The 57,671-nt window shown below is 38.2% G+C and carries 48 protein-coding genes, 1 rRNA gene and 3 pseudogenes (1 of these 52 running past the window's edge); 15 read left to right on the top strand and 37 right to left on the bottom strand.

Annotated features, from left to right (window positions below):
• The 12 genes and pseudogenes from wzyE to BMX01_RS07870 all read right to left on the bottom strand — a co-directional run.
• Positions 1-351: the start of an ECA oligosaccharide polymerase gene (gene wzyE / locus BMX01_RS06990; RefSeq protein ID WP_064083386.1), read on the bottom strand. The gene continues 954 nt to the left of window position 1, outside the view; only the first 351 of its 1,305 coding nucleotides appear in the window; the start codon lies at positions 349-351; its stop codon lies beyond the left edge, outside the window.
• Entirely contained in the window at positions 348-1,433 is a 1,086-nt protein-coding gene (locus BMX01_RS06985; protein WP_064082388.1) for a TDP-N-acetylfucosamine:lipid II N-acetylfucosaminyltransferase, read from the bottom strand. Before BMX01_RS06985 ends, wzyE begins: the two co-directional genes overlap by 4 nt.
• A 31-nt stretch (positions 1,434-1,464) precedes the next feature.
• On the bottom strand, positions 1,465-2,730 hold the full coding sequence (wzxE, locus tag BMX01_RS06980) for a lipid III flippase WzxE (protein ID WP_064082389.1): 1,266 nt from the start codon (positions 2,728-2,730) through the stop codon (positions 1,465-1,467).
• The gene (rffA, locus tag BMX01_RS06975; protein ID WP_064082390.1) at positions 2,730-3,860 is read right to left on the bottom strand and encodes a dTDP-4-amino-4,6-dideoxygalactose transaminase; all 1,131 of its coding nucleotides are present in this window, start codon (positions 3,858-3,860) and stop codon (positions 2,730-2,732) included. Before rffA ends, wzxE begins: the two co-directional genes overlap by 1 nt.
• On the bottom strand, positions 3,847-4,521 hold the full coding sequence (rffC, locus tag BMX01_RS06970) for a dTDP-4-amino-4,6-dideoxy-D-galactose acyltransferase (protein ID WP_064082391.1): 675 nt from the start codon (positions 4,519-4,521) through the stop codon (positions 3,847-3,849). The genes rffA and rffC overlap by 14 nt, the downstream gene beginning before the upstream one ends.
• Positions 4,522-4,523: 2 nt before the next feature.
• The gene (gene wecC / locus BMX01_RS06965) at positions 4,524-5,801 is read right to left on the bottom strand and encodes a UDP-N-acetyl-D-mannosamine dehydrogenase (RefSeq protein WP_064082392.1); all 1,278 of its coding nucleotides are present in this window, start codon (positions 5,799-5,801) and stop codon (positions 4,524-4,526) included.
• A gap of 62 nt (positions 5,802-5,863) precedes the next feature.
• Complete coding sequence (gene wecB / locus BMX01_RS06960) at positions 5,864-6,997, bottom strand: non-hydrolyzing UDP-N-acetylglucosamine 2-epimerase (protein ID WP_078179331.1); 1,134 nt, start codon at positions 6,995-6,997, stop codon at positions 5,864-5,866.
• A gap of 26 nt (positions 6,998-7,023) precedes the next feature.
• Positions 7,024-8,088, bottom strand: coding sequence for a UDP-N-acetylglucosamine--undecaprenyl-phosphate N-acetylglucosaminephosphotransferase (gene wecA / locus BMX01_RS06955; protein WP_064082393.1), 1,065 nt, complete (start codon positions 8,086-8,088; stop codon positions 7,024-7,026).
• A 193-nt stretch (positions 8,089-8,281) separates the two neighbouring features.
• Positions 8,282-9,427: an N-acetylglucosamine-6-phosphate deacetylase gene (gene nagA, locus BMX01_RS06950; protein ID WP_064082394.1), complete on the bottom strand. Its 1,146-nt coding sequence runs from the start codon at positions 9,425-9,427 to the stop codon at positions 8,282-8,284.
• 49 nt (positions 9,428-9,476) lie between these two features.
• On the bottom strand, positions 9,477-10,280 hold the full coding sequence (gene nagB, locus BMX01_RS06945) for a glucosamine-6-phosphate deaminase (protein WP_064082395.1): 804 nt from the start codon (positions 10,278-10,280) through the stop codon (positions 9,477-9,479).
• A gap of 92 nt (positions 10,281-10,372) precedes the next feature.
• Positions 10,373-11,251: an N-acetylneuraminate lyase gene (nanA, locus tag BMX01_RS07875; protein ID WP_064083027.1), complete on the bottom strand. Its 879-nt coding sequence runs from the start codon at positions 11,249-11,251 to the stop codon at positions 10,373-10,375.
• 9 nt (positions 11,252-11,260) lie between these two features.
• Positions 11,261-11,749, bottom strand: a pseudogene (locus tag BMX01_RS07870) (putative N-acetylmannosamine-6-phosphate 2-epimerase); the annotation flags it as partial.
• 333 nt (positions 11,750-12,082) lie between these two features.
• Here BMX01_RS07870 and menD point away from each other — a divergent pair.
• Together menD and menH are read left to right on the top strand one after the other, a co-directional pair.
• Positions 12,083-13,792: a 2-succinyl-5-enolpyruvyl-6-hydroxy-3-cyclohexene-1-carboxylic-acid synthase gene (menD, locus tag BMX01_RS06935; RefSeq protein ID WP_064083383.1), complete on the top strand. Its 1,710-nt coding sequence runs from the start codon at positions 12,083-12,085 to the stop codon at positions 13,790-13,792.
• Entirely contained in the window at positions 13,792-14,577 is a 786-nt protein-coding gene (gene menH / locus BMX01_RS06930; RefSeq protein WP_074648000.1) for a 2-succinyl-6-hydroxy-2,4-cyclohexadiene-1-carboxylate synthase, read from the top strand. The genes menD and menH overlap by 1 nt, the downstream gene beginning before the upstream one ends.
• A 63-nt stretch (positions 14,578-14,640) precedes the next feature.
• On the opposite strand, the gene BMX01_RS06925 is transcribed toward menH, so the two are convergent.
• From BMX01_RS06925 to BMX01_RS06910, 4 genes are all read right to left on the bottom strand, one after another.
• On the bottom strand, positions 14,641-15,606 hold the full coding sequence (locus BMX01_RS06925) for a hypothetical protein (protein ID WP_064083382.1): 966 nt from the start codon (positions 15,604-15,606) through the stop codon (positions 14,641-14,643).
• A 210-nt stretch (positions 15,607-15,816) separates the two neighbouring features.
• Positions 15,817-16,497: a 3-keto-L-gulonate-6-phosphate decarboxylase UlaD gene (locus tag BMX01_RS06920; RefSeq protein WP_064082399.1), complete on the bottom strand. Its 681-nt coding sequence runs from the start codon at positions 16,495-16,497 to the stop codon at positions 15,817-15,819.
• A gap of 140 nt (positions 16,498-16,637) precedes the next feature.
• Entirely contained in the window at positions 16,638-17,105 is a 468-nt protein-coding gene (locus tag BMX01_RS06915) for a PTS sugar transporter subunit IIA (protein WP_064082400.1), read from the bottom strand.
• Between the two features lie 68 nt (positions 17,106-17,173).
• The gene (locus BMX01_RS06910) at positions 17,174-18,991 is read right to left on the bottom strand and encodes a PTS ascorbate-specific subunit IIBC (protein ID WP_064082401.1); all 1,818 of its coding nucleotides are present in this window, start codon (positions 18,989-18,991) and stop codon (positions 17,174-17,176) included.
• Between the two features lie 459 nt (positions 18,992-19,450).
• Between BMX01_RS06910 and ulaG the strand changes: the two genes are divergently transcribed.
• From ulaG to araD, 4 genes are all read left to right on the top strand, one after another.
• Positions 19,451-20,542, top strand: a complete 1,092-nt coding sequence (ulaG, locus tag BMX01_RS06905; protein ID WP_064082402.1) for an L-ascorbate 6-phosphate lactonase — start codon at positions 19,451-19,453, stop codon at positions 20,540-20,542.
• Positions 20,543-20,640: 98 nt separating this feature from the next.
• Positions 20,641-21,390 carry an HTH-type transcriptional regulator UlaR gene (gene ulaR, locus BMX01_RS06900; protein ID WP_064082403.1) on the top strand — a complete coding sequence of 250 codons (750 nt, stop codon included), beginning with the start codon at positions 20,641-20,643 and terminating at the stop codon, positions 21,388-21,390.
• Between the two features lie 92 nt (positions 21,391-21,482).
• Positions 21,483-22,343, top strand: coding sequence for an L-ribulose-5-phosphate 3-epimerase (locus BMX01_RS06895; protein ID WP_064082404.1), 861 nt, complete (start codon positions 21,483-21,485; stop codon positions 22,341-22,343).
• Complete coding sequence (araD, locus tag BMX01_RS06890) at positions 22,337-23,050, top strand: L-ribulose-5-phosphate 4-epimerase (protein WP_064082405.1); 714 nt, start codon at positions 22,337-22,339, stop codon at positions 23,048-23,050. The genes BMX01_RS06895 and araD overlap by 7 nt, the downstream gene beginning before the upstream one ends.
• A gap of 69 nt (positions 23,051-23,119) precedes the next feature.
• Here the strand turns inward: araD and BMX01_RS06885 are convergent, their stop codons facing one another.
• Both BMX01_RS06885 and BMX01_RS06880 read right to left on the bottom strand, forming a co-directional pair.
• Complete coding sequence (locus BMX01_RS06885) at positions 23,120-23,749, bottom strand: BamJ family beta-barrel-assembly machinery protein (RefSeq protein ID WP_064083381.1); 630 nt, start codon at positions 23,747-23,749, stop codon at positions 23,120-23,122.
• A 158-nt stretch (positions 23,750-23,907) separates the two neighbouring features.
• A pseudogene (locus BMX01_RS06880) lies at positions 23,908-25,437 on the bottom strand (YifB family Mg chelatase-like AAA ATPase).
• 152 nt (positions 25,438-25,589) lie between these two features.
• On the opposite strand from BMX01_RS06880, the gene BMX01_RS06875 reads away from it, so the two are divergent.
• A complete protein-coding gene (locus BMX01_RS06875; protein ID WP_064082407.1) occupies positions 25,590-26,756 on the top strand; it encodes an FAD-dependent oxidoreductase in 1,167 nt (388 codons plus the stop codon).
• 85 nt (positions 26,757-26,841) lie between these two features.
• Here BMX01_RS06875 and BMX01_RS06870 read toward each other — a convergent pair whose 3' ends face one another.
• From BMX01_RS06870 to secE, 9 genes are all read right to left on the bottom strand, one after another.
• A complete protein-coding gene (locus BMX01_RS06870; protein ID WP_064082408.1) occupies positions 26,842-28,056 on the bottom strand; it encodes an aromatic amino acid transport family protein in 1,215 nt (404 codons plus the stop codon).
• A gap of 248 nt (positions 28,057-28,304) precedes the next feature.
• Positions 28,305-32,567: a DNA-directed RNA polymerase subunit beta' gene (gene rpoC / locus BMX01_RS06865; protein WP_064082409.1), complete on the bottom strand. Its 4,263-nt coding sequence runs from the start codon at positions 32,565-32,567 to the stop codon at positions 28,305-28,307.
• Positions 32,568-32,732: 165 nt separating this feature from the next.
• Positions 32,733-36,761 carry a DNA-directed RNA polymerase subunit beta gene (gene rpoB, locus BMX01_RS06860; RefSeq protein WP_064082410.1) on the bottom strand — a complete coding sequence of 1,343 codons (4,029 nt, stop codon included), beginning with the start codon at positions 36,759-36,761 and terminating at the stop codon, positions 32,733-32,735.
• A 454-nt stretch (positions 36,762-37,215) separates the two neighbouring features.
• Complete coding sequence (rplL, locus tag BMX01_RS06855; protein WP_064082411.1) at positions 37,216-37,581, bottom strand: 50S ribosomal protein L7/L12; 366 nt, start codon at positions 37,579-37,581, stop codon at positions 37,216-37,218.
• Between the two features lie 60 nt (positions 37,582-37,641).
• Entirely contained in the window at positions 37,642-38,133 is a 492-nt protein-coding gene (rplJ, locus tag BMX01_RS06850; RefSeq protein WP_010945640.1) for a 50S ribosomal protein L10, read from the bottom strand.
• A gap of 274 nt (positions 38,134-38,407) precedes the next feature.
• Positions 38,408-39,097, bottom strand: a complete 690-nt coding sequence (rplA, locus tag BMX01_RS06845; protein ID WP_010945641.1) for a 50S ribosomal protein L1 — start codon at positions 39,095-39,097, stop codon at positions 38,408-38,410.
• Positions 39,098-39,101: 4 nt separating this feature from the next.
• Positions 39,102-39,530, bottom strand: coding sequence for a 50S ribosomal protein L11 (gene rplK / locus BMX01_RS06840; RefSeq protein ID WP_005599211.1), 429 nt, complete (start codon positions 39,528-39,530; stop codon positions 39,102-39,104).
• Between the two features lie 187 nt (positions 39,531-39,717).
• On the bottom strand, positions 39,718-40,281 hold the full coding sequence (gene nusG, locus BMX01_RS06835) for a transcription termination/antitermination protein NusG (RefSeq protein WP_064082412.1): 564 nt from the start codon (positions 40,279-40,281) through the stop codon (positions 39,718-39,720).
• 1 nt (position 40,282) lies between these two features.
• Entirely contained in the window at positions 40,283-40,699 is a 417-nt protein-coding gene (gene secE / locus BMX01_RS06830; RefSeq protein WP_064082413.1) for a preprotein translocase subunit SecE, read from the bottom strand.
• Between the two features lie 293 nt (positions 40,700-40,992).
• On the opposite strand from secE, the pseudogene BMX01_RS06825 reads away from it, so the two are divergent.
• Positions 40,993-43,003 (top strand): annotated as a pseudogene (locus BMX01_RS06825) (OPT family oligopeptide transporter).
• 109 nt (positions 43,004-43,112) lie between these two features.
• Here BMX01_RS06825 and dprA read toward each other — a convergent pair.
• Entirely contained in the window at positions 43,113-44,255 is a 1,143-nt protein-coding gene (gene dprA, locus BMX01_RS06820; RefSeq protein ID WP_064082414.1) for a DNA-processing protein DprA, read from the bottom strand.
• Between the two features lie 188 nt (positions 44,256-44,443).
• Between dprA and def the strand changes: the two genes are divergently transcribed.
• Positions 44,444-44,959 carry a peptide deformylase gene (gene def / locus BMX01_RS06815; protein WP_064082415.1) on the top strand — a complete coding sequence of 172 codons (516 nt, stop codon included), beginning with the start codon at positions 44,444-44,446 and terminating at the stop codon, positions 44,957-44,959.
• Positions 44,960-45,088: 129 nt separating this feature from the next.
• Positions 45,089-46,030, top strand: a complete 942-nt coding sequence (rfaD, locus tag BMX01_RS06810) for an ADP-glyceromanno-heptose 6-epimerase (protein WP_064082416.1) — start codon at positions 45,089-45,091, stop codon at positions 46,028-46,030.
• A gap of 96 nt (positions 46,031-46,126) precedes the next feature.
• Here rfaD and BMX01_RS06805 read toward each other — a convergent pair whose 3' ends face one another.
• The 8 genes from BMX01_RS06805 to BMX01_RS06770 all read right to left on the bottom strand — a co-directional run bounded on the left by BMX01_RS06805 (position 46,127) and on the right by BMX01_RS06770 (position 54,639).
• Entirely contained in the window at positions 46,127-46,459 is a 333-nt protein-coding gene (locus tag BMX01_RS06805) for a DMT family transporter (protein ID WP_064082417.1), read from the bottom strand.
• Between the two features lie 455 nt (positions 46,460-46,914).
• The gene (locus BMX01_RS06800) at positions 46,915-47,205 is read right to left on the bottom strand and encodes a YfcZ/YiiS family protein (RefSeq protein WP_064082418.1); all 291 of its coding nucleotides are present in this window, start codon (positions 47,203-47,205) and stop codon (positions 46,915-46,917) included.
• 131 nt (positions 47,206-47,336) lie between these two features.
• Entirely contained in the window at positions 47,337-47,822 is a 486-nt protein-coding gene (locus tag BMX01_RS06795; protein ID WP_074647999.1) for a hypothetical protein, read from the bottom strand.
• Positions 47,823-48,110: 288 nt separating this feature from the next.
• Positions 48,111-49,943, bottom strand: a complete 1,833-nt coding sequence (glmS, locus tag BMX01_RS06790; protein ID WP_064082420.1) for a glutamine--fructose-6-phosphate transaminase (isomerizing) — start codon at positions 49,941-49,943, stop codon at positions 48,111-48,113.
• A gap of 108 nt (positions 49,944-50,051) precedes the next feature.
• Entirely contained in the window at positions 50,052-52,070 is a 2,019-nt protein-coding gene (locus BMX01_RS06785) for a UDP-glucose:protein N-beta-glucosyltransferase (protein WP_064082421.1), read from the bottom strand.
• A 27-nt stretch (positions 52,071-52,097) separates the two neighbouring features.
• Positions 52,098-53,429 (bottom strand): 30S ribosomal protein S12 methylthiotransferase RimO, encoded by a 1,332-nt coding sequence (rimO, locus tag BMX01_RS06780; RefSeq protein ID WP_064082422.1) that lies wholly within the window; start codon positions 53,427-53,429, stop codon positions 52,098-52,100.
• 170 nt (positions 53,430-53,599) lie between these two features.
• Complete coding sequence (mtnN, locus tag BMX01_RS06775) at positions 53,600-54,298, bottom strand: 5'-methylthioadenosine/S-adenosylhomocysteine nucleosidase (protein WP_064082423.1); 699 nt, start codon at positions 54,296-54,298, stop codon at positions 53,600-53,602.
• Between the two features lie 119 nt (positions 54,299-54,417).
• The gene (locus tag BMX01_RS06770) at positions 54,418-54,639 is read right to left on the bottom strand and encodes a SlyX family protein (RefSeq protein WP_010945656.1); all 222 of its coding nucleotides are present in this window, start codon (positions 54,637-54,639) and stop codon (positions 54,418-54,420) included.
• Between the two features lie 88 nt (positions 54,640-54,727).
• Between BMX01_RS06770 and BMX01_RS06765 the strand changes: the two genes are divergently transcribed.
• The 5 genes from BMX01_RS06765 to BMX01_RS06745 all read left to right on the top strand — a co-directional run bounded on the left by BMX01_RS06765 (position 54,728) and on the right by BMX01_RS06745 (position 57,262).
• Entirely contained in the window at positions 54,728-55,462 is a 735-nt protein-coding gene (locus BMX01_RS06765) for an FKBP-type peptidyl-prolyl cis-trans isomerase (RefSeq protein WP_064082424.1), read from the top strand.
• A 111-nt stretch (positions 55,463-55,573) separates the two neighbouring features.
• Positions 55,574-56,224, top strand: a complete 651-nt coding sequence (locus tag BMX01_RS06760) for a helix-turn-helix transcriptional regulator (protein ID WP_074647996.1) — start codon at positions 55,574-55,576, stop codon at positions 56,222-56,224.
• A complete protein-coding gene (tusD, locus tag BMX01_RS06755; RefSeq protein ID WP_064082426.1) occupies positions 56,224-56,601 on the top strand; it encodes a sulfurtransferase complex subunit TusD in 378 nt (125 codons plus the stop codon). The genes BMX01_RS06760 and tusD overlap by 1 nt, the downstream gene beginning before the upstream one ends.
• A 2-nt stretch (positions 56,602-56,603) precedes the next feature.
• Complete coding sequence (tusC, locus tag BMX01_RS06750; RefSeq protein WP_064082427.1) at positions 56,604-56,975, top strand: sulfurtransferase complex subunit TusC; 372 nt, start codon at positions 56,604-56,606, stop codon at positions 56,973-56,975.
• A gap of 20 nt (positions 56,976-56,995) precedes the next feature.
• On the top strand, positions 56,996-57,262 hold the full coding sequence (locus BMX01_RS06745) for a DsrH/TusB family sulfur relay protein (RefSeq protein ID WP_064082428.1): 267 nt from the start codon (positions 56,996-56,998) through the stop codon (positions 57,260-57,262).
• A gap of 100 nt (positions 57,263-57,362) precedes the next feature.
• Here the strand turns inward: BMX01_RS06745 and rrf are convergent.
• A 5S ribosomal RNA gene (gene rrf / locus BMX01_RS06740) occupies positions 57,363-57,478 on the bottom strand.
• Positions 57,479-57,671: the final 193 nt, after the last annotated feature.

Genomic DNA, 57,671 nt, shown 5'->3' with positions numbered 1-57,671 from the left:
CAATAGTGAAGCGGTCAAAATAGCTTCTGATTTGGCAAAATCTTGTCTTTTCTGTACCGCTTGTCGAATCAAATTTACTCGTTTATAAACGAAGTAATACAGTAAGTAGCTCACTAACGCGGTCAATAAGGTGAGTAATAACATTTCATAGTTAGGTATCGTTACATCAAACAGCAATGCCAATAACATTGAGCACGGGAAACCTAGATAAAAGGTACTGAAATAAATAATACTGAATAACCAATGAAATGAAAATTGTTGATGCTGATAGGCTTTATAAATGAAAGATAACATCAAGCAAGCAGAGCATATATAACAGCTACTAAGTAAGAGATATTCGACTAACATCATTGTTTCTGACTGACCTCGGTTAATAATGATATCCACTGTTTAGCATAATTGGGGGCAAAAAAGGCAATTTGCTGTTTGTCTACCTTAGCAAGTTGGCGTTGCGTTTGGCGAATAGCGGTAACATTTAATTGATCATGATACAAAAAAGGAATCTGTTCGTAATCCATATCTAAGGTGAACGGATTTTGGCGGTGTAACACACAAGGAATACCCAATTGTATTAGTAAACAAAGGGTGCCGATCCCTTGTTGACGGGTAAAGTTAAAATAGCCGAGATCACATTGTTGCAACAATGCTAAATAATCGATAAATGATAATTTTTCGATCAAAATTTGCACTGTATTTACGGGGAATAAACGTTCAGCTTGTTGTTTTACCTGTTGAATATAACGTTGATTATGTGCTGGATAGCCCATAGGAATGATAATCTTCACTGATTGTGCTGCTAAACTCTGTTTAATGTGCGTTAATGCTGTCAGATGTTGATTAGCAGGATCACCTGAATTTCCTAACAAGATCGTGATCTTTGTTTCAGAATTATGCTCTTTTGGATGAGCCAACCACCTAGCTGATCTCATTTTTGTCGGAAAATACACCAGCCGATCATCTCTCTTTTGCCGAGCTAAGTGTTGTGCTACATAAGCTAAATCACCACGGGTTGCCCAAATATGCGTGAGTTTTTGTTGGGCTAAACGGCGAAGAGGATAAAATAATTTAAACCGCCAATCTGTTGATACTTGATATAAATCTGCGCCCCAAATATGCCAATAGCAACGATAAGCGGGTAATTTTCCAACTAAAATTGCACACCATAGCCATACGTTATATTGACCATGCAAGATAAATTGTGCGTTCGGCTCTTTTTTTGCAACCTGTAGCACCGCTTTGGCAATCGCGCCTTTGCTATTAAAACAATGGAGTTTTAATGCGGGATATTGTTCTTGCAAACGGGTTTGATTAACTACATAAAAAATATGTTGTTGGTCCGCTAATACTGGTAATAACTGTGATTGAAAAAAATCCAATACACTCTGGTTATGCTGTGGGATATCTGAACTAAGCAGATGATAAATGGGGTTCATAGCCAATCTCAAAAATGTAAGCGTTATTATCTCAGTGCTGTTTAAGCGAAGATCGTTTCAAGTAGAGCATAAATACTGCAATACAGACGATCAAATAGCATAAATACGTCAAACAATATGTTTGCACTGCGCCAACCGCGCCATATTGAGGGATCAGTAAATAGCCAATGCCGACTAATAAACCAAGCTGTATTAACTCTGCCAATAAATATAATGTTAAACGCGCTTTCGCAATCACCAAATAACCAAAAACATAGGCAAGCACTTTAAAAATATCACCCAACAATTGCCAACCAAACAGCACTTTCATTGATAAAAAAGCGGGCGAATAAAGTAGCATAATTAACCATTCACGGCTAATAAATATCAACAAGGCGATGAATGATAATACCATTGCGACCCATTTAATCACGCGCTGTAATTCTGTTTTAATCGCTTCAGCAGAGTGTAATTTAGCCAAACTAGGTAATAAATAAACCGAAAAAACAACCGTGATTAATTGTATATAAGCATCTGATATTTTGCTAACGGCTTGCCATAAACCGACATCCGTGAATGAGTGTGATTCAACGATTAACTGTCGCATTAAAATATGTGCTACAGGTAAAGTTACTGCCGTGATCAATACCATCAAACTAAATTTGAATAAGTTACTAGCCTGTTGTGGCACAAAGGCAAAACAACATAACTTGATCATTGACAACTGTTTATGCAGAAAATAGCTAGCCGGTAAAAAAGTAAACGCCGGAATGGCAACTAGCCCAATTAAGATGCCTTGATAGCCCGCGATATAGAATGCAATTAAGCAAACCACCAAGCCGATTAAGGTTCCCAATATCAGGCTAATTGCTACCGCTTTAACCGCACGATATCCTTTTAAAATCGCCAACGCATAATGACTACAGGCAATACCAAATTGCATTATGCCTGTGGCAATGATGACGCCACTATATGTCGAGGTATAAAACAACCATTCACTGATTTTGTGAGAAAAACTAATAAAACAGACCGCTAATAGGCAAGAAAAGAATACCGTAATCAAATTAACCGTTGCGAGCAAAGCCTGCTGTTTTGGTAAATGATGTTCAAACTCTGCTACATATTTAGTTACACCATTCGCGATACCTCCACCAGCAAAGACCGTCAAGACTGTGATCAACGTCATAAAATTGGCTGCTTGTCCTAAGCCTACTGTACCAAACTGCCAAGCTAAAAGTTTCAGCACGAGCAAGCCAACCACTAATTTGAATAAGGTCGCGAATGTTGTCCAAATCGCTATTTTACTTAACAACTGCATTACTGAAAATAATCCGCCACAACTTCAATCACACGTTGTTGCTCTGTTAGATGCAAATTATAAAACAAGGGTAACCTTAGCAAGCGCTCACTTTCTTGTGTTGTAAATTGATCCTCACCGACAAAGCGCCCAAATTGTTTACCCGCTGGACTGGAATGCAATGGAATATAATGAAACACCGCTAAAATATCGTGTTGTTTAAGCCAAGTTAATAACGCGTTCCGATCGGCCAAATCTGTTAATTTTAAATAAAATAAATGCGCATTATGTTGGCATTCTGGCGGTAATTTGGCTAATGTTATCCGCCCGCTATTAGCAAAAGGCAATAACGCTTGATAATAACGTTGCCACATTGCTAAACGTGTTTGATTAATCTGTTCTGCCACCGTAAATTGTGCATATAAATAAGCCGCTTGTAACTCCGACATGAGATAACTTGATCCAATATCTCGCCACGTATATTTATCAACTTGTCCTCGAAAAAACTGACTTCGATCAGTGCCTTTCTCGCGAATAATTTCTGCGCGACTGACTAATGTCGCATCATTAATTAACAGCGCTCCACCTTCACCTGCCGAACTATAATTTTTAGTTTCGTGAAAACTATAACACCCCAAATGTCCAATCGTGCCTAATGGGCGATTTTTATAGCTTGCTATCATTGCCTGTGCAGCATCTTCAACCACATATAGCTGATATTTAGCCGCTAATGCCATAATTGTATCCATCTCACAAGCTACGCCCGCGTAATGCACTGGAACAATCACTTTAGTTCTATCCGTAATTGTCGCTTCAATTTTCTGTTCATCAATATTCATGGTATCCGGACGAATATCAACAAACACAATTTTAGCGCCACGCAACACAAATGCATTTGCAGTCGACACAAAAGTATAGCTAGGCATAATCACTTCATCGCCAGCTTGGATATCTAACAGAATCGCCGCCATTTCTAATGCGGCAGTACAAGATGGCGTTAATAACGCTTTTACTGTCGAAAATTGCTTTTCTAACCATTGTTCCGCTTGCTGGTTATAATAACCATCACCTGATAATTTGTCTTGCTGTAACGCCTGTTGAATATAGGCTAATTCATTGCCCACCAATGGTGGTTTATTAAAAGGAATCATTGTGTAACCGTGGGTAAAACCAATAATGAGTGCTTACGACTCGAGCATTGAAAGTTAAATAACAATTTATTGCATTTAAATTGCTCAATTGTGTACTAATCACTAAATGTTCAAGCTGTTGTGTTAATGCCCAATTTATAGCCGCTTGTAATAATGTTCGCCCAACCCCTTGGCGTTGAAAAAGCGGATCAACTGCCAATAACCCTACTTGGGCATAAGGCGGTTGTCCCTCTTGTTGTTGCCTTCTGAGGCTAATCCCGCCTTGTAACTGCCCATCTTCTGATCGTTGAATTAAGCAAAGATCATCAAATTCACCTTGTACCGCTCGCCGAATCCACGTTTGATAGAAGCGGCAATTTTCAGAGGCTGAAAACCAAGGCGGACCAAAACGGCTATGTGGAAATGCTTGACCAAATAACAATGTTAATTCATTAAGATCGCAAGTTGTTGCTTGCTGACAAGTGGTTGGTTTGCACACGTTATTTGCTAATGGCAATGCAAAAACGATCTCACTGCTGGCTAATTGCAACCCTTGTTGCGCTAGCTTTTGTATTTGTTGATGATCGGTAGTAGCCACTTTTACTTGCACAATAGGACGACCAAAAAAATCTGATAGCCATTGATCTGGCGAAATAATGGTTGATGATGTTGAATTCAGCATTTTTATGTTCTCGTTACTGCCTGCAAACCGCAAATATCTAACCGCCATTTAGCTGACAACAGCTGTGAAGCAACCGCTTTAAATGGTGTATGTGCCACTAACAAGACTAAAATATCCGTTTGTGTCATTGCATATTCTAAGCTCACTAGCTGTGCTTTCCCTACTAACGATGTCGGTAAATCAGTGATATTCGGCTCAACCACCATAAGTTCAGCTAATTGCCATTCAGTTAAGTGTTGCGTAATTTCAAGGGCGGGACTAGCACGTAAATCATCGATATCTGGCTTAAATGCTAGCCCTAAGCAAGCTATTTTGATATCACTTGGGCGACAATTATTAGCCATTACACAATCTGCCCACATCTGTTTAATCTGCTTAATTACCCAATGCGGTTTAGCATCATTAACCTGCCGAGCGGTCTGAATTAAACGTGCTTGCTGAGGAGCTTGAGCAACAATAAACCAAGGGTCGACTGCGATACAATGGCCACCGACACCCGCACTGGGTTGTAAAATATTAACGCGTGGGTGACAGTTGGCTAATGCAATTAATTGCCAAACATTAATGTTAAGCTGATCGCAAACCATAGATAATTCATTGGCAAATGCAATATTCACGTCCCGAAAACTATTTTCGGTTAATTTACACATTTCTGCAGTACGTGCATTAGTTGGAATACAGCGCCCTTTAACAAAAATTTTGTATAAATCTACCGCTTGTTGCGTAGCTTCTGCGGTTATTCCACCAATCACACGATCATTAGTCAATAATTCTGTCATGACTTTACCGGGCAGTACCCGTTCAGGACAATAAGCCAATTGAATATTAGGCTTGGCTGTTGTTGAAGTCGGTAAAAGCAGATCGGGACGCGCTTGTTGTAACCATTCTGCTAATTGTTCGGTAGTCCCAACTGGCGAAGTGGATTCTAATACAACTAAATTACCCGCTTGTAAGTGAGGTGCGATCATTTCCGCCGCGGCTTTAATGTAGCTCAAATCTGGCTGATGATCCTGATCCAACGGCGTGGGTACTGCAATTATAAATACATCAGCAGGTTGTACTGCTGTACTCGCCGACAACCCCCCTTTTTCAACCGCTTGTTGCACAACTTCCGCTAATGCCGGCTCAACAATATGAATATTACCTTGATTAATCGTTGCCACTGTTTGCGGATTAATATCCACACCTAAAACTCGTTTGCCCGCTTGTGCAAAAACCGCTGCTGTAGGTAACCCGATATACCCTAACCCCACCACCGAAATGGTTTGAAAACTATTCATACGTGTTCTCACTGTTTGCTACTAGAGTAGAGAAAAGGCTTTACTTGGTTGCGTAAAGCCTTTTAGATTAAATGTTGTTTCAGGATCGCAATAATCTGCTGACAAGCGTCCCCCTGCCCATAAGGATTACCGGCTTGAGCCATCTGTTGATAAGCCAACTTATCTGTTAATAACTGATGCACCTCAGCCACAATATTGTCGCTATCGGTTCCCACTATCCGCACGGCACCTACCGCAATCGCCTCGTTACGCTCTGAAATATCTCTCATTACCAACACTGGCTTAGCTAAGGCAGGAGCCTCTTCTTGAATACCACCAGAGTCTGTCAAAATCAAATAAGAACGATCCATTAAATAAACAAATGGCAGATAATCTTGAGGTTCAATTAAAAAAATATTATCAATATTTGCCAACAAATCTTGCACGGGTTGGCGAACATTGGGATTTAAGTGAAGCGGGTAAACAATTTGAATATCTGGATAACGATTCGCTAATTCAAGTAATGCAACACAAATATTCTGAATCCCTTTTCCAAAGCTTTCTCGCCGATGACAAGTGACTAAAATCAATGGTTTATTGGGATCTAAAAAAGCATATTGCTCAGCTAACTGATGCTGTAAATGCTGATTCGCTTCAATTTTTGCCAACGCTAACCTCAGTGCATCAATAACAGTGTTACCCGTTACCCAAATCTGCTGCGCGGGTTTATTTTCACGTAATAAATTTTGTTTGGCTGTCTCAGTCGGCGCAAAATGATAGTCCGCTAAGCTGCTGATTAACTGGCGATTTATTTCTTCAGGAAAAGGCGAAAAACGGTTGCCTGTCCGTAATCCTGCTTCAATATGTGCCAATGGAATTTGATGATAATAACAGGCTAAGCTACTGGCTAAAGCAGTAGTCGTATCGCCGTGTACTAAAACAATATCTGGCCGATACTCTGCAAAGAGTATTTTTAATTGTTGCAAAATACGCACACTAATATCCGTTAAATCTTGCCCCGCCTGCATAATAGCCAAATCAAAATCAGGCTTTAAATCAAATAAGGTTAACACCTGATCCAACATTTCACGATGTTGACCGGTGACACACAATTTAGCCTCAAACGCCTCTTCTGTAACCAATTTGGTTATTAAAGGTGCCATTTTAATCGCTTCTGGGCGTGTACCTAAAATAGTAAGAACCTTCACGTTGTTCATTATACGAGCCTGATTAATAGATTTGATTAAGCGTGCTGTTTTCTTTTTTCTCTACGTTTCATACGACGAACAAAACGCGTCATACGCCACGCGTGCGTAATAGAATAAGCATAAATAAAAAATAAGGCGATAAAACCCGCCGTCATGGCCCATTGATTCCAATAATAATATTCACCCAAAACCCCAATCATTGAGCAAATGGTCGCACCTAACGTAATCACTGCCAATGCTTGTCGTGAGGTTAACCCTGCCCGCATCATTAAATGATGTAAATGCAAGCAGTCTGGTCTAAATGGACTTTTGCCTTTTTTTAAACGGCGAAGAACCACTGCTACCATATCAATCAATGGCACGGCTATTAGCCATAAACCGGTGATCGGGCTAATCGCATGACCCTGTCCTTGTGTACTGAGCAATAAAATCCAAATAATCGTAAAACCAATTAAGGTACTGCCGGAATCACCCATAAACACTTTCCATTTAGGACCTAATAAACTGAGATTAAACATGGCATAAGGAATTAATACGACAATTAGTGCGAAGCACCAATAAGCTAAGCTATATTGCTCATCTAACCACATCAACACGCCAATACCGGCAAAACTAGCGCTAGATAATCCGGCTAATAAACCATCAATACCATCAACCATATTAAATGCATTAATCACGCCAATTGTAATCAAAATCGTAAATACTGTGCCTAAAATGCCTAATTTAATACTAAATGGAGCAATCACCTGCCCTAAACTTTCTAAGGATAGTCCGTGGTAAATCATTAATCCTGCTAGCCCTGCTTGTAAGCCTATCCGTAAAAATGGGCTGACATCAAAGCGATCATCTAATAAGCCGATCACTAACAATACCGTAACCGCTGTTAGGTATAACCAAGGCAAACGCATATCTTGCCATTCAATAAAATAGAACGTTAAATTACCTAAAAAAAGCGCAATCCCACCGATAAGAGGAATTAAACCTTGATGACGTTTACGATAGTTTGATTTATCTATTAAGCCTATTTTCTCTGCCACTGGGCGCATCAAAATTAAGCTAGCAAATGAAACAATAAAAACTGCGATAAAAGTAAGCCACATAAGGAAATTATTCCTAAACGATAAGATGATATAACAGATGTGCAGAATAGCATAAAGGTAACGGCTCTCAAATTTTTTTAATAATCTCCTCATGTAGCACTCAAGTTATGCTAACTTTTTTTCACACAACACGCGGGCTATTTTCAATAAAAAAGCCCTAACTGAATGTTAGGGCATCAAACAATATATCGGGTTAATTAAAAGCATACCATTCACCATTTACGCTACTAGCCACCACTTCAAAACGGTGATTAAAAGCGGTTAAATTAGCAATTTTACCTACCTCAATGGAACCTAATTTATCCGCAACACCTATTGCTTGTGCTGGATAATAATTACACATACGCAAACTCTCTGCTAATGAAATGCCCACTTGTTCTACCGCATTCTTAATTGATTCAATCATCGTAATTGAAGCCCCTCCCAAAGTACCATTCGCATCTACACATTTGCCATCACGAACATAGACCGTTTTACCCACAAAGGTGAATTGTTCAATCTGGGCCCCAGCCGCTGCGGTTGAATCAGTCACAATACATAACTTATTACCCTTGGCGCGTTTAGCAATTTTGATATTGCCAAACTCCACGTGTAATCCATCCACAATAATACCCGCATAAACATCATCACTGTCCAACACAGCACCTACGACACCCATCGCTCGGCCACTGCTAATTGGCGACATAGCATTATGTAAATGCGTAGCAAAACTTGCGCCCTTTGCAAAAGCTTGTTTCGCCACCGGATAAGTTGCATTTGAATGGCCTATTGACACAACAATGCCTTTTTGGACAAACTCGGGAATTGCTTCAACGGCAGGATTTTCAGCCGCTAAGGTAATTTTGCTAATAACATCGGCATTATCCAATAAGAATTGTTTCATCGCTGGCGAAAGTGTTCGTACATATTCCGCACGATGCACGCCTTTTTTCTCTAGGCTGAGATATGGCCCTTCTAAATGCAACCCTAACGCCTGATTTTGGTGTGTCGCTAAATAAGCGCGCATAGTCTGTACCGCGTGTTTCATATCCTCATCTGGCGCTGTAATAAAGGTTGGTAAAAAACTCGTTGTACCCGAACGCAAATTGGTTTGTTGCATAATCTCTAAGGTGCGAACTGTCGGTTCTTCATTAAACATAACGCCACCACAACCATTTAATTGCAGATCAATAAAACCAGCGGTCAAATTATTTCCTTGTAAATCAATCTTGGCTAGCCCACTCGCCAATTCAGTTTGGCGCACGACCGCTTGAATGATGCCATTTTCAACAACGACCGCATAACCATACAATACGTCTTTAGCCGTATAAATAACGCCATTCGTTAACGCATATTTCATTCTTCTCTCTCCCAATCTAATTGACGTTTTGGCTAACTGATTGATGACACTAGCATACACTTGCAATTTCTTGTGCTTCTAACTGCGTAAAATATTTCACCGTTTTTACTTTTAATTCTTGTGTGGCGGGTTCATCACAAACAATAATACTGCGTTCATGTAATTGTAAAGCACTGACTGTCCATAAATGATTAACGGAACCTTCTACGCCAGCCTGTAATGCCAACGCTTTGTTATAACCGGTGATCAATAACATTATTTCTTCTGCATCCAATAACGTTGCAACCCCAATTGTTAACGCATATTTAGGCACTTGGCTGATATCGTTATTAAAGAAACGAGAGTTGGCAATTAAGGTATCTTCTGTCAACGTTTTAATCCGCGTCCGAGAACCCAATGAGGAAGCCGGTTCATTAAAGGCAATATGCCCATCAATCCCAACACCGCCCATAAATAAATGAATTTTGCCGTAAGATTTAATTTTTTCTTCATAACGATGACATTCTTGCTGATGATCATCCGTATTGCCGTCTAGAATATTAATATTCTGCGCTTGAATATCGATATGCTTGAAAAAATTATTGTGCATAAATGAATGATAACTTTCAGGATGATCTTGAGCTAAGCCAACATATTCATCCATATTAAAGGTCACAACATATTTAAAACTTACTTCACCCGCTTGATATAGCTTAATCAACTCTTGATAAGTTTGTAAGGGTGTTCCCCCCGTTGGTAAGCCTAATACAAAAGGACGCTCTGCACTCGGCTTAAATTGATTAATTCGTTGAGCAATATAACGCGCTGCCCACTTTGCAACTTGCTGATCATTTTTTAAGGGAATAAGACGCATAATTTTTCCTTTGGTTATCTTATGTATTGATCAAAAAAGGCGAGAAAACACCCGCCTTGCAAAAACCATCGACAAGCGGGTTTTTTAGCCATTTACAAAAATGTTGCTTTCAATGCTTTTGCGACTGCTAATTGCTGTTCAGTCGCTTTCGCCGTCATTGGTTCACGGCAATAACCCGCCTCAACGCCCTCAAGTTTGAGTAATTCTTTAATAGTGAGGTATAAACCATTTGCTAAAATACCCTCAATTAAATCATTGGTCACGTGTTGAATTTGTAGCGCCTGCGCTAATTTACCTGATTTAACGGCGTCAAAGATCTGACGCGCACGAAGCCCATTCACATTAAATGTTGAACCAATTGCAACATCTACCCCTAAAGCAACCGCAGGCACCATCATTTCATCAAAACCTGCCCAAATTAAATGATTTGGATAAGCTTTTTTAATCCGCTCAAGTAAATAAAAATCACCGGCTGTAAATTTGACGCCGATAATATTAGGATTTTGATAAAGCTCACCAAATTGCTCCACCCCAATATTTACTCCGGTTAAAAAGGGAATGGAATAAACAATCATTTTATTACCGGTTTCAGCAATAATGGTATCATAGTAATGTTTAATCTCAGGGAAACTAAATTTATAGTAAAACGGTGTGACGGCAGAAAGGCAATCATAACCCAATTCAGTCGCATATTTACCTAATTCAACCGCTTCTTGTACATTCACGCTTCCCACTTGAGCAATTAACGCAATTTGATCTTTAGCCTCATCTTTAACAATACGGAAAATTTCTTTTTTCTCCGAAGTTGAAAGCATAAAATTTTCACCCGTTGAACCGCCAACATATAAACCATATACTTTCATTTTATCAATATTATAACGTACGATTTGGCGTAATCCGCGTTCATTAATCGAACCATCTTCATTAAAAGCAACCAATAACGCACTGAAAATACCGGTTAAATTTTTCATTATATCCACAGGCACTTCGCCCCCCGTATAACCAGACATCGTACTGCCAATAATATCGAAGCCTAATTGCTGACAATATAGCCCTTCGGCTAAAGTTGAACAGTCTGCCATAGCTAAACAACCTTGGGCATGAATGCGTTCCAACGCGGCAACTACAGCCACCGGACGTTCTCTATCCGTGCCATCTACTGCGATAATATCAGCACCAGCGGCCGCTAATTGATCAATATCCGCTAAAAATGGCGTAATCCGTACAGCGCTCTCTGGTAAATCCCGTTTTACAATGGCGATAATCGGAGCTATTACCGTTGGACGCGTTGCTTTTAAATTTTGCACACCTTCAATTCTTACTCCTACTGCGCCCCCCACAATTGCGGCTTGCGCCATAGCCGCAACAATTGCAGGCTGATCCATAGAGCCATCATCTACAGGTTGACAAGAGACCACTAAGCCACCCTGAATCATTATTAATACTTCAGAATGCGATAATTTTGACATAAAAACTCCTATAAATAGAAAAACAAATTTACCTAATAAACTGACCTCCGCCCGTTTAGCTTAATATCGTTGGTAAATATCATAATCCGTTAACATAAATCCATTTAAAGAAGTGAATTTTATGTTTATTATATACCTTTGATTGATTTGCTCCATATTTTTTTACCAAAATTGTGAATAAGATCCTATTTTCAAATAAACCACAATGATGCCGGTGCAATAAATGGTTAATTTTTCACTAAATTACTGAAATTTATCCGCTATATCGTCCGAAAATTTGCTACAATCAAAATATTTATTGCAGATAAACAGATTATAGAGAGCACAAATGCTATGAGTACGAACAGTTCTTTCAATCGTTCTTGGGCAAAAGTTATTTTAAATGCCCTATTACGTTATGGTGTTAAACATTTTTGTATTGCGCCTGGTTCACGTTCCACACCGTTAACGCTTGAAGCACTTCAATTACAACACACTCAACAAGCCGAATGCCATAGTCATTTTGATGAACGCGGCTTAGCGTTTTTTGCACTCGGTATGGCAAAAGCAACCAACGATCCGGTTGCGATTATTGTGACTTCAGGCACTGCCGTGGCTAATCTTTATCCTGCGTTAATTGAGGCCAGCCTTACACAACATAAACTGATTGTTCTTTCTGCTGATCGTCCACCTGAATTAATCGGTTGTGGCGTTAACCAAGCAATCACACAACCGGGTATTTTTGCCGATTATCCTATCGCGAATATTCATCTACCCAAAGCATCAACTGACTATAATGCAAGTTGGTTAGCGGCCACTATCGAACAGGCTTGTGTTAATCAACAACAGCAAGGCGGAGTAATTCATATCAACGCCCCTTTTGCCGAGCCCTTATACGAGACAGATGAAAACGAAATTAACAATACGCCATGGCTTAAACCATTACAAAGTTGGTTAATTAAGCCAACAGCCAAATGGCTCAATAGTCAATCCATTCAAAGCGAAGTATCAATGCACGAAAATTGGGACTATTGGCGCACTAAACGAGGCGTTATTATTGTGGGTAAATTGCCGGTTGAACAAGGCGTTGGCATAAAAGCGTGGGCAGAAACATTAGGTTGGTGTTTATTAACGGATATACAATCTTGTGTTGATGCTAGTTTACCTTATGCGGATATTTGGCTATCAAATAATACCGTACATGAACGCCTATTAAACGCTGATATTGTTATTCAATTTGGCTCGCAGATTATTAGTAAACGCATTAACAAATATTTAGCGGATTTTAAAGGCGAATTTTGGCAAGTAGATGAATATCAACGTTATCTTAATCCATTTGCGCACCGTCAAACTCGTTTTGTGGCTAAGGCACACCATTTCTTACGTGTTCATCCACCATTACGGCAAAAACCGTGGCTATTAGAACCGCTTGCTTTGTCACAATTCTGTGCTAGCTTTATTGAACAACAAGTAGGCGGAAGCTTAAATGAAGCCTCATTAGCGCATCATATTGAACAAGTTTTAGCGACTAACGGCAATTTATTTATTGGTAATAGTTTATTTGTAAGATTAGTTGATGCCTTATGTAAATTGCCTGAAGGTTACCCGGTTTACACAAACCGTGGTGCCAGTGGTATTGATGGCTTAATCGCCACTATGGCAGGCATCGCCAAAGGCAGTGGGCAACCGACCGTTGGTGTAGTAGGTGATATTTCGGCTTTACACGATTTAAATTCAATTTCATTATTAAGCAAAATAAACCCCCCGTCTATCTTGTTTGTGATTAACAATAGTGGTGGTGCTATTTTTGATATGCTGCCTGTTGAAGCACGTGTTAAAGAACAGTTTTACCGTTTATCGCATAACTATGAATTTTCACAAGTGGCGGCCATGTTTGGTATTGAGTATATCCGACCATTTACTTGGGCTGATTTAAAAGCTAAATTAAAATTAGCCTATGGACGTAAAAGCGCCACTATTGTTGAAATCAAAGTGAATGATCAAGATGGTAGCAATTTATATAAATCGTTAATTAAACAAATTTCACAAGCGGAAATTGCTTAATGTTAGCTTGTCAATCGCATAATACGAACACACATAACCAAATTACAACACCTATTATTTTTTTACATGGTTTATTAGGTTCACAAGCTGATTGGCAAGCAGTGGTTACACTTTTACAAAAAAATCCTCAAATTCAACCGCTTACCATCGATTTACCTGCACACGGTAACAGTAATAAGATCATATCTGATGATTTTATTACTGCACGACAATTAATTGATCAAACGATTAAACAACAACTTTCTCACCGCCCATTTTATTTGGTTGGTTATTCTCTTGGCGGTCGCATAGCATTAGATTATGCACTGAATGGCAATAACCCTGACTTGCAACATACCTTTCTCGAAGGCACTCATTTAGGTTTACATTTAGCGAATGAACGTCAAGCACGTTGGCAAACTGATCAACAGTGGGCAACCCGTTTTCGAAATGAGCCGATCAAACAAGTATTACAGGCTTGGTATCAACAACCTGTCTTTGCTGATTTAAGTGCAGAAAAGCGGGCATTTTTATTGGGAAAACGCCAACATAATAACGGCCACGCTATTGCACAAATGCTAGAGGCCACCAGCTTAGCTAAACAGCCTAATTATCTCTCAACGGTTAAAACACAAATACACCGCTTTACTTTTTTGATCGGCGAGCGTGATCATAAATTTCGCCAGCTTGCTACACAACAACAACTTAACTATCAACTAATTCGCCATGCCGGCCATAATAGCCACCAAGAGAATCCTAGCGATTTTGTAGAAACGTTGTTGCAAAAAATCACTTGCATCACATAAAAAACCCAAGCCACTTAACCATATAAAAGTCAAATGGCTTGGGTTTTTCGGCAAAAAGTGAAATCAAAAGACCGCTTCTAAACGGACAAACGCATTAATAAAGTGAGATTTTTTCTGATCTTTATTATTATAAAAACTCACTTCCGGCTGAATAAACAACCAATTACTTAAAATAGGCTGCCGATAGGTAATAAAAGGCCCATAACTATTCAATTTGGCATTCTGTTTATTTAAACTGCCGCCGGCATAAATACCATAACTTAAACGTTTATAATTTGCCCAGTTATGTTCACGGTGTAAACTATTACCCCAAATGAGTGATTCCGTATCCTGTTTAGTATATTCTAAGAAAGTGTGGTTATTAATAAAGGTTTCCTCGTTTTCTTGCCACTTATTCTCTAAATTTGTATGAAGATAATGCTTACTTTTTCTACCATAGCGGTAAATTTGTTCTAGTTTCGTACTATATTGTGGAATTGACTGCCACGCCCATTCTTTCACTAATCGTAACCGGCCATAAAGATCCGTCCCAGCACGAAGCCCAACATCAAAATCCGTATCAATACCTAAACGCTCAATACCATCACTCCAATTCAAACCAAGTGCATTATTATCTCGGCGTACTTGGTGACGATCATATTTTTTATACTTCTTTAAAGCTTGATCATAATTATTGCCACGTCGATTTTTATCTCGATTGTTATAATCTAATTCTTCATCACCAAAAATCATTCGCAAATGTTTTTGTAAAACCGGTAACCGCACTTTACCGCGAACACGTGGTTTATATGTTACGCCACCATATCTATTCCACTCCGTATATAACATTACCCGTAACATCGCTGAAGCAGGCTGATTAGGATCTGTTTCACCTAACCAACCATTAATTTCATTCGACAAACGATTTAATTTATTTTTTATATGTTGGTGATAATAATCTGCCGAACTATTTTCATTAACGTCTTTCGCCCAAATAGTTGATGAGGCGATAGTAACAAGCGTTACGGTAATAATAGATAACTTTTTCATGAATTAATCTGCCTATAACGAAGAGGTTATAAACATAATAAAGCAAAAAGAAAGTGCTTTCAAAATAAACTTTAATATTAAAAACAATTAAAAATGGTTAATTTACACAATAATTATGCAAATTAACCACTTAATTCAACTGAGTAAAGATTAAACTATTAAATGATGTGTTATAACGAATCATTAATTTAATAATTCAACCAGTTTTAATTATTGCCAATATTTATCAATTTCGGCGCGAATCGCTTTAGCCGTTTGCTTACCTTTTTCGCCAACTAATGCTCGACCTGCAATAAAGGCTTTAGCATTTTTGACAGTTTTAAATAAATGAATGTCTTCTGGCACAATACCGCCCGTAATAGATAGCGCTAATCCTTTTTGAGACAATTGTTGCATTAATTCAATATCTTCTGCTGTCCAACCTTTACCGGCTAATTCTGCATCACGTGAGCGGTGATAAATCGCTTGTGTTACGCCCAAATCTAGCCATTCTTGCACGTCTTTTTCAACCGTCCAATTGCCATAAATTTCAATCTGAATTTCTTTTTTGACTTTTAATTCTGGATGCGCAGCATTAAATTCATCCGATACTTTTTTACAAGCCGCTTTAGTGGCAGAGTGTGCCGCCGCAGAAACCGTCAACCAATCTGCACCGGCTTCAAATGCCATTTTGGCTAAAATCGCCCCACCATCTGTCGTTTTTAAATCGCACACAATAATATGATTTGGGTGTAATGCACGTAATGTTTTGACCGCTTTCATGCCTTCTGCACAAGCTAAAATAGTGCCACATTCAATAATATCTACTACACTTTCTGCTTGTTTAGCATCTGCCACGGCTGTTTCTAAACTTAATGAATCAAGTGCGATTTGCAGTAATGGTTTTGACATAACTTATTCCTTCTATATTGTTGAAAAATCGAAAAAATGGCTAAATAACCTTTCGGTTAAGCTGTCTAAAATAGCAAAATAATCACTAAAAAGACCGCTTACCGATAGAATAACCCGATGATTTCACTACTGTTCGTGATTTAAGCGCCTAACGACGTATCAATCATAGCGTAAATCTCTTCCACCGTTTTACACGCCAACACTTTATCAAGATTCACACCGCTATCACTCTCTGCATCATCTAGAATTTGAGTGACTTCCATTAAACCTTCTATATGTTGATCAGAATCACTCCCTGCTAAAGTAATTAATACCGAAACAGGCTCATCTTCACCATCAAAATACACAGGTTCTGCTAAAGTGACTAAAGCAAATGAGGTTTTAATAACACCTTCTTCAGGCCTTGCATGAGGCATTGCTAAGCCAGGTGCTAAAATAATATAAGGCCCCATTTCCTCAATTTTACTGACAATATTTGTATAATAACGAGCTTCAATTGCTCCCGCTTTTTCTAATAAATCCGTACCTAGCTTAATTGCTGCTCTCCAATCCGCAACGTGCTGATTAAGTAGAATCGAATTATTTTCAATCAATGACTCTTTTAACATTCTTATTTCCTTTCATATATGTATTTGTAAGAGAAATGCCCACTCAAACTGAATGGACACTAATTTATTTATTGATATTTTTTGATTAATGCCAACAATTCATCGCCAAATGAATTTGGATTCAACATATTTTGAACACCAAGCACAGAGACTCGACCGTCTTGCACAATCTCACCTTGTAAATGTTTAGAGCAAACAATGATATCAACACTATTTACCTTACCTTTATGGTCAGTCACTGCACAAGAATCCATTATGTTTGGAATAGATCTTTTGTCTAAATACTGTTTAATCTTCATTTTCATCATCATAGATGAACCTTGTCCCGAACCACATACTGCCAAAATACGGACAACTTTTGCGCCTTCATTACCCGCTTCTGTTGATTGGGAAGCGCTCGTTTCAAGCGTAGTTTGTTCTACCAAAGGCTCACCAAATCCGTATAATTGATCGACAGTTTTACCTTCTGCTTTCGCACGTGCTTCATCAGCGCGTAGCTGTTTACCCGCAAACGCCATATAGATTAAAGATAATAAAATAACTAAGAATGTCGCACCTTGTGGACTAAAGAACATCGCTTGAATAATTGGCGGGAACAATAATGCCCAGTCTGCCATTCCCATCCAGCCATTAAAACCTGCGCCCGCATCGGTTGAAGTGATTAGACTCACCACCCAAGCAGAACCAAGCACTTCAATAATTCCCATCACAAAACAAATTTTCATTACCGCTTTCCAACCACCAAAATGGTTAGCAAAGACACCAATGGTCGCATTGGAGAAGAACATTGGGATAAAGCCCGGAATAATTAACACCGCTGGAGAAGCATCACCGCCAAATTGTTGATACACAATTAAAGCACCAACCGCTAAAAATTGACCAATTGCGCCCCACATAAAACCAAATACCACCGCATTAGGTGAAAAAGCATAAGTAGCAGCACAGTCAATCGCTAATACTGCATTTGGAATTAAACGTTCAGAAATACCTTTAAATGATTCAGATAACTCTGCGACAAACATTCGTACACCTAAAACAATCACTTGAATCGCTACTGCAAATTTCAATCCAGTCTCAATAATATAAATGGACCAATGCGTTTTACCCGCCATTTGTTGTAAATTATCTAAACCAAATGATAATAAAATAATGCCAAAGAAAACGGTCATCACAATAGCCGTTGCTGAAATACTATCGTGGAAAATATGTAACCATTTTGGCAAGTTTAATTTATCAACCGTTTGTTCCTTATTACCCAATTTAGGAGCAATTTTAGCCGCTAGCCAAGAAGCAAATTGTTGTTGGTGACCAATAGAGAAACCTGCACCGCCAGTCACTTGCTGAGTAGCTTGATACATCATATTGGAGAAAATACCCCAATATAACGCCATAATAATCGCGGTATAAATAACAATTTCCCAAGGTTTCGCATTTAACACCCAGAAAATAACCGCTATCAAGCCAGCCTGTTGGAACATAATATGGCCGGTTAGCATAATTGTACGTATGCCAGTTATCCGCCGGAATAATACTAATAAAATATTAAGGAATAACGCCAAAATAACCGCATAACCAACATAAGCATAACCATCTCCCATTGTGCTAATGGTGGCTTGCCAGCTAGTATAAGGATCAATTACCGCGCCTTTCAAATTATGGTATTTAGATAAGCCTTCAATCACGGGCTTAAAATTTTGTACCAATGTACCTGATCCCACTTGTACTAACATAAAACCAACAATAGTTTTAATCGTACCTTTCAAAATTGTGGTTGAATCTTTCTTAAGAAAAATATAACCAATACAAGCAACCAAACCTAATAATAATGGAGCTTTAGATAGAATTTGGTCATTAATCGCCATAAAGATACTCATTAATGTATCCATAGTGATCCTCTCTATTTAATATGTTGAGTGTGTATTCTGCAATCTAGCCAGACTGCATTATATTCATTTCGTTAGGTAAAAAATAATAAATAAATCACATAATGTTTATTTCTCTAACCCTATAAAATGATAAACAGTAAATTTAAAGTAAAAAAGATTGTTTTTGATTATTTGTGAGCAAAGTCACATTTTATTTTTCAAATAAACTTACAAATTGAAAAATTCAATTTATTAAAGCAAGTTATTTACCCACTTATTAATAATTTGTTAAAAAATAATAAATATTCGTGGAATAGAACGCTGAAATTTAATTAAATTGCCATAACTTTAAGTAAATTGAGATCTACATCACAAACTAGAAAAAAGTTATTTGAAAAATAGTAATGATGATTTATGATTATATGTGATTATTTAAGATTTAAACCTTAACAATTTAATAAATTAAATTAGGAGAAAGAAATGAGTAAAGTGAGTGAAATTACCAGAGAAAGTTGGATTCTTTCAACATTTCCAGAATGGGGAACTTGGTTAAATGAAGAAATTGAATTAGAAGAAGTACCAGCCAATAATGTTGCTATGTGGTGGCTAGGCTGTGTCGGTTTATGGGTAAAAACACCTGCAAGTGCGAATCTTTGTATTGATTTATGGTGTGGTCGAGGCAAAGCCACTAAGAAAGTAAAAGATATGGTGCGTGGTCACCAAATGGCTAATATGGCGGGTGTACGTAAATTACAACCAAACTTGCGTAACTCTGTAGGCGTTATCGATCCATTCGCCATCAATCAAGTTGATGCCATCGTAGCAACTCACTATCATAATGACCATATTGACGTTAATGTTGCTGCCGCAGTTATCAATAATCCAGCATTAGACCATGTCAAATTCATCGGCCCTCAATACTGTGTCAATATGTGGACAAAATGGGGCGTGCCAGTAGAACGTTGTATCGTAGTTAAACCAGGCGATAGTATTAAAATCAAAGATTTAGAATTGATCGCATTAGATTCCTTTGACCGTACTTGTTTAGTCACATTACCTGCGCGCGGTGCGGAAGATAATGGAGGTGAATTAAATGGCATCTGCCCAAGTGATGAAGAGATGGGCTTAAAAGCGGTCAATTATTTAATTAAAACGCCAGGTGGCAATATCTATCATTCAGGTGATTCACACTACTCCATTTACTATGCAAAACACGGTAAAGATTATGATATTGATGTAGCGCTAGGTAGCTACGGCGAAAATCCATTAGGTATTCAAGACAAAATGACCTCTGTTGATATTCTCCGTATGGCAGAATGTTTACGTACCAAAGTCGTTATTCCTGTTCACCACGATATTTGGACTAACTTTATGGCAAGCACTAATGAGATTCTTGAGCTTTATCGTATGCGTAAAGATCGCTTACAATACCAATTCCACCCCTTCATTTGGGAAGTTGGCGGTAAATATGTTTACCCACGCGATAAAGATCTAATTGAATATCATCACCCTCGTGGTTTTGATGATTGCTTTGAACAAGAACCAAACGTCCCATTCAAATCTATTCTTTAACTATAAAAACCACTCTTAAACCTTTTTTAAGAGTGGTTTCCTTTTACGTTCATTTATCATAGTTTAGAATAGCGCGGTGTAACAAAAGGAATATGATAATGAACGAAAATTTTAGACATAAGAAATTACTTTCCATACTAGAAGCCAAGCAAATGCTTTCTACTTTAGAAATTATGGAGTTGTTAAATGTTTCGCCCGCCACGGCAAGGCGCGATATTAATAAATTAAGTGAACAAAACAAATTACGAAAAGTAAGAAATGGTGCAGAAGCGATCAATTCTTGCATTGTACAAGTAAGTGAACCAACGACCATTACACAATTAGCAGAAAAAACGCGGATTGCAAAAATGGCAAGTAATTTATGTCGAGATGATGACAGCATCATTATGACTTGTGGCACAACAATGCAACTATTAGGGCAACAACTATGCGGTCGAAATGTACAAATTATTACCAATTCTCTACCGCTTGCTAATTACTTAATTGAACAACAACACGATGATGTCGTGATTATAGGCGGACAATATAATAAAGAAAAAAAGGTAACACTATCGCTCAATCAACAAAAAGAGTTTGTTTACGCCGCTAATATTATGTTTACAAGCGGTCGCAGTTTTACTACTGATGGCTTATTTAAAACCGATATGATTATTGCAAACTCTGAAGCACAAATGTCTTCTAAAGCAAGTAAATACGTCGTGCTATTAGATAGCTCAAAATTAGATGCTGAAGTGGGTATGTTATTCCGCGATATTAGCAAAATTGACTTATTAATTACCGGTAAAGAAGCAGATGCGACCGTGATTAAAGAACTGCGCGAGCAAGGCTTAGAAATTATGCTTGCCTAGCGGTCAGAAAACATACTTTTGTTACCGTTTGCTGTATTAGTGAGTGATTACATATAAATTGAAAACATTTTCTTACAAACCAAGGGGTTGAAATGAGAAAATACAAATTAGGTATTTATGAAAAAGCATTGCCAAAAAATATTTCTTGGCAAGATCGGCTTTCAATTGCAAAATCATGTGGGTTTGATTTTGTAGAAATGTCTATCGACGAAACAGATGAACGTTTAGCTCGTTTAGAGTGGAGTAAAGAACAGCGTCTTGCCTTAGTCAATTCCATCGTTACCACAGGCATCACTATCCCTTCTATGTGTTTGTCAGGCCATCGCCGTTTTCCATTTGGCGCACGAGATCAAGCAACCCGCGAGAAAGCTTATGAAATTATGGCAAAGGCGATTCAATTTGCTGTAGATACAGGTATTCGCACCATTCAATTAGCTGGCTACGATGTCTATTATGAAGAACAAGATCAAGGAACCATTGAACGTTTCCAACAAGGCTTAGCTTGGGCAGTTGAATTAGCCGCCAGTAACCAAGTCACACTAGCCGTCGAAATTATGGACACCCCCTTTATGAGTTCAATCAGTCGTTGGAAAAAATGGGATGAAATGATTAACTCACCGTGGTTTACGGTTTATCCTGATATCGGCAACCTATCCGCTTGGAATGATAACATTGAACAAGAACTTGCATTAGGCATCAATAAAATCTCCGCTATTCATTTAAAAGACACCTATAAAGTCACCAAAGATTGTGCAGGTCAATTCCGAGATGTACCCTTTGGTGATGGTTGCGTTGACTTTAAAGGTTTCTTTGAAATATTAGCTAAACTAAATTATCGTGGTGCTTTTTTAATTGAAATGTGGACAGAAAAAGCTGAAGAACCGATTGCCGAAATTATCAATGCACGGCGTTGGATTGAACAAAAAATGAAAGAGGGTGGTTTTGAATGTTAACTGAATTATCCGCTAAACTAACCGCTATGCGTGAGCGAGTATTTAACGCTAATCTAGATTTACCCAAATATAAACTCATCACATTTACCTGGGGCAACGTCAGCGAAATCGATCGCGAAACAGGCTATGTTGCTATCAAACCTTCCGGTGTTGAATACGACACTATGACAGTCGAAGATATCGTATTAGTTGATCTAGATGGTAATCGCGTATTCGGCGACAAAAAACCCTCTTCTGATACCGCCACTCATTTAGCCTTTTATCGTGCTTTTGCCAATATTGGCGGCGTAGTGCATACCCATTCACGCCATGCAACAGCTTGGGCACAAGCTGGTCGAGATATCTTGGCACTAGGCACAACTCAAGGCGATTATTTTTACGGTTCAATCCCTTGTACCCGACAAATGACCCCTGCTGAAATTGCAGGCGAATATGAATTAGAAACCGGTAAAGTAGTCATCGAAACGTTCCGTACACGTAATATTGATCCTGATATGGTCCCTGGAGTATTGGTGCATTCTCATGGACCATTTACTTGGGGAAAAAATGCTCACGATGCAGTACATAATTCTGTCGTCTTAGAAGAAGTCGCCTATATGAATTTTGTCAGCCATCAGCTACAGCCAAATATTAGTTCAATGCAACAAGAATTGCTCGACAAACATTACTTGCGTAAACACGGCAAAAATGCCTATTACGGCCAATAAACTAAAAAGCCCTAAGTGATCGCTTAGGGCTTTTTAGTTACTTAATAATCCGCATAGCTATATGCAAAATTAAATAATCTCTAATAACTCCACTTCAAAGATTAACGTTGCAAATGGCGGAATTGATGCGCCTGCACCACGCTCACCATAGGCTAACTCTTGAGGAATAGTTAAACGCCATTTTGAACCGGTTGTCATTAATTGTAATGCTTCAGTCCAACCTTTAATTACACCACCTACCGGAAATTCTGCTGGCATGCCACGTTGTACCGAACTATCAAATACCGTGCCATCAATCAAAGAACCCGTATAATGTACACGTACCGTACTATCTGCTGTTGGTTTCTCGCCCGTGCCTTCAGTCAATACTTCATATTGCAAACCTGATTCAGTTACAACGACACCTTTTGCTTTTTTATTTCCTGCTAAAAAAGCTTCGTTTTCCGCTTTAATCACTTCAAATGCTTCCGCTTGTGCGGTTTCTGCACGTTGACCTAATTCTTGTAACGCTTTAGTTACCTCATTTAAATCAACTGCTGGCGGATTTTGATTTAACACATCATTAAGACGACGCGCAACTGCTTCCGCATCAACGTCCATACCGCTTGCTAATAATTGTTGACCAATTTGTAACCCGATACCATAACCACCTTTTGCTTCAGTACTTTCTAATGCAACTGAACTAAAATCTAATGCCATTATTTATTCCTTGTGTTTAAACATAAAAGACCAACAACTTTATGGGGACTTATTTCAATAAAACAAGGCAAAACGATTATTTAACTAAGAAAACTTTACACAATTAACTACTTTCTGCTCCGCATTAACCTTAATTTGCTACCTTTAACTGGATAATGTTATATATCTGCCTGTAAACGTTGCAATAACCGATCCATTGCTCGATACCCCAACGCCTCAGCTAAATGGACTTGCTGAATCTGTGATTCATTCGCTAAATCTGCAATAGTGCGTGACACCTTTAAAATCCGATGATAAGCCCGCACTGAAAGCCCTAATTTGGCTAATGCCGATTCTAAAAATAGCGCATCTTGTTCAGATAAAGAACAATCACGTTCAATCTCACGTGTCGTTAACTGAGCGTTAATTTTGCCCGCTCGTTCCATTTGTAACGCTCTCGCCCAAACTACCCGCTGATGCACTTGTGCGGTGGTTTCACCTCGATTTTTTCCATTTTGTAATGCACCTTGCGGTAATAATGGCACCTCAATTGAGAGATCAAACCGGTCTAAAAATGGTCCTGATAGCCGATTAAGATAACGCATTATTTGTTGAGGGGAAACGCGATTATGCGTCCCCTGATAATGCCCTGTTGGGCTTGGATTCATCGCCGCAATTAATTGAAAACGCGCAGGAAATTGCACCTTAGCATTTGCACGTGAAATAATAATTTCACCCGATTCTAACGGTTGTCGCAAGGCATCAAGTACTTTTCGCTGAAATTCTGGCAGTTCATCTAAAAAAAGCACACCATTGTGTGCTAATGAAATCTCACCAGGCTTAGGAATTGAGCCTCCACCAACTAATGCCACCATTGAGGCGCTATGGTGTGGTGCTCTAAAAGGGCGTTCTTTCCAATTATGAAAATTAAGTTCATTTTGCACCAAACTCGTTATCGATGCGGTCTCAATCGCCTCACTGTTTAACATAGTGGGTAATAAATCAGCTAAACGGCTAGCCAACATTGTTTTTCCTGTGCCTGGTGGACCTAAAAGCAATAAATTATGCTATCCTGCTGCTGCAATCATTAATGCCCTTTTGGCGTGTTGTTGGCCAATAATATCGGTCAAATCACGCTTTATAAGCGGTCGATTTTGCTCTGACTGTTGATTAACTTGTTGCGCAATCGGTAAATTTTCCCGCTTATTCATAAAATTAACCACTTCCAAAAGTGAATGTGCAAAGTAGGTTTCTACGTTTGATACTAACGAAGCTTCATTCGCATTCGGTGCTGCAATAATCATTTGCCGATGTGCTTGATCAGCGGCAATCACTGCCGGAATAACGCCATGTACTGCTCGCAAACCACCGGTTAACGCAAGCTCCCCAAGTAACTCAAATTCTTTTAGTTTCTCTGAATCCATTTGCCCCGAAGCAGCTAAAATACCGATCGCAATCGGTAAATCAAAACGACCGCCTTCTTTGGGTAAATCTGCTGGCGCTAAATTAATCGTAATCCGTTGCGGTGGATAAAGAAAATTGGCATTCATTAACGCACTACGTACCCTATCACCTGCTTCTTTGACGGTCGTTTCAAGCAACCCAACAATAGTTAAGCCCGGTTTACCATTGCTTAAATGCACTTCAATCGTGACTAATGGAGCTTCACCCCCCATTGAAGCTCGACTATATACAATCGCTAATGACATTTTCCCTCCTAAAATTTTGCATAAGCGTAAAACGATTCTCCGTAAATAACAGTAGCAAACATCACTTTCACGATCGTGATCGCAAAAATCATTTTTGATTACTTGAAAAAAGTTTGATAATAGGCATCATCAAATCAGCAAGAGAAGCAACGATGAAAAAAGATGTGATTATTATTGGTGGCGGTATGGTCGGGGCAGCAACTGCTTTAGGATTGGCAAAGTTAGGCTTAAACATTGCGTTGATTGAAAAAAAACCATTACCCCTCTTTCAACCGGATTCTGCTTATGACTTACGTATTTCTGCAATTAGCATTGCTTCCGTAAATTTATTAGCAGAATTAGGTGTATGGCAACAGATCCAAGCAATGCGTGTTTGCCGTTACGATAGCTTGGAAACTTGGGAAGTTGAAGGCTTTAGCACCCGCTTTACTGCGGAGGAAATTGGTCTAGACACCTTAGGTTTTATGGTCGAAAATAAGCTCATTCAAATGAGTTTATGGCAGGCACTTAACCACTACCCCAACTGCCAACAAATAGTTGGTTTTACCGAACTTACTGCTGAATATCATTCTGCTGGCTGGACAATCACGGTTGACGATCAAACTTTCTCTACCTCATTAATCATTGCCGCAGATGGCGCTAACTCTCAAGTTCGCCATTGGGCAGGAATCGGGCTAACTAGCTGGCAATATCGGCAACACTGTTTACTCGCGACAGTTAAAACTGCTTTACCCACTCAATCTGTTACTTGGCAACAATTCTTTCCAACAGGTCCACGTGCTTTTTTACCGCTTGCAGATCAAAATGGTTGTGTCGTTTGGTACGATGCGCCACAGCGGGTTGCCGAACTAACACAGTTATCACCTGAACAATTAGCATTAACCATTATGCAAAACTTTCCTGCGCGCTTAGGTGAAATAGAAGTGATACAAGCTGGCAGTTTTCCACTCACTCGCCAACATGCACAACACTATACACACAATGGGGTGGTATTGATTGGAGACGCCGCCCACACGATTAATCCGTTAGCAGGGCAAGGGGTCAATTTAGGTTTTAAAGACGTAAAAGTATTACTTGAGGTGATCCGCCAAGCGCTCGAAAAAGGGCCATCTTTTGCTGATGAACAAGTGTTAAAACAGTATCAACAACAACGCAAAGCAGATAATTTGATTATGCAGACTAGTATGGACTTATTTTACAAAGCATTTAAAAGCGAATTATTACCCGTTAAAGTGATGCGCAATCTGGCTTTAATGTTGGCAGAGAAAATCACCCCACTCAAAAAACAAGCATTGAAGTATGCGATTGGGCTTAAATAGCCGATTATTTCTTGTCTATAACATTAAAATGCGGTCGAAAATGGCAAAATTTTTGCTCAATTCAACCGCATTGTGCGCCGATTCACTACCCTACCACTGTAGGTAAACAACCTGTTTTTACCATAAAAGGAATGCACGTGATGACAATACCAAGTAAAGCCACTAACCAGAGTAATACATTGCCGCCCCATACTCGATAAGGCAAATTAGGGTGTTGTTGACGAACTTTCCAGACTAATAACACCGGCAACACTACAGCATAAAACGCAAACATTTGCCCAGCATAACGTAAAGCTAACACAAAGCCCTCCGGATAAAACAATGCAAATAATAATGGTGGCGAGAAAGTCAGTAAGCCAACATTTAAACGATTTGATGCAAAATTAAATGATTGCTTTAATAAATCGTTAATACATTCAAATAAGCCAAGCGCAACCCCCAAAAAAGAAGTGATTAAGGCAAATGCCGAGAAAAACTTCACTATATAACCAATAATATTACTGCCAGTTGTCTGCGCCGTTGCCACGACTAAACCATTCAAGGTTGGATCTTTCTGTAAGATATCAAGAAATGTCGTTTGACTTAATAAACCGTGGGTCGCCATTTGCCATAAAATATAAACCATTAAGGTAATCAATGAACCAACTATAATAGCAAAACGTAATGCTTTCACATTACCATTTAAATAATTATTTAAACTTGGAATAGAGCCATGAAATCCAAAAGCGGTGAAAAAGATCGGGCTAGCAGAAACTAATAATAAGTTATCCACAGGCATTGCGAGTAAATTATCTATCTGAATAAACGGCATTAAAGCAAACAAAACCAACGCTAAACCAGCTAACATAATAAAAAACAAAAAACGGTTAATACTATCAACACTTTTAGTGCCAAAAACAATAAAAGCACCAAAAATTATCGTAAACATGACTATCGCAATTTTCTCTGTCATTAAATGATCAGGCGCAGCTGGAAACATTGACGCTAAAATATTACCACCGCCCGTAACATAAGCGGATAACAACGCATACAAAAAGACCATTAATACTAACGTAGCAATGACTCTTCCTGTTTTACCAAAATATCGCGCCGCTAATGTGCCAATGCCAACATCATGTTCTGCAGTTTGATATACTTCCACAAATAATAAGGCACTATAAGTAAGCAATATCCACAGCACGACCAATAATACTAAAGTTAAACAAAAACCAATACCTGCTGACGTCAATGGCATAGCCAACATACCACCACCAATCATCGTCCCTGAAACCAATAATGTACTGCCTAAAGTTTTATTCATAATCACTACCTTTTTATATTAATAGATAATCGTTTGCATATTATATTAGACGATTAGTGTACCCCATTCGTTACAGCAATGTAAGAGATATTGCCCACTAAATCAGGAAAATTTGCGAAAAATTTTTAATGCAATCTATATTTGCAATAAAATAAATTAATATTAAAGAGATATTTAGGCTTACATTCAGACATAAAAAAGCTAGGTAAATTACCTAGCTTTTTTCTTTTTCAAATAAACGCTATCGCTTATTCTTCATCTGTCGCATTTAATAATGCCGCTAAATTTTGGGTCGCTTCATCTGCAACAAACTCAAATTCAGCTTCAATATCCGCTTCTGTGGCAAATGCGTTTTTGCTTACTGGCATTTCAAATGGCTGTTCAGCCACTACACGCTTTTTAGCACGCGCTTGGTGATAAGCAAAGCCTGTACCAGCAGGAATTAAACGACCAACAATCACGTTCTCTTTCAAGCCACGTAATTCATCACGTTTACCAGCCACTGCTGCTTCAGTTAAGACACGGGTAGTTTCTTGGAACGATGCGGCAGAAATGAATGATTCAGTCGCAAGTGATGCTTTGGTAATACCAAGCAATTCACGTTCAAATTCAACCAACGGTTTGCCTTCTTCAGCGCGTTTACGGTTAGCAATTTTAACACGTGCGACTTCAACTTGTTCGCCTTCTAGGAACTCGCTATCGTAAGCATTAGTAATCACCGCTTTACGCAACATCTGGCGCACAATCACTTCAATATGCTTATCATTAATTTTTACCCCTTGTAAGCGGTAAACTTCTTGCACTTCATTCACAATATAATCGGTTACGGCATGCACGCCACGTAAACGTAAAATATCGTGCGGTGTTTCCGCGCCATCAGAGATAATATCACCACGTTGTACCATCTCGCCTTCGAAAACGTTGAGCTGACGCCATTTAGGAATCATTTCTTCAAACGCTTCACCTTCCGCAGGAGTAATCACTAAGCGACGTTTACCTTTGGTTTCTTTACCAAATGACACAATACCTGAAATTTCTGCCAGAATTGCGGGCTCTTTTGGTTTACGCGCTTCAAATAAGTCAGCCACGCGAGGTAAACCACCCGTAATATCTTTAGTTCCTACAGATTCTTGTGGAATACGCGCTAAAGCTTCACCAACGGCAATTTCTGCACCATCATCTAACGTAACAATCGCTTTACCTGGTAAGAAATATTGTGCAGCAACATCAGTGCCAGGAATAAAGATATCATTACCTTTTGCATCTACTAAGCGCAATGCTGGGCGTAAGTCTTTACCTGCTGTAGCACGTTCACCTACATCTTGCACAACAATTGATGATAAACCTGTCAAGTCATCTGTTTGACGGGCAACCGTTAAACCATCAACAATATCGCTGAATTGGATACGACCTGATACCTCTGAAATAACCGGCATTGTATGTGGGTCCCAATTCGCCACAATTTCACCTACTCCCACTTCTGCGCCATCATTTTTAGAAAGCACTGCACCGTAAGGTACTTTATAGTTTTCTTTGGTACGCCCGAAAGTGTCGATCACAGTTAATTCAGTATTACGTGAAGTTAATACAATCTTACCTTCTTTATTGGTAACAAATTTAGCATTAGCTAATTTAATCGTACCGGCATTTTTTACCTGAATGCTTGATTCTTTCGCTGCTGCAGAAGCCGCACCACCAATGTGGAAAGTACGCATCGTTAACTGTGTACCCGGTTCACCGATTGATTGTGCAGCAATCACACCAACCGCTTCACCTTGATTAATGAAGTGACCACGTGCTAAATCACGGCCATAACATTTCGCACACACGCCAAAATCTGTATTACAGGTTACGACTGAACGTACTTTGATCACGTCTACTGATTCTACATCAATCACATCACACCATTTTTCATCAATTAAGGTATTACGTGGGATCAATATTTGTTCAGTACCTGGTTTCAATACATCTTCAGCAACCACACGACCTAATACGCGATCACGTAATGCTTCTTTTACATCACCACCTTCAATAAGTGATGTCATTACGATACCTTCGTGCGTACCACAATCGTCTTCCGTGATCACTAAATCTTGAGCAACGTCCACTAAACGACGAGTTAAATAACCCGAGTTAGCGGTTTTCAATGCGGTATCGGCAAGACCTTTACGTGCACCGTGCGTTGAAATAAAGTATTGAAGAACGTTTAAGCCTTCACGGAAGTTTGCCGTGATTGGCGTTTCGATAATCGAGCCATCTGGACGCGCCATTAGACCACGCATACCTGCCAACTGACGAATCTGTACCGCAGAACCACGCGCACCGGAATCTGCCATCATAAAGATGCTATTAAATGATGCTTGTTTTTCTGGATTACCTTCACGATTGAGCATTTCTTCAGTTGATAAGTTTTCCATCATTGCTTTCGCAACACGTTCATTCGCTGCTGCCCAAATATCAATAACTTTGTTATAACGTTCGCCTGCGGTCACTAAACCAGAGTTAAATTGCTCTTGAATTTCGGCAACTTCAGCTTCAGCGGCAGTGATAATGTCATTTTTCTGTGCCGGAATAACCATATCATCAATACCAACCGAGACACCTGAACGTGCAGCATATGCAAAACCGGTATACATAATTTGGTCAGCCAAAATAACAGATTCTTTTAAACCTAAACGGCGGTAGCTTTCATTAATTAATTTTGAAATGGCTTTTTTACCCAATGTTTGGTTGAACACTGAGAATGGCATACCTTTTGGTGCAATCATCCACAAAATAGCACGGCCAATAGTGGTATCCACTAAATTAGTTTCTGCTAAAAATTCGCCCGCTTCATTCTTGCTATATTCTGTAATACGTACTTTTACGCGCGCGTGTAATTCTACTTGACCTGTACGATATGCTTTTTCTGCTTCACGCGGGTCAAGGAAATACATTCCTTCGCCTTTACCATTCACTTTAGCACGTGTCATATAGTAAAGACCTAATACCACGTCCTGAGAAGGCACAATGATTGGGTCACCACTTGCAGGTGAAAGGACGTTGTTAGTTGACATCATTAACGCACGCGCTTCCAACTGTGCTTCTAATGTTAACGGTACATGAACAGCCATTTGGTCGCCATCAAAGTCCGCATTGAATGCTGCACACACAAGTGGGTGTAATTGGATAGCTTTACCTTCGATCAACAATGGTTCAAATGCCTGAATACCTAAACGGTGAAGTGTTGGCGCACGGTTGAGCAGAATTGGATGTTCACGGATTACTTCCGCTAAAATATCCCATACAATCGGCTCTTCACGTTCAACCATTTTCTTTGCAGCTTTGATGGTTGATGCAATACCACGTGATTCTAATTTAGAGTAGATAAATGGGCGGAATAATTCCAATGCCATTTTTTTAGGTAAACCACATTGATGTAAGTGCAAGTATGGACCAACTGTAATTACTGAACGGCCTGAATAATCAACACGTTTACCCAGTAAGTTCTGACGGAAACGTCCTTGTTTACCCTTAATCATATCGGCTAACGATTTTAATGGGCGTTTGTTAGAACCTGTAATCGCACGACCACGACGTCCATTATCTAATAAGGCATCGACAGATTCTTGTAACATTCTTTTTTCGTTACGTACGATAATATCGGGCGCAACTAAGTCTAATAAGCGTTTTAATCGATTATTTCGGTTAATCACACGACGATATAAATCATTTAAATCTGAAGTTGCAAAACGACCACCATCAAGCGGTACTAATGGGCGTAAATCTGGCGGAAGCACTGGTAATACAGTCATTACCATCCATTCTGGTTTATTACCTGATTGTTGGAACGCTTCTAGTAATTTTAAACGTTTAGTGATTTTTTTACGCTTAGTTTCTGAATTTGTTTCTTGTAACTCTTCACGCATCACTTCACATTGGTGCTCTAAATCCATATCGCGTAACAGCACTTGAATACCTTCAGCGCCCATTTTCGCATCAAATTCATCGCCCCAACGTTCTTCTGCTTCCAAATATTGTTCTTCGGTTAATAACTGGTTTTTCTCTAAATCAGTCATCCCCGGTTCGGTTACCACGTATGATTCAAAATAAAGCACACGTTCAATATCACGTAATGGCATATCTAAAATTAGACCAATACGAGATGGTAGCGATTTTAAGAACCAAATATGCGCAACTGGACACGCTAATTCAATGTGCCCCATACGATCACGTCTGACTTTAGTTTGTGTTACTTCAACACCACATTTTTCGCAAATAACACCACGGTGTTTTAAACGTTTATATTTTCCACATAAACATTCGTAATCTTTTACCGGTCCAAAAATACGCGCACAAAAAAGACCATCACGTTCAGGTTTGAACGTACGATAATTAATAGTTTCTGGTTTTTTCACTTCACCAAAAGACCACGAACGGATCTTGTCTGGCGATGCTAAGCCGATTTTAATCACATCAAAATCGTCATTTGATTTAGATTGTGCTTTTAAAAACTTTACTAAGTCTTTCACTTTTTGCCCCTAGTGAGGAATTAAAGTTTTGTCTGGAACGCAAGCTCCAAACGTGAAATCTTGGTTGTACAAGCGGTCTAATGTGCTGAAAAATCTACTATTTAGACCGCTTGTTTCGAAGACCAAGGCGGTTAACTCTCATTTAATATAGCCAAATGCGCTTGCTTAATCTTCGTCTAACTCCATATCAATACCCAATGCGCGAATCTCTTTCAACAATACGTTGAATGATTCTGGCATACCCGGTTCCATTTGATGTGTACCGTCTACAATGTTTTTATACATCTTAGTACGGCCATTCACGTCATCCGATTTAACCGTTAGCATTTCTTGTAAGGTATAGGCTGCACCGTATGCTTCTAATGCCCAAACCTCCATCTCACCAAAACGCTGACCACCGAATTGTGCTTTACCACCAAGTGGTTGTTGGGTAACAAGACTATAAGAACCGGTTGAACGAGCATGCATTTTGTCATCAACTAAGTGGTTCAATTTGAGCATATACATGTAACCAACTGTTACAGGACGCTCAAATTTCTCACCCGTACGACCATCAAATAAGGTAATTTGACCTGAAGTAGGTAAACCACCTAATTCTAATAAGCCTTTAATTTCCGCTTCATGCGCACCATCAAATACTGGTGTAGCAAGCGGTAATCCTTTACGTAAATTTTGCGCTAAACGCATGACCTCTTCATCCGTAAAGGTACTTAAATCAACAACTTGTGAACCATGACCTAAGTCATACGCTTTTTGGATATATTCGCGTAATTTAGTTACTTCTTGCTGTTGTTTAATCATAGCATTGATCTGATCGCCAATCCCTCTAGCCGCTAAGCCTAAATGAGTTTCTAAAATCTGACCAATGTTCATACGCGACGGTACACCTAATGGATTTAACACAATCTCAACTGGCTCACCATTTTCATCGTATGGCATATCTTCAACAGGGTTGATTTTTGAGATAACACCCTTATTACCATGGCGACCGGCCATTTTATCGCCCGGTTGAATTTGACGACGAAACGCTAAATAAACTTTAACAACCTTTAACACGCCCGGTGCTAAATCATCACCTTGAATGATCTTATTGCGTTTGATTTCAAGTTTACGCTCAAACTCTTTGCATAATTCTTCGTGCTGTTCTGCAAGTTGTTCTAACTGATTTTGTTTTGCTTCGTCATCTAATGTCTGTTCTAGCCATTTCTCACGCACTACATTATTTAAGTTAGCTTCAGATACACCACTTTCAATTAACAAGTTACGTACACGAGTAAATAAACCCGCTTCTAAAATCTCTAACTCTTCAGTTAAATCTTTTTTCGCTTCACGAAGTTGCATTTCTTCGATTTCTAAAGCGCGTTTATCTTTCTCAACGCCATCACGCGTAAATACTTGTACGTCAATTACCGTACCTGAAGTACCATTTGGTACACGTAACGAAGAATCTTTTACATCCGATGCTTTTTCACCAAAAATTGCACGTAATAATTTTTCTTCTGGTGTTAATTGGGTTTCACCTTTCGGCGTTACTTTACCGACTAAGATATCACCACCTTTAACCCCTGCACCAACATAAACAATACCAGATTCATCTAGTTTACTTAATGCTGATTCACCCACATTCGGAATATCTGCCGTAATTTCTTCTGCACCTAATTTAGTATCACGTGCTACACAAGATAATTCTTGAATATGAATTGTGGTAAAGCGATCTTCTTGCACCACGCGTTCAGACACTAACATTGAGTCTTCAAAGTTATAGCCATTCCAAGGCATAAATGCCACGCGGATATTTTGACCTAATGCTAACTCACCTAAATCGGTTGAAGGGCCATCTGCCAAGATCTCACCACGCGCCACTGGTTCGCCTAAATTCACACAAGGAATTTGATTGATACACGTATTTTGGTTTGAACGGGTATATTTAATTAAGTTATAGATATCAATGCCCGCTTCGCCCGGAATAGTTTCATCTTCATTCACCTTAACCACAATACGCGATGCATCAACACGCTGTATAATACCACCACGTTTGGCAACAATTGCCACACCAGAGTCAAGCGCAATCGGTTTTTCCATACCCGTACCAACAAGCGGTTTATCTGCACGTAATGTTGGGACTGCTTGACGTTGCATGTTAGCGCCCATTAAGGCACGGTTTGCATCATCGTGTTCTAAGAATGGAATTAATGCTGCAGCGACAGAAACCACTTGTTGTGTTGAAATATCCATATAGTGAATATCTTCAGGTTTATATAAGCCTGATTCACCGTGTTCACCACGACAAGTGACATACGTATCTGTAAAACGGAAGTGCTCATCTAAGTTTGAGTTAGCCTGGGCAACAACATAATTACCTTCTTCAATCGCTGATAAATATTCAATCTCTTCTGTGACTTGCCCATTCACTACTTTACGGAATGGCGTTTCTAAGAAACCATAGTTATTGGTACGTGCATATACAGAAAGTGAGTTAATCAAACCAATGTTTGGCCCCTCTGGCGTTTCAATCGGACATAAGCGACCATAGTGCGTCGGGTGTACATCTCGCACCTCAAAGCCTGCACGCTCACGTGTTAAACCACCAGGACCTAATGCTGAAATACGACGTTTATGTGTAACCTCTGAAAGCGGATTGTTTTGATCCATAAATTGCGAAAGTTGTGAAGAACCAAAAAATTCTTTAACTGCCGCTGAAATAGGTTTCGCATTAATTAAATCTTGCGGGGTAATTCCATCTAAATCACCTAAGGATAAACGTTCACGTACGGCACGTTCAACACGTACTAAACCAATGCGGAATTGATTTTCTGCCATTTCCCCTACTGAACGAATACGACGATTACCTAAGTGGTCAATATCATCTACTTCACCACGACCATTACGGATTTCAATTAATTTTTTCATCACACCGGTGATATCATCATTCGTTAAAATACCCGTTCCTACACCTTCTGGAATATTTAATGAACGATTAAATTTCATTCGACCCACTGCTGATAAATCGTAACGATCCGCAGAGAAGAACATATTATCAAATAATGCTTCTGCCGCTTCTTTTGTTGGTGGCTCTCCCGGACGCATCATTCGATAAATTTCAACTAATGCGCTTAAACGATCATAAGTTGAGTCAACACGTAACGTTTCTGAAATATAAGGACCGTGATCTAAATCATTAGTAAATAATACTTCAAGCTCTTCATAGCCCGCTTGCGATAATTTCGCTAGCATATCCATAGAGATTTCCGTATTAGCTGGGCACACTAATTCACCTGTTGAAAGATCAACATAATCTTTCGCAGCAACTTTACCCACAATATACTCTACCGGCACCTCAATTTGAGTAATACCATCTTTTTCTAATGTACGAATATGGCGTGCAGTAATACGACGACCACGTTCTACATAAATTTTACCATTAGCTTCAATATCAAATGCCGCAGTCTCACCACGTAAGCGTTCCGGCACCAATATCATTAATAATTTATTATCTTGAATTTCAAACAATACTTTCTCGAAGAACATCGTTAAGATTTCTTCTGTGGTATAGCCTAATGCACGTAAAATGATGGTAGCAGGTAATTTACGACGGCGGTCAATACGCGCATAAAGGTTATCTTTTGGATCAAACTCAAAATCTAGCCATGAACCACGATAAGGGATAATACGTGCGTTATACAACACTTTACCTGAAGAATGCGTTTTACCTTTATCTGAATCAAAGAAAACGCCAGGACTACGATGTAATTGTGAAACGATTACACGCTCTGTACCATTAATTACAAAAGTACCATTATCTGTCATTAATGGAATTTCACCCATATACACATTTTGTTCTTTAATATCTTTCACCGTGCCAGCAGCAGCTTCACGATCGAACGCAACTAAACGAAGTTTTACGCGTAATGGGGCAGCATAAGTGGTACCACGAATTTGACATTCACGTACATCAAATACAGGTTCACCTAATTCATAAGAAACGTATTGCAATTCAGTAGAACCATTATTACTAACGATTGGAAACACTGAGCGGAATGCCGCTTCTAAACCTTGTTGTCCATCTAAATCTCTATGAATAAATTTTTCATAAGAATCAAGCTGAATTGTTAATAGGTAAGGTACATTAAGAACTTGTGGACGTTTACCAAAGCTTTTACGAATACGCTTTTTCTCGGAATATGAGTATGCCATTTTTTAGATAGCCTCTGATTTTTTATGTTGGTTGAGATTTCACAATCCGCACGAGAAAAACTCGGTTGGAAGTGGCATTAAAAGAGTACGAGGTGTCATTTTCCAATCACTCATTCTTGAGTCAAAAATCACTACTGCAAGCGGTAAATTGGGGAAGAGTTTTTACAATATCAATATCCAACAATTAAAATGACAAAATTAGTTGGATTTTTTTAAAGCACAAAAGGCTGACGAGATTCATCGTCAGCCATATACACAAAAAATGATCCTTAATTCTAACAAATTAATACACATTTAGCAATAGCCAATTTACTTAACAGACTCACTTAAATAAGCCTAAGTCAAATCATTTAATTGACTATATATTACACATTATTAACCCATATTTATAAAAAACCCCGATGTTTCCACCGGGGTTAATTGAACTTGAATATTCTAGTAAGTTAAATCAAAATTATTTGATTTCTACTTGTGCACCAGCATCTTCTAATTCTTTCTTAAGCGCTTCAGCTTCTGGTTTCGAAATACCTTCTTTTAAGGTTGCTGGAGCAGATTCAACTAAGTCTTTAGCTTCTTTTAAGCCTAAACCTGTTGCACCACGTACTGCTTTGATTACAGCAACTTTATTAGCACCTGCGTTAGCTAATACTACATCGAATTCAGTTTTTTCTTCTGCTGCCGCCGCCGCTGGAGCTGCTGCTGCTACTGCTGCCGCTGCTGAAACACCGAATTTTTCTTCCATCGCGGTGATTAATTCAACGATTTCTGATACTGATTTAGAAGCGATCGCTTCAATAATTTGTTCGTTAGTTAATGACATAACAATCAATTCCTAAAGTAAATAAGTTGTTAAACGAGTTAAGAAGTTTTCTGCAAAAAATTATGCAGCTTCTTGTAATTTGTCGCGTAATGCTGCAAAAGTGCGAACAAGTTTGCCTGCCGCAGCTTCTTTCATTGTGCCCATTAAACGTGCAATTGCTTCTTCGTAAGTTGGTAATGTAGCTAAGAACTCTACATTTTGTACTTTACCTTCAAAGGCTGCACCTTTAAGTTCAAACTCTTTATTTGTTTTCGCAAATTCTGTAAACAAACGTGCAGCTGCACCTGGATGTTCATTAGAAAATGCAATAAGAGTTGGACCAGTAAACGTATCTGTTAAGCATTCGAATTCTGTGCCTTCAACCGCACGACGTAATAAAGTATTACGAACAACGCGCATTGTTACACCAGCTTCACGAGCAGATTTACGTAACTCAGTCATTTTTTCAACTGTGACGCCACGAGAATCCGCAACAACAGCTGAAAGGGCACCTTTGGCTGCTTCATTTACTTCAGCAACAATTGCTTGTTTGTCTTGAAGATTTAATGCCATTGGTTTTAGCTCCTGATACACTCTGCCACTTTCGTGAGCAGAATTTACAAAAAATCCCCAAAATATTACCGCTTAATACGGTATCTTCTTGAGGCTAAGGTGTCCAGAAGCAGATAATTCTGTCTGTTCACCATCTACGTAGGCTTGTTATTAAGAATAGCAAGCTATCCACCTACGGTCTTGGATGGGGCTTAGATAGGCTAAGCACCATCAGCTTGCTCGCGCAAGTTAAGGTCGAAATTATACGCGATAATACGACCCTGTAAAGTCAGTATTAAAGTGAGGTTTGCTCAACAGCTACACCCGCGCCCATTGTTGTAGAGACACTTACTTTCTTAATGAAGATACCTTTCGCAGTGGTTGGTTTAGCTTTATTTAATGCTGCTAACAATGCTTGAAGGTTTTCTTTTAATTGTACTTCAGAGAAATCAACTTTACCAATTGTTGTATGGATAATACCATTTTTATCATTACGGTAACGGATCTGACCTGATTTTGCATTTTTAACCGCTTCAGCCACATTTAATGTTACAGTACCAACTTTTGGGTTTGGCATTAAGCCACGAGGACCTAACACTTGACCTAATTGACCAACAACACGCATTGCATCTGGAGAAGCGATAACAACATCAAAATTCATTTCACCTTTTTTGATTTGCTCAGCTAAGTCTTCCATACCAACTAAATCAGCACCTGCTGCTTTTGCTGCTTCTGCATTTGCACCTTGTGTGAATACTGCGACACGAGCAGAACGGCCTGTACCGTGTGGTAATACTGTTGCACCACGTACGTTTTGGTCTGATTTACGAGGATCAATACCTAAATTTACCGCTACATCTACGCTTTCAACGAATTTTGCTGTTGCAAATTGTTTTAAAAGTGCGATAGCTTCGTTGATTTCATAAGCTTTAGTAGAATCTACGCCAGCTTTAATTGCTTTCATTTTTTTAGTCAATTTAGCCATTGTATTATTCCTCTACGATCAAGCCCATTGAGCGAGCTGTACCAGCAATTGATTTCATTTTAGTTTCGATAGTTGCACCCGTCATATCCGCTGCTTTAGTTTCTGCGATTTGACGTAATTGCTCTTGCGTTACCGTACCTACTTTATCTTTGTTTGGTTTACCTGAACCAGACTTGATACCTACTGCTTTTTTAAGTAACACCGCTGCTGGTGGAGTTTTAGTAACGAAAGTAAATGAACGGTCTGCATAAACAGTGATAACAACAGGAATAGGTAACCCTTTTTCTAAACTCTCAGTGCGTGCATTGAATGCTTTACAGAATTCCATGATATTAACACCTTGTTGACCTAATGCTGGACCAACTGGTGGTGATGGATTAGCCATACCCGCTGCAACTTGCAACTTAACGTATGCTTGGACTTTTTTTGCCATGTTTAAGTTTCCTTCTAAATGGGTAATAACGCCGTTATCGGCTCCCCTGTTACATAAAAAACGAGTTAGCAAGCTAACTCGAGGCTGTGCATTCTAAATATATTGCGATCATTTTTCAAGCAAAAAATCTAGAATTAAGCAATTAAATTAACTAATTATCACTATTTTGTTTATTTAGCAAGCACGACTAAAATTGCTTTTCAACTTGACCAAACTCAAGTTCAACAGGTGTTGCTCGACCAAAAATTGAGACTGATACTTTTAAGCGACCTTTCTCATAATCAACTTCTTCTACTGTACCAGTGAAGTCAGCAAATGGTCCTTCCGTCACGCGTACATTTTCGCCTGGATGATATTCATTACGATGGCGAGGTTTATCCGCAGTTTCTTGTACTCGGTTTAAAATGCGATCTGCTTCGCGTTTAGAAATAGCAGCTGGTTTATCAGCCGTACCACCAATGAAGCCCATTACACGTGGCACACTTTTAACTAAATGCCAAGTATCATCATTCATTTCCATTTGTACTAATACGTAGCCTGGGAAAAATTTACGTTCAGTACGACGGCTTTTACCACCAATATTTTCTACCACTTCTTCAGTCGGCACTAATACTTCACCAAATTGGTCTTCCATTTGATGTAATTTAATATATTCACGTAATGTTACTGCAACACGGTTTTCAAAACCTGAAAATGCTTGTAATACGTACCAACGCATTTTTGATGTTTCTGTCTTTTCTACTTCGCTCATCTTAGAACCTTAAATTTGTTAAAAATGTAACCAATGTAACGATAATAGAGTCGATACCCCATAATATCAATGAGACGACAACACACACCGCAACCACAATTAATGTTGTTTGTGTCGCCTCAGGGCGAGTAGGCCAAATGATCTTTCTAAGTTCTGTGCGAGATTCTTTAGCAAATGCAATTGCTTTTTTGCCTTGATTAGTAATGGCAGCAAAACCAACAGCACCACCGATTAATACGACAAGTAATAATACCCGTACGATCAAGCTAAAATGTGATGCAAAATATGCATTACCAACCGCAGCCACAGTGAGTAGTAAAATAGCAATTGACCATAATGAGCCATTTACTGCTTTACTTTTAATCCCCTTTTCTTCGTCGATCTGCTCAGCGTTTTTCTTTTTAATATCAGTAGCCATATAAAACCTAAATTTTGTAAAAAAGATAACTATTATTTTTTAATAATCATGAGATTATAACCTTTTTAGGCTTGGTTGCCACGATCTTTTATTCTTTATTTAGAAAAATTTATTGTTTTCAACACATATTTAGTATAAAACAATAAACAGGATCTATGTATTTAGATTAAATAAGTGGTCCTTTTTACATAAAAAAACAACACATTTTTTATAGCGGTTAGGTAAAAATATGCCGAAATAAATTCAATAACAAATTTAAATAATAACTTTACCTATAATTTTTTGGAGGATATATGAATAATCAACCTATTGAGCTAAGGGAACTAACGCTAAGGGGAATGATATTAGGGGCGTTAATCACTGTCGTATTTACTGCATCAAATGTATATTTAGGCTTAAAAGTAGGGATAACTTTTGCTTCATCTATTCCTGCTGCGGTCATTTCTATGGCGGTGCTAAAAATGTTTAAAGGTGCCAATATCCTTGAAAACAATATGGTTCAAACACAAGCTTCCGCCGCAGGCACGCTTTCTTCTGTTATATTTGTATTACCTGCATTATTAATGATGGGATATTGGCAATCCTTTCCTTTTTGGCAAACATTATTGATCTGTATTTCAGGGGGGATTTTAGGGGGTTATTTTTACTGTGCCATTACGTAATGTGATGGTAGTGAAAAGCACTTTGCCTTACCCTGAGGGCGTAGCCGCCGCAGAAATTTTAAAAGCGGGTGAAGAAACTAATAGCAAAGATAGCGGTGTAAAAGAAATTATTTCTGGCGGTGTTTTAGCCGCAATTGTGAGTTTTTTAACGAATGGTTTACGAGTTGTTGCTGATAGTACTAGTTTTTGGTTTAAAGGTGGTAATGCAATATTTCAATTACCGATGGACATTTCATTTGCATTATTAGGCGCAGGCTATTTAGTGGGTATCGTGGGCGGTATTGCAATATTAGTGGGTGCCCTATTTACTTGGGGTATTGCTGTTCCTTATTTTACTGCCACAACAATGATGCCAGCAGATACAGACATGATTACTTTTGCAATGAATATATGGAAAAGTAAAGTTCGCTTTATTGGGGTGGGTACGATTGGTATTGCTGTCATTTGGACGTTATTAGTATTATTCAAGCCAATGGTGCAAGGAATGTCACACGCCTTTCGAGCATTAAAAGATGCTAGTTCACAAAGTATTGAAAGAACAATGCAAGATCTATCGCCTAAAACCATAGTCTACACCATTCTAGCGAGTGTTGTATTAATTGTAGTGGCGTTAGTCAGTTTCTTACAACCGGTCGGATTATCGCTAGAATTTTCCTTTTTCCTAGTTGTTATTTGCACACTTTTGGCGATTGTCGTCGGTTTTTTAGTGGCGGCAGCTTCGGGTTATATGGCGGGTTTAGTTGGATCATCATCAAGTCCCATTTCTGGCATTGGGATTATCTCAATTGTATTAATTTCATTGATTTTGATGGTAGTCGGTAATCTATCCGGGCTTATGGAAACAGAAGATGGCCAACGTTTTTTAACCGCATTAACGATCTTTACCGCAGCCATTGTCTTTTGTATTTCCACAATTTCTAACGATAACTTACAAGATTTAAAAACGGGCTATTTAGTTAAAGCCACGCCGTGGAGACAACAGTTTGCCTTAATTATTGGTTGTGTCGTAGGCGCGTTAGTCATCACACCAGTGCTAGAAATTCTCTACCACGCTTATGGTTTTGCCGGTGCAATGCCACGGGCTGAAATGAATGCAAGCCAAGCACTTTCCGCACCGCAAGCGACGATTATGATGACGATTGCCAACGGTATTTTCTCAAATAGTTTAGAATGGACTTATATTTTTATTGGTATTGCTTTTGGTATTGGTTTAATCATAATTGATACTGTAGTCAAAAAAACGAGTCTCGGCCGTTTTAGCTTACCTACATTAGCGGTAGGAATTGGCATTTATTTGCCCCCTGTCGTGACTGCACCGCTGATTATCGGCGCACTACTTTCTTGGCTTATTAGTCGCCATCTTAAACGTTATGCACAACAAACAGGCAAAGATGTGAAATTACTGAATAAAAAAGCAGAGCGTTATGGCACATTATTTGCCGCAGGTTTGATTGTCGGTGAAAGCTTAGTTGGTGTTCTACTCGCATTTATTATTGCGGGTTCTGTCACCTCGGGCGGTTCTGATACACCATTAGCGTTACATATTGAAAATTGGGGCGCGATGGCAGAGATTTTCGGTTTAACTTTATTTATTAGCTGTTGTGCTCTTTTTAGCTATCGTGTGCTACAAGCGAAGAAATAAGCTTTCTTTATCCTTAAATAATGCTTGTCGTCTTTAACGGCAAGCATTATTTTTTATGCCTTTTTGCTGTGCTATTTCGCCCTAAATTTACCTAACTCTCTAGCGATTGTTATGCCTGTGTCACTACATATCCCCCACAAACCTGTTTAATCATACCTAATAATTCTAAACCAAGTAGCTCAACTAATAATATTTCGACCGCTATATCCGTTGCTTTAGCTAAATCATCTATTGCAATCGGCGTAAAACTGATATTTTGCATAATCTGTTGCTGACAAGCGGTCAAATCCGGCAATGTTTTATCCGTTAACGGTATTGTCAATTGCTGATTAGCAATATTAGGGGAATTATTCACGCTATTTGCATTAACTAGCTTAGCTGATGGTCGATATTGATGCTGAATCGCTTGTAAAATATCCGCTATCGATTCGGTTAAAATAGCGCCTTCCTTAATCAATTGATGGCAACCTGCTGCATAAGGATTTTGTGCAGTATTCGGCAAAGCAAAGACCTCTCGCCCTTGCTCTAAAGCATAGCGTGCGGTAATTAATGAGCCACTATTAATCGTTGCTTCTACCACTAAAGTACCAAGTGACAAGCCACTAATAATACGATTTCGACGAGGAAAATGTTCCGCTAGCGGGGGTTGATCGGGAAAAAACTCTGACACTAATGCTCCACCATTCGCAATAATTTGTTCTGCTAATTTTTTATGACGTGCGGGATAAACTTGATCTAAACCGCTACCTAATACAGCAATAGTCACCGCTTGCTGTTTTACTGCTTGTTGATGACAAAAACCATCAATGCCAATCGCCAAGCCACTTGTTACCGCAAAACCTTGCTCAATTAATTCGCGTGTAAAATAAGAGGCCCAATACTCTCCATAAGGAGAATAATCACGACTGCCAACAATCGCAATTTGTAGCAGAGTTAAGCTAGCCACCGAACCACGCACAAATAATAATAGTGGTGCAGTGCTAATTTGCTGTAATAAAAAGGGATAATCTTTATCAAACAGTGTCACAAGCCGTTGATTTGGCTGTTCTGCCCAAGTTATTGCCCGATCAATCCAACGCATTTCAGGCTGAAACCAACATTGAATTTGTTTGTCATTCCATCCCATTTGCTGTAGTTCTGTTTTGCTATATTGACAAAATTCAGCAAAATCAATTTGATTTAATAAACGTGCAATCCGCTGTGGGCCTAGTTGTGGAATCTGCAATAATTTAAGTAATGCCAATTGTTTCATTAATAAGTTCTCTAAATTAATAATTGATTATTAACAGGAAGAATGGACAAATAACGATTAAAAAGGTAAGTTAAGCACACGTTTTTATTCATATCGCAATTGCCCAATAAGGACAAATAATTCGATCATAAGAAAACGAGTTAATTAACCAATGAATAATTTTTTATTTTTCGATTGAGATCACAAAAATGTCAGTTTTACAAGTAGTACTTTATCCAGATGACCGATTAACTAAAGTATGTGAACCGGTTACACAAGTTGATGATGAATTAAATCAATTCATCGATGATATGTTTGATACAATGTATCAAGAAGGCGGTATCGGACTCGCAGCCTCACAAGTGGGAGTATTAAAGCGAGTTATTACCATTGATATAGAAGGTGATAAAACTAATCAAGTAGTATTAATTAATCCAGAAATTTTAGAGTCGTGTGGCGAAACGGGGATTGAAGAAGGTTGCTTATCTATCCCAGGCTATCGAGCCTTAGTCCCTCGTAAAGAAAAGATCACCGTCAAAGCACTAAATCGCCAAGGAGAAGAAGTGATTTACCACGCCGATGATCTCTTTGCTATTTGTATTCAGCACGAAATCGATCATCTAAATGGCATTGTCTTTGTTGATCATATCTCTAATTTAAAACGCCAACGTATAAAAGACAAAATGCAAAAATTGAAAAAACAACTCTATCGAGCCAAAGCATAACTTCTCTCCGCTCTCTCTTACCTAGAGAGAGCCTCGCTAATAACAAGCGCAATTCCTAACAATATTTGTAAATTCCTTGCGATCGAACGATAATAACTTCACTTTTATGTTTTAAAGAGGAAAAAAGCTATGATTATCGTAACTGGCGGTTTTGGTATGATCGGCAGCAACATCATTAATGCGTTAAATGATATTGGCAGAAAAGACATTTTAGTGGTAGATAACCTAAAAAATGGTGAAAAATTCATTAACTTAGTGGATTTAGATATCACGGATTATTGCGATAAAGATGATTTTATTGCTTCGATTATTGCTGGTGATGATTTTGGTGAGATTGACGCAATTTTTCACCAAGGTGCTTGTTCCTCAACAACCGAATGGAATGGCAAATATTTAATGCAAAATAATTATGAATATTCCAAAGAGTTATTACATTTTTGTGTAGATCGCCAAATTCCATTTTTATATGCTTCTAGCGCTGCCACTTATGGCGGTCGCGCTGATAATTTTATCGAAGAACGGAAATTTGAAGGCCCATTAAATGCCTATGGCTATTCCAAATTCCTATTTGATGAATATGTTCGTCGCCTTTTACCTGAAGCAAATTCCGCTATTTGTGGCTTTAAATATTTCAATGTTTATGGTCCACGTGAACAACATAAAGGATCGATGGCTAGCGTGGCTTTCCATCTTAATAACCAAATGTTAAAAGGTGAAAATCCAAAATTATTTGCTGGTTCTGAGCATTTTTTACGTGATTTCGTGTATGTTGAAGATGTGGCTAAAGTCAATATTTGGGCGTGGAAAAATAATATTTCAGGGATCTATAATCTCGGCACAGGTAAAGCAGAATCATTCCAAACCGTTGCTCAAGCGGTGATTGATTTTCACGGGAAAGGACATATTGAGACCATTCCGTTCCCCGATCATTTAAAATCGCGTTATCAAACCTTTACTCAAGCGGACTTAACTAAATTACGCGCGGCTGGTTATCAAGATAATTTCAAAACGGTCGCAGAAGGCACTAAAGCCTATATGAGCTGGTTAAATCATTCATTGACCACCGAATAATCGTTTTTACTGTTTTAACCACTCAATTACAACAACAAAAGCGGTTAGTTTTCGCAACTTTTTTGCCAAAACTAACCGCTTATTTATGTTAATGACTTAATGATTGGAATGTTGTGAAAATAAATTAATCACTAACACACCAAGCAGAATTAAAGTGATGCCAATTCCTCCCGGCAGATCTAACTTTTGTCCAAAAGCGAAATAGGCAACTAACGAGGTTAATATAATTCCCACGCCAGACCACACCGCATAGACAATACCTAGCGGTAGTATTTTGGTAATGATCGACAATAAATAAAGTGCAATGATAAAAGAACCAATTGCCACCACTGTAGGTAATGGTTTACTAAAACCATCACTGGCTTTAATACAACTACTGCCCACCACTTCAATCACAATTGTAAATGCTAATAAAAGCCAGGGATTCATTATTTTCTCCATCTACTCATTAGTGAGTTTATTTTTGCTGTGCAACATTAACTTCGGCGATCACGTCTTCTTTCATCATATATTGCACATCATAACCTTGGCGAATATCAAAGAAATAAGTCATCGGCTCATACATTTTGATTACTTGCTTTTTAAGCGGTAAAATTTAGCGAAAAAAATGCGACTAATTGAATAAATTATTTAATGACACGCTATCGCGTTTAAAGTAGCGGATTGAGGTAAAACGAAGAAAACATTCGTTTAATTTGACAGCCTAAAGGCTTAATTTGAAACTAATACATTAAAATAGGGTATAGATACACAACATTTTCATAATTATCCATACCCCAGCAATAAGTGCCTTGTAACAACGCTAGTTTTTTGCAAAAAAACCGCCTAATTAAGCAAAAATCAGCAAATTATTTGCATTAATAAGCTGTTTGTTTAAAACATTGTTAAAATGCCCGTGTTCCTAATTGGAAAATCACGACTTCTGCTTGGCAACTAAAATGAAAATTAGCCATTAATAAAAAACCAGCCTCAACCGGCAGAATATTACTGCTAATTTCACAAGGATCTATTTCCGTATCGCGCGCCTTTTGCACTAATTTTGCCAATACCGCTTCAGCTTGTTCTTGTGTCGCATAAACTTTCTCAAATTTAGCATCACGTTCACTGTTATCAATAATCGATCCCACATCAAACGTATTACAGCCAACACATTCAATCGGTTTATCTGATTTCATCGCAAAGCCTCTTTTTACATTAAAAATTTTTACTTTTACTAAAAATACAACCGCTTTATACTGATTAACTTAAAAAGCTACTTGTTTTAAAAAATCACTCATATTCCCTGATGGACCGTAAAGCAAACAATTTATTTACTATTTTTTTCTTTTCGAATCGCTAATAACGCTAAAATACCAAATAAACCTAGCATATAACCGACACCACCAATAATATCACGTAAATAGATTTTATTTTTAAAGGTTTCAAAATCTTCACGCAATAACTCAAATTCTGAACGTCCTAACGACCGCTTCAAAATATTATCCGCCATTCGCTCAGCCCGATAACCATTAGGTCCCTCTACAACCACCTTAAAAGGTCCATCACCTGAAACAGGAATATAAAAATGTCCATTTGTATCTGACTTGGTTGAGATAATAGGCACGTTTTCACTACCTGACATACCTAACTGATAAACCTTAACATAAATATCTGCTGCAGCCGACTGATTGGGATAATAAGATTTACCAGAAATCTCCTGCCCATCATATTGCGCAAAAAGATATAAACTATTTGCTACTAAATTAGCAGAAAAAAAGGCAAAAATAACAGCCAAGAGATATTTAATTTTCATTATTATTTCTCTATTCATTAACAATAAAATTACACTTATTTGGAATCAAATACAAAATTCCATTTAATGCCTAAAAATATCATAAAATAATGCTTATATTATAATAATTTAATTTATTATTAAAACTAAAATAATAGGATATTTACAAAATAATTTATTAAGTATTTATTATTTAATAAAAATGCGCAACTTAACAAATTTAATTTTTTAATATGTAGCATACATTCTCTAATCATAAAAAAACCTCTCCAACATATGAGAGGCTCTTATTTCATATTTAATCTATGATTATTCGACTGTTACTGCTTTAGCAAGATTACGTGGTTGATCAACATCCGTGCCTTTAATTAATGCAATGTGATAAGAGAGTAATTGTAATGGTACGGTGTAAAAAATAGGCGCCGTTACTGCATCAACACGCGGTAATACTATTGTTTTAAAATCGACCGTCTGTTCAAAGCCCGCTTCGTGATCAGCAAATACATATAATTGACCGCCACGTGCGCGAACTTCTTCAATATTTGATTTTACTTTCTCGAGTAAATCATTTTCAGGCGCGACTACCACCACCGGCATTTCACTATCAATTAATGCTAAAGGCCCGTGTTTTAATTCACCTGCTGCATAAGCTTCTGCATGAATATATGAGATTTCTTTTAACTTTAATGCAGATTCCATTGCAATTGGATAAAATTCACCTCGCCCTAAAAATAATGTATGTTGCTTATCCGCAAAATCTTCTGATAATTTCTCAATCTCTTTATCAAAAACTAAAGCACTCTCAATTTGGGAAGGCAATTTTTGTAATGATTGTACAATTTGCTGTTCTTGTGCGACAGAAAGACGGCCTTTTAAACGCCCGATGGTCACACTCAGTAACAATAAGCAAGTTAATTGCGTAGTAAATGCCTTAGTGGACGCAACGCCAATTTCAATGCCCGCTTTGGTCATAAAAGCAAAATCAGATTCACGAACCAAGGACGAACTTGCTACATTACAAATCGTCATTGCTGCCATATAACCGGACTGTTTAGCCAGCCTTAATGCGGCAAGCGTATCGGCTGTTTCACCTGATTGTGATAAAGTAATAAGCAAGCTGTTTGGTTGCACTACAAATTTTCGGTAACGAAATTCCGAAGCAATCTCAACATTACAACTTATATTAGCAATTTCTTCAAACCAATAACGAGCAACCATTCCCGCATTGTAAGATGTGCCACATGCTACGATTTGAATATGTTCTACTTTAGCTAAAATATCCGCTGCATTAGGTGCAATCGCTTCAATATTTACCTGCCCATCTTTAATCCTACCTGCTAAGGTATTCATAATAGCAATCGGCTGTTCAAAAATCTCTTTTTGCATATAATGGCGATAAACACCTTTATCTGCAGCATCTTGTTCAAAATTGCCTTGATGAATTTCACGTGTGACCGCTTCACCCGCTTGGTTGTAAATAGCTACAGTATGGCGAGTAATTTCCGCTACATCGCCTTCCTCTAAATAAGCAAAACGATGCGTTACACTCAATAATGCTAAAGGATCGGAAGCAATGAAATTTTCACCAATACCATAACCAATTACCAGTGGACTGCCTGAACGTGCGACAACTAGACGAGTTGGATCGTCTTGATTCATTACCACTGTTCCATAAGCGCCACGTAATTGTACCACTGCTTTTTGGACCGCTTCTAATAATGAATGTGCCGTACGAAGTTCCCATTCAACTAAGTGAGCAATTACTTCTGTATCAGCGTGTGACGAAAAAATATAACCGCGTTGTTGTAACTCAACTTTTAATGCTTCATAATTTTCAATAATGCCATTATGTACGACAGCTATTTTGCCACTACGATGAGGATGTGCATTTATTTCGGACGGTTCCCCATGGGTTGCCCAACGTGTATGTGCAATGCCTGTGCCGCCAAGTACTTTTTCTCCTATCACAGCTTCTTCAAGGGCTTTGACTTTACCTACACGCCGAATAATTTGCATATGGTGTTGTTCATTTAGTACCGCTACACCTGCTGAATCGTAGCCTCGATATTCTAATCGATGCAATCCATCGACTAAAATATCCGCTACATCACGTTGTGCTACTGCACCCATAATTCCACACATAATTTACTTCCTATCCAAATATAAAAATAATTAATTCCCACTTAGCGCGAGCAACACACATCAGGCTTAGTTAACCTAGTCCTTGAAAGTGTGAAAAAGAACAATAGCTTAGCTACTGCGTTTTTTCTTCGCTACAGGTTTTTTAGTGACTGACTTATTAGTTTCAGTGGCTTTTTTTGCAACTTTTTTAGTTTTATTGACCGCTTTAGTTTTATTAACTGTGTTAGTTTTATTAACAGATTTAGTTTTCTTTAATGGCGCGGCTGTTTTTTGTTGTTCTCGCCATTCATTTAACTTGGCTAATAATACGCTTCCCATAGGGCTAGGATCACCGGTAAATAAAGTAGCTAAGCCATTATTCTCAATAATATGTCGACGCAATGCTAAACGTTCAGTATGATTTTCCGCTAAACGTAGCGCACATTCAATATATTCATCTACAGTATCTGCAATTAACCATTCTGGTAAACCTAAGCGTTTAAACAGTCCTTCATCAATATGTTCATGTACTTCATCACCGGTTTTACAAATGCCGACCAGTCCTAAAGTCACCATATCAATAATGCCATTAGTATTACCAAATGGGAATGGATTAAGCATCATATCGCAATTACGTAACACAGTTAAATATTGATGATAAGGTGCGTGAGGATATGCTGTCGCTGAATCGCCTAAATAGGATTTAATAAAACGAGCAATATGAGGATGAGTAACGCCGGTCGATTGCCCTAATGCAAAGTGGAAGTGAATTTTAACTTTAGCTCGATCACGAATCACTTTTAATGCATCTAGAAAATATGGATTCAACTTCATTGTAGTGGCAGCAATACCAATATTAACCACTTCAGGATTTTCGCGTAGCAGATATTCTACTTTTTCAGGAGCTAACGCCGATGGTACGTAAGGTAAAGCATCTTTTGGTAAAGGTAATAATGTTTCACTAAAACAAGCCTCTGAACCAATATAATCTTCTTCAACAATCACATAATCAATGAATTCTGAATATGTTGTGGCTGGGTGGCCTAATGCAATCACTTGTATCGGTGCTAGACGCGTATTACTCACAAAAATAGTGCTTAAATCCATTCCAACGCTAGGCATATACAGTATTGCTGCTCCATTTTGTTCACAAATAGAACGAATATGATCTAATTTATCTTTCATATTGTCATCTTCTAACAAATGAAATTCATCAAATACCGCTTGTCCATTAGCATCAACCGCTTTGCTCCCCAAACCAATTAAATAAAAATGTTCACGAGCAGCAATCATTGAAGTTGAATGAGTGCGATAAATAGAATGGGCTGAATGGAAATGCTCTAGTAACACCACCATCACGGGCTTATCATTCCGATAACCAATGCGAGTTGTATCACGATCTTGCCAACCGTATTCATTAACAATATGGCGACGAATAACCTGATTTAATGCTTTTTTAACCGCATGCTTATTTTCTGCAATATCATAACTACAGTGCATATAAACATCGTGCGAAATAGCACTCGGTATATTATCTAGATTAGCTAATTGTGCTAAATGCTCAGGGAACCATTGCAAAATGGCACTTCTTTTGGAATATGCTGCCACAGTGCCTAAAAAACGTGGTGATTGTAATGCAAAGCAAAGTGATGCACATAACTCAGGATCAACATTCCAAGCCGCATCAAGATTTAATTTTAAATTTGATTCTGGCAAGTACATAACACAGAATTTAATTAACGCTTCTTTGGTTGCCGCTAAATGAATATCATCTTCGATATCGCGATCTGGATTACAGTTATAACTCTGTAAAATATGGTCTGCATTAATAAAAGGCGAGCTAGCAAAAATAAACGATAACCAACGTTGGAAAACTAAAAACCGTTGTGCTCCTGCGCTCGAAATAGCAAATTCAACATCAGTAAAAAGCGTTGTAATAACCGTTGCCATTCTTGTACAGAAATAAACAACTTTATCTTGTTCCAAATCTTCTAACTGAGGTGGATATGCGAATTCAATATCTTGTAAAGTACCAAAATTGTTATCTAATTTATCTAAAATAGCTAATAACTCAGTACAAGCTAATTCGTAATCTTTTTCAATAACCGCTGCTTCAAATTTTTCTAAGCTAGGAGAATGTAATTCCATATTTTTACCCTATTTTATGTTAATAAATCAATAAGTGCCCCACAGATCATATTCATCGGCATTGGTTATGGTCACCAATATAATTTGACCAACTGTGACAGCTTGCTGAGAAATGTTATCTACATAAACAACACCATCAATTTCTGGCGCGTCTCCCATCGAACGACCAATAATGCCATATTCATCTATTTCATCAATAATAATAGCTAAGGTCTTACCTATTTTTTGTTGTAAACGAGCCACAGAAATACGTTGTTGAACTTGCATAAAACGATGAAAGCGATCTTCTTTCACCTCTTCAGGAACTTGTTCAGCCATTTCTTTTGCAACAGCACCATCAACAGGACTAAATTTAAAACATCCAACTCTATCTAATTGTGCTTCTGTTAAGAAGTCTAATAACATTTGAAAATCTTCTTCCGTTTCCCCAGGGAAACCAACAATAAACGTTGAACGTAACGTCAATTGCGGACAAATTTCACGCCATTGTTTAATCCGCTCTAAAGTACGATCAATTGAGCCAGGTCGCTTCATTGCCTTTAAGATTTTCGGACTCGCGTGTTGTAGCGGAATATCCAAATATGGCAAAATTTTACCTTCAGCCATCAATGGAATTAAATTATCAACGTGTGGATACGGATAAACGTAATGTAAACGTATCCAAATACCTAATGTAGCTAATTGTTCACATAAACTAATTAAATTATTTTTAATTGGTACACCATTCCAAAAGACGGTTTTATTTTGATTTTCTTTCGTTTGATCTAAGGCATAAGCAGATGTATCTTGCGAAACAATTAATAATTCTTTTACGCCAGAATCCACTAATCGTTTTGCTTCATCTAATATTTGTACAATCGGACGGCTATCTAAATCACCTCGCATTGAGGGAATAATACAGAAAGTACAACGATGATCACACCCTTCCGAAATTTTTAAATACGCATAATGTTTCGGTGTTAATTTAACACCTTGCGCTGGCACCAAACTAGTATACATATTACGTTCCGGACGTGGCACATATTTATGTACATGTTGCATAACCGCTTCATAACTATGCGGGCCGGTAATTTCTAATACTTTCGGATGTACTTCTCGAATTTGATTTTCTTTTGCCCCTAAACATCCCGTAACAATCACTTTACCATTTTCTTTTAATGCTTCACCGACTGCTTCTAATGACTCCTGCACTGCACTATCAATAAAACCACAGGTATTAACAATCACTAAGTCTGCATTTTCATAACTTGGAATAATATTGTAACCATCACTACGTAATTCCGTCAAAATACGTTCTGAATCAACTAAATTTTTAGGACAACCTAAACTAATAAAACCAATATTCGGTACATCTCTCATATCACAACCCACTCTTGCAAAATTAAAGTTCGGTAATCAATAAATAAAAAAACCTACCTTTAATAGTAGATTAAAAGGTAGATTATTGTATAAAACTTGCAACAAAATTGCGATAAAAAGCGGTCTATTTTGCAAAAATCACAATTAATTATACCGCTTCCCCGCTAACATTAACTAAAATTGTTTAACATTGCGATCACAATTTCTGACGATTTTTCAGCCGCTAAAGGCAAAAATTCCTCAAATGACAAATGTGAGCACTTATCCGCAACATCAGAAATAGCACGTACAACAACAAAAGGCACCTCAAATGCATAACAAACTTGCGCTATTGCAGCTGCTTCCATTTCCACCGCCACCACTTGATCAAAATGTTGACGTATAGTAGTAATTTGTTCCGCACCATTAACAAAGCGATCGCCACTACAAATTAACCCCGCAACAGCATTAACACCGGCTGTTTTTGTTTCTTTAAATGCCATATTTACTAACTGTTCGTTTGGTAAAAAAGCAGCCGGATTCGCCGGCAATTGTCCAATTTCATAACCAAATGCAGTCACATCAACATCATAATGGCGAACTTCAGTAGAAATAACAATATCCCCCACATTTAGATTTTCTGCTAAACCACCTGCTGAGCCCGTATTAATAACCATATTAGGTTTAGTTAATTCTAATAGTAACGTAGTCCCCATCGCTGCAGATACCTTACCAATACCTGATTGTAACAACGAAACACACGTATTATTTATTTTACCTTCATAAATCTTACACCCAGCAATTTCAAGCACACTTACATCCATCATTAACTTACGTAAAATTTCTATTTCTTGTGCCATTGCACCAATAATACCTATTTTTAATTTCATTTTTATCCTCTATTCGTTCAATAAATATTTAATTTATCCGCTCACATTATTTACTATTCATCTAGATTATTCTAATAATCGCATTAAGACACTGTCAAAAATCTTTAGAAAGTTTATAATCAATAGTGCGGGGGCGGTGTTTCTTCTGCTTGAGAAGCCACATTACTAGATTGAATATTTTTAAACTTATTAGCAAAGTGGCGAACTTGCGTTTGCAACTTATCTAATACAAACTGATGATGAATTAAAACTTGATTTAGTTCCTCAATCACATTGTCTTGGAAAGCAACTTTTGTTTCCAACTCAGCAATTCGGTTTAAAAGCTCATTTTGGGTGGTCATCTCTTTTACAAAAAAGGTTGCTTAAAACAGAAATACACTTTACCCTATCAACCTTTCTTTTAACAAATTATTTTATAAGGAAAAATGTATGTTAAAAAATAAACTCTCAACTCTTGCATTAGTAGTAGGTACATTATTTGCCTCTCAAGCAACATTTGCAGAAAAAGCAGATCAAGCATTTGTGAATGATTCATCTTATGCGGTAGGTGTCTTAATGGGTAAAAATATCCAAGGCGTCATTGAATCCCAAAAAGAGGTTTTTTCTTATAATCAAGAGAAAATCTTAGCGGGCGTACAAGATACCTTAAAAAAAACCGGTAAACTTACTGACGAAGAACTACAAAAACAATTAAAAGCACTAGATACTTACCTTGCTAAACAAGAAAGCAAAATAGCTGCTGAAAAAAGTAAAGCAACTAAAGAAGCGGGCGACAAATTCCGCGCAGAATATGAGAAAAAAGCAGGCGTGAAAAAAACCGCTTCAGGCTTACTCTACAAAATTGAAAAAGCAGGTACAGGCGCATCACCAAAAGCTGAAGATATCGTAATAGCACACTACAAAGGCACATTACCAGATGGCACAGTATTTGATAGTTCATATGAACGCAATGAACCAATCGAACTACAATTAAAACAATTAATTCCAGCGTGGATTGAAGCGATTCCAATGCTGAAAAAAGGTGGAAAAATGGAAATTGTTGCACCACCTAAATTAGCTTATGGCGACCGCCCATCAGGCAAAGTACCGGCAAATGCAACATTGAAATTTGAAATTGAATTATTAGATTTCAAACCAACTGCCGCGCAATCAAAGAAAAAATAATACTTGAATAAAAGCGGTCTAATTTGTAGAATTTTTCACAAATTAGACCACTTTCTTTATTGGGATCGGTTACACTAGGCAACTGAACAACAAACGCTTCCCCAATACCTTATGAAAAAATTTCAAACCTTTAGCGAAGAAGACCACGCTATTCTTGCCTCCTATTTCCCGATTGTAGACGGCATAGCTGCACTGATTGGTGAACATTGTGAGATTGTACTACATTCACTAGAATTCCTTGAAAACTCTGCAATTTATATCGCTAATGGCCACAACACCGACCGCAAAATTGGTTCACCATTAACCGATAAAGCACTAAAATCATTACATCAAATGCAAACCGATAGCGTTTCAAAACCCTATTTTACCCGCTTAAACGGGGGGATTTTGATGAAATCAATCACCATCGCTATTCGCAACAGCAAACAACATGTCATCGGCTTCATTTGCATCAATATTAATTTAGATATACCAACAACACAATTCTTAACCTCTTTTATTCCACGCACACAAGATGACGAAAATAACAGCGTAAACTTTGCTAGTTCAGTAGATGAATTAGTTGCACAAACCATTGAGGAAACGGTGGCAGATCGGCAAATATCAAACAACAACAAAAATCGCCACATTGTGATTTCACTCTATGAAAAAGGCATTTTTGATATTAAAGACGCAATTAATCAAGTTGCTACGCGCTTAAATATCTCTCGTCATACCGTTTACCTTTACATTCGACAAATAAAACAGGATAGTAACAATTAATGGTATATATATTTGCAATAAAATCCCCCGTATACGGCGGACAAGGGGCCTATTTAGCTTATCAAATAGCAGAAGAAGTTTTAAAAGCAGGGCATCAAATTAAACAGATTTTTTTCTTTCAAGATGGAGTCAATAACGCAAATCGTTTTGTTAATCCCGCTAATGATGAAATCAACTTAGTACAAAAATGGCAACATTTAGCAAAATCCAAAAAACTAGCATTACATTTATGTATCTCAGCAGCACAGCGACGCGGTATTGTCGATCAACAAACCTCCACAGACTCTACGAATAATTTAGCGGATATATTTATATTGTCCGGTTTAGGTGATTTTAGTCGAGCCGTTTTAACTGCCGATCGATTACTCACATTTTAATTATGAAAAAATATAAATTAGCCATTCTTTTTACTCAATCCCCCTTTGCTTCTTCAGCAAGTAGAGAAGGATTAGACGCCTTGCTCGCACTAAGCGCATTTTGTAATGAAGACGAAATTGCTATCTGTTTTATAAATGATGGCGTATTTAATTTAATCGCTCACCAACAGCCAGAACTACTACTACAAAAAGACCACATATCTACCTTCAAATTAATTGAATTATATGATTTAAATGAATGCTTTATTTGCCAGCAGTCAATAGACATTCGAGGACTACAGCAAACAGAATGGATCTTAAAAAAATTACAATTTTGTTCAAGCTCAACAATCTATCATCATCTTCACCAAGCTGAGAAAGTATTAACTTTCTAAGCATAAATCGAATCATTATTATGTTATATACATTTTCAAAAGCTAACTATTCATTAGACGACCTTCAAATTATACTTACCCATATAACTAAACAGGACATAATAGTATTGTGGCAAGATGGCATATTATTAGCGGTTAAATATCCCTTTCTTTTTACTCAAAAAACCCCCGTTTTCGCACTATCACAAGATGCACAAGCAAGAAACTTATCCTTATCTATACCAACTATCTCTTTAACAGAATTTATTAAATTAACTGAAAAGTATTTCCCACAAATTGCCTTTTAATTAATTATGCTTTATTTTTTAGTTATTTTGCTCATTTCTTTATTTTATCCCCTTAAACAACAAAAAACCCCATAGCAGTCGCTACGGGGTCGTAATTAATCTCTGGCGATGACCTACTCTCACATGGGGAAGCCCCACACTACCATCGGCGTAACAGCGTTTCACTTCTGAGTTCGGGATGGATTCAGGTGGGACCACTGCACTGTTGTCGCCAGAATATTCTGGTGATGATATTCTGTCTTTGTTTGTCTGTTTATTTATTGATTGACTGATTGTTATCTATTGATTGTTATTTCTTTGTTCTTTTATAGTGTCATAAAACTAAAAACAAGCTGTCTGAGTATTTCCTTCTCTCTGAGACCTCTTAGTCTCTGCAGACTATCCGATAATCCTTCCTCTGGCTTATCGC

The sequence above is a fragment of the [Haemophilus] ducreyi genome (genome assembly GCF_900109315.1).
Classification (GTDB): domain Bacteria; phylum Pseudomonadota; class Gammaproteobacteria; order Enterobacterales; family Pasteurellaceae; genus Haemophilus_B; species Haemophilus_B ducreyi.
Note: the sequence above shows the minus strand (reverse complement) of the source record. Positions and strands in the feature narration are given on the sequence as shown.

Coding starts and splice junctions, on each gene's coding strand:
- glmS (WP_064082420.1), bottom strand. CDS start 49,943: ATGTGTGGAATTATGGGTGCAGTAGCACAACGTGATGTAGCGGATATT.
- nanA (WP_064083027.1), bottom strand. CDS start 11,251: ATGAAAAATTTAACCGGTATTTTCAGTGCGTTATTGGTTGCTTTTAAT.
- rffA (WP_064082390.1), bottom strand. CDS start 3,860: ATGATTCCTTTTAATAAACCACCATTGGTGGGCAATGAATTAGCCTAT.
- BMX01_RS06925 (WP_064083382.1), bottom strand. CDS start 15,606: ATGAAAAAGTTATCTATTATTACCGTAACGCTTGTTACTATCGCCTCA.
- BMX01_RS06870 (WP_064082408.1), bottom strand. CDS start 28,056: ATGAATAAAACTTTAGGCAGTACATTATTGGTTTCAGGGACGATGATT.
- ulaR (WP_064082403.1), top strand. CDS start 20,641: ATGAACGAAAATTTTAGACATAAGAAATTACTTTCCATACTAGAAGCC.
- BMX01_RS06920 (WP_064082399.1), bottom strand. CDS start 16,497: ATGTCAAAACCATTACTGCAAATCGCACTTGATTCATTAAGTTTAGAA.
- BMX01_RS06800 (WP_064082418.1), bottom strand. CDS start 47,205: ATGAAATCAGATAAACCGATTGAATGTGTTGGCTGTAATACGTTTGAT.
- wecA (WP_064082393.1), bottom strand. CDS start 8,088: ATGTGGCTTACTTTTATCGCAGTTTTTATTGTTTCATTTGCTAGCTTA.
- BMX01_RS06785 (WP_064082421.1), bottom strand. CDS start 52,070: ATGGAATTACATTCTCCTAGCTTAGAAAAATTTGAAGCAGCGGTTATT.
- BMX01_RS06760 (WP_074647996.1), top strand. CDS start 55,574: ATGAAAAAATTTCAAACCTTTAGCGAAGAAGACCACGCTATTCTTGCC.
- BMX01_RS06915 (WP_064082400.1), bottom strand. CDS start 17,105: ATGTTAAAAGAGTCATTGATTGAAAATAATTCGATTCTACTTAATCAG.
- BMX01_RS06985 (WP_064082388.1), bottom strand. CDS start 1,433: ATGAACCCCATTTATCATCTGCTTAGTTCAGATATCCCACAGCATAAC.
- secE (WP_064082413.1), bottom strand. CDS start 40,699: ATGGCTACTGATATTAAAAAGAAAAACGCTGAGCAGATCGACGAAGAA.
- BMX01_RS06805 (WP_064082417.1), bottom strand. CDS start 46,459: ATGAATCCCTGGCTTTTATTAGCATTTACAATTGTGATTGAAGTGGTG.
- nagA (WP_064082394.1), bottom strand. CDS start 9,427: ATGAAATATGCGTTAACGAATGGCGTTATTTATACGGCTAAAGACGTA.
- nusG (WP_064082412.1), bottom strand. CDS start 40,281: ATGAGCGAAGTAGAAAAGACAGAAACATCAAAAATGCGTTGGTACGTA.
- ulaG (WP_064082402.1), top strand. CDS start 19,451: ATGAGTAAAGTGAGTGAAATTACCAGAGAAAGTTGGATTCTTTCAACA.
- BMX01_RS06770 (WP_010945656.1), bottom strand. CDS start 54,639: ATGACCACCCAAAATGAGCTTTTAAACCGAATTGCTGAGTTGGAAACA.
- rplA (WP_010945641.1), bottom strand. CDS start 39,097: ATGGCTAAATTGACTAAAAAAATGAAAGCAATTAAAGCTGGCGTAGAT.
- wecB (WP_078179331.1), bottom strand. CDS start 6,997: ATGAACAACGTGAAGGTTCTTACTATTTTAGGTACACGCCCAGAAGCG.
- BMX01_RS06765 (WP_064082424.1), top strand. CDS start 54,728: ATGTTAAAAAATAAACTCTCAACTCTTGCATTAGTAGTAGGTACATTA.
- tusC (WP_064082427.1), top strand. CDS start 56,604: ATGAAAAAATATAAATTAGCCATTCTTTTTACTCAATCCCCCTTTGCT.
- dprA (WP_064082414.1), bottom strand. CDS start 44,255: ATGAAACAATTGGCATTACTTAAATTATTGCAGATTCCACAACTAGGC.
- rplL (WP_064082411.1), bottom strand. CDS start 37,581: ATGTCATTAACTAACGAACAAATTATTGAAGCGATCGCTTCTAAATCA.
- rplK (WP_005599211.1), bottom strand. CDS start 39,530: ATGGCAAAAAAAGTCCAAGCATACGTTAAGTTGCAAGTTGCAGCGGGT.
- menH (WP_074648000.1), top strand. CDS start 13,792: ATGTTAGCTTGTCAATCGCATAATACGAACACACATAACCAAATTACA.
- def (WP_064082415.1), top strand. CDS start 44,444: ATGTCAGTTTTACAAGTAGTACTTTATCCAGATGACCGATTAACTAAA.
- BMX01_RS06795 (WP_074647999.1), bottom strand. CDS start 47,822: ATGAAAATTAAATATCTCTTGGCTGTTATTTTTGCCTTTTTTTCTGCT.
- mtnN (WP_064082423.1), bottom strand. CDS start 54,298: ATGAAATTAAAAATAGGTATTATTGGTGCAATGGCACAAGAAATAGAA.
- BMX01_RS06895 (WP_064082404.1), top strand. CDS start 21,483: ATGAGAAAATACAAATTAGGTATTTATGAAAAAGCATTGCCAAAAAAT.
- BMX01_RS06875 (WP_064082407.1), top strand. CDS start 25,590: ATGAAAAAAGATGTGATTATTATTGGTGGCGGTATGGTCGGGGCAGCA.
- araD (WP_064082405.1), top strand. CDS start 22,337: ATGTTAACTGAATTATCCGCTAAACTAACCGCTATGCGTGAGCGAGTA.
- nagB (WP_064082395.1), bottom strand. CDS start 10,280: ATGCGTCTTATTCCCTTAAAAAATGATCAGCAAGTTGCAAAGTGGGCA.
- rplJ (WP_010945640.1), bottom strand. CDS start 38,133: ATGGCATTAAATCTTCAAGACAAACAAGCAATTGTTGCTGAAGTAAAT.
- wzxE (WP_064082389.1), bottom strand. CDS start 2,730: ATGCAGTTGTTAAGTAAAATAGCGATTTGGACAACATTCGCGACCTTA.
- wecC (WP_064082392.1), bottom strand. CDS start 5,801: ATGAATAGTTTTCAAACCATTTCGGTGGTGGGGTTAGGGTATATCGGG.
- menD (WP_064083383.1), top strand. CDS start 12,083: ATGAGTACGAACAGTTCTTTCAATCGTTCTTGGGCAAAAGTTATTTTA.
- rfaD (WP_064082416.1), top strand. CDS start 45,089: ATGATTATCGTAACTGGCGGTTTTGGTATGATCGGCAGCAACATCATT.
- BMX01_RS06885 (WP_064083381.1), bottom strand. CDS start 23,749: ATGGCATTAGATTTTAGTTCAGTTGCATTAGAAAGTACTGAAGCAAAA.
- BMX01_RS06745 (WP_064082428.1), top strand. CDS start 56,996: ATGTTATATACATTTTCAAAAGCTAACTATTCATTAGACGACCTTCAA.
- rimO (WP_064082422.1), bottom strand. CDS start 53,429: ATGAGAGATGTACCGAATATTGGTTTTATTAGTTTAGGTTGTCCTAAA.
- tusD (WP_064082426.1), top strand. CDS start 56,224: ATGGTATATATATTTGCAATAAAATCCCCCGTATACGGCGGACAAGGG.
- BMX01_RS06910 (WP_064082401.1), bottom strand. CDS start 18,991: ATGGATACATTAATGAGTATCTTTATGGCGATTAATGACCAAATTCTA.
- rffC (WP_064082391.1), bottom strand. CDS start 4,521: ATGCTGAATTCAACATCATCAACCATTATTTCGCCAGATCAATGGCTA.
- rpoB (WP_064082410.1), bottom strand. CDS start 36,761: ATGGCATACTCATATTCCGAGAAAAAGCGTATTCGTAAAAGCTTTGGT.